The organism is Priestia sp. YIM B13551, assembly GCF_042787905.1.
In the GTDB taxonomy this organism is placed as follows: Bacteria; Bacillota; Bacilli; order Bacillales; family Bacillaceae_H; genus Priestia.
Map to the genome: position 1 here is coordinate 747,267 of NZ_JBHZOX010000001.1, position 56,935 is coordinate 804,201.

At 38.5% G+C, this 56,935-nt stretch carries 62 protein-coding genes (2 of these 62 only partly in view); 17 read left to right on the forward strand and 45 right to left on the reverse strand.

Features of this window, described 5'->3' with window-relative positions:
* Positions 1-197, forward strand: the 3' portion of a protein-coding gene (locus ACFX4N_RS03865; RefSeq protein WP_013056841.1) for a helix-turn-helix domain-containing protein. Its footprint begins 1,036 nt before the window's first position; 197 of the gene's 1,233 nt are visible here — the last part of the coding sequence; its start codon lies off the left edge, out of view; it ends in the stop codon at positions 195-197.
* 73 nt (positions 198-270) lie between these two features.
* Here the strand turns inward: ACFX4N_RS03865 and ACFX4N_RS03870 are convergent, their stop codons facing one another.
* From ACFX4N_RS03870 to ACFX4N_RS03910, 9 genes are all read right to left on the reverse strand, one after another.
* Positions 271-1,758 (reverse strand): FAD-dependent oxidoreductase, encoded by a 1,488-nt coding sequence (locus ACFX4N_RS03870; RefSeq protein ID WP_192100457.1) that lies wholly within the window; start codon positions 1,756-1,758, stop codon positions 271-273.
* Positions 1,759-1,873: 115 nt separating this feature from the next.
* Positions 1,874-2,464 carry a superoxide dismutase family protein gene (locus ACFX4N_RS03875; protein WP_029321499.1) on the reverse strand — a complete coding sequence of 197 codons (591 nt, stop codon included), beginning with the start codon at positions 2,462-2,464 and terminating at the stop codon, positions 1,874-1,876.
* A 188-nt stretch (positions 2,465-2,652) separates the two neighbouring features.
* A complete protein-coding gene (locus ACFX4N_RS03880) occupies positions 2,653-3,138 on the reverse strand; it encodes a YusW family protein (RefSeq protein ID WP_013056838.1) in 486 nt (161 codons plus the stop codon).
* Between the two features lie 116 nt (positions 3,139-3,254).
* Entirely contained in the window at positions 3,255-4,637 is a 1,383-nt protein-coding gene (locus ACFX4N_RS03885; protein WP_057273089.1) for an aspartate kinase, read from the reverse strand.
* Positions 4,638-4,832: 195 nt separating this feature from the next.
* Complete coding sequence (locus ACFX4N_RS03890; RefSeq protein ID WP_192100458.1) at positions 4,833-6,704, reverse strand: PTS fructose transporter subunit IIABC; 1,872 nt, start codon at positions 6,702-6,704, stop codon at positions 4,833-4,835.
* 12 nt (positions 6,705-6,716) lie between these two features.
* Positions 6,717-7,631 (reverse strand): 1-phosphofructokinase, encoded by a 915-nt coding sequence (pfkB, locus tag ACFX4N_RS03895; RefSeq protein WP_078081760.1) that lies wholly within the window; start codon positions 7,629-7,631, stop codon positions 6,717-6,719.
* A complete protein-coding gene (locus ACFX4N_RS03900) occupies positions 7,628-8,380 on the reverse strand; it encodes a DeoR/GlpR family DNA-binding transcription regulator (RefSeq protein WP_013056834.1) in 753 nt (250 codons plus the stop codon). Before ACFX4N_RS03900 ends, pfkB begins: the two co-directional genes overlap by 4 nt.
* A gap of 381 nt (positions 8,381-8,761) precedes the next feature.
* The gene (locus ACFX4N_RS03905) at positions 8,762-8,902 is read right to left on the reverse strand and encodes a hypothetical protein (protein WP_013056833.1); all 141 of its coding nucleotides are present in this window, start codon (positions 8,900-8,902) and stop codon (positions 8,762-8,764) included.
* Between the two features lie 122 nt (positions 8,903-9,024).
* Positions 9,025-9,378, reverse strand: a complete 354-nt coding sequence (locus ACFX4N_RS03910) for a YolD-like family protein (RefSeq protein ID WP_013056832.1) — start codon at positions 9,376-9,378, stop codon at positions 9,025-9,027.
* 248 nt (positions 9,379-9,626) lie between these two features.
* Here ACFX4N_RS03910 and ACFX4N_RS03915 point away from each other — a divergent pair, with 248 nt between their 5' ends.
* Positions 9,627-10,466 (forward strand): YitT family protein, encoded by an 840-nt coding sequence (locus tag ACFX4N_RS03915; RefSeq protein WP_028413534.1) that lies wholly within the window; start codon positions 9,627-9,629, stop codon positions 10,464-10,466.
* A gap of 149 nt (positions 10,467-10,615) precedes the next feature.
* On the opposite strand, the gene ACFX4N_RS03920 is transcribed toward ACFX4N_RS03915, so the two are convergent.
* The 13 genes from ACFX4N_RS03920 to ACFX4N_RS03980 form a co-directional block, all read right to left on the reverse strand.
* Positions 10,616-11,611: a ketoacyl-ACP synthase III gene (locus tag ACFX4N_RS03920; protein WP_057273087.1), complete on the reverse strand. Its 996-nt coding sequence runs from the start codon at positions 11,609-11,611 to the stop codon at positions 10,616-10,618.
* Positions 11,612-11,719: 108 nt separating this feature from the next.
* Positions 11,720-12,793 (reverse strand): sulfate/molybdate ABC transporter ATP-binding protein, encoded by a 1,074-nt coding sequence (locus tag ACFX4N_RS03925; RefSeq protein ID WP_192100459.1) that lies wholly within the window; start codon positions 12,791-12,793, stop codon positions 11,720-11,722.
* Between the two features lie 19 nt (positions 12,794-12,812).
* Positions 12,813-13,679, reverse strand: a complete 867-nt coding sequence (cysW, locus tag ACFX4N_RS03930) for a sulfate ABC transporter permease subunit CysW (protein WP_029321493.1) — start codon at positions 13,677-13,679, stop codon at positions 12,813-12,815.
* A 12-nt stretch (positions 13,680-13,691) separates the two neighbouring features.
* Positions 13,692-14,528 (reverse strand): sulfate ABC transporter permease subunit CysT, encoded by an 837-nt coding sequence (cysT, locus tag ACFX4N_RS03935; protein ID WP_192100460.1) that lies wholly within the window; start codon positions 14,526-14,528, stop codon positions 13,692-13,694.
* 94 nt (positions 14,529-14,622) lie between these two features.
* Positions 14,623-15,687: a sulfate ABC transporter substrate-binding protein gene (locus tag ACFX4N_RS03940; protein WP_013056826.1), complete on the reverse strand. Its 1,065-nt coding sequence runs from the start codon at positions 15,685-15,687 to the stop codon at positions 14,623-14,625.
* Between the two features lie 252 nt (positions 15,688-15,939).
* Positions 15,940-16,092, reverse strand: coding sequence for a Fur-regulated basic protein FbpA (locus ACFX4N_RS03945; RefSeq protein WP_013056825.1), 153 nt, complete (start codon positions 16,090-16,092; stop codon positions 15,940-15,942).
* Positions 16,093-16,434: 342 nt separating this feature from the next.
* A complete protein-coding gene (locus tag ACFX4N_RS03950; protein WP_013056824.1) occupies positions 16,435-16,599 on the reverse strand; it encodes a YezD family protein in 165 nt (54 codons plus the stop codon).
* Between the two features lie 372 nt (positions 16,600-16,971).
* Positions 16,972-18,351, reverse strand: coding sequence for a sensor histidine kinase (locus ACFX4N_RS03955; protein WP_057273085.1), 1,380 nt, complete (start codon positions 18,349-18,351; stop codon positions 16,972-16,974).
* A gap of 1 nt (position 18,352) precedes the next feature.
* Positions 18,353-19,027, reverse strand: a complete 675-nt coding sequence (locus ACFX4N_RS03960; protein WP_013056822.1) for a response regulator transcription factor — start codon at positions 19,025-19,027, stop codon at positions 18,353-18,355.
* Positions 19,028-19,171: 144 nt separating this feature from the next.
* Positions 19,172-20,059, reverse strand: a complete 888-nt coding sequence (galU, locus tag ACFX4N_RS03965) for a UTP--glucose-1-phosphate uridylyltransferase GalU (protein WP_013056821.1) — start codon at positions 20,057-20,059, stop codon at positions 19,172-19,174.
* Positions 20,056-20,460: a GtrA family protein gene (locus ACFX4N_RS03970; RefSeq protein ID WP_013056820.1), complete on the reverse strand. Its 405-nt coding sequence runs from the start codon at positions 20,458-20,460 to the stop codon at positions 20,056-20,058. Before ACFX4N_RS03970 ends, galU begins: the two co-directional genes overlap by 4 nt.
* On the reverse strand, positions 20,453-21,418 hold the full coding sequence (locus ACFX4N_RS03975) for a glycosyltransferase family 2 protein (protein WP_013056819.1): 966 nt from the start codon (positions 21,416-21,418) through the stop codon (positions 20,453-20,455). The genes ACFX4N_RS03970 and ACFX4N_RS03975 overlap by 8 nt, the downstream gene beginning before the upstream one ends.
* A gap of 13 nt (positions 21,419-21,431) precedes the next feature.
* Positions 21,432-23,705: a glycosyltransferase family 39 protein gene (locus ACFX4N_RS03980; RefSeq protein ID WP_063671451.1), complete on the reverse strand. Its 2,274-nt coding sequence runs from the start codon at positions 23,703-23,705 to the stop codon at positions 21,432-21,434.
* A 239-nt stretch (positions 23,706-23,944) separates the two neighbouring features.
* Between ACFX4N_RS03980 and ACFX4N_RS03985 the strand changes: the two genes are divergently transcribed.
* Positions 23,945-24,517: a GNAT family N-acetyltransferase gene (locus tag ACFX4N_RS03985; protein ID WP_013056817.1), complete on the forward strand. Its 573-nt coding sequence runs from the start codon at positions 23,945-23,947 to the stop codon at positions 24,515-24,517.
* A gap of 68 nt (positions 24,518-24,585) precedes the next feature.
* On the forward strand, positions 24,586-25,062 hold the full coding sequence (locus tag ACFX4N_RS03990; RefSeq protein ID WP_192100462.1) for a hypothetical protein: 477 nt from the start codon (positions 24,586-24,588) through the stop codon (positions 25,060-25,062).
* A gap of 153 nt (positions 25,063-25,215) precedes the next feature.
* Here the strand turns inward: ACFX4N_RS03990 and ACFX4N_RS03995 are convergent, their stop codons facing one another.
* From ACFX4N_RS03995 to ACFX4N_RS04005, 3 genes are all read right to left on the reverse strand, one after another.
* Complete coding sequence (locus ACFX4N_RS03995; protein ID WP_192100463.1) at positions 25,216-26,088, reverse strand: STAS domain-containing protein; 873 nt, start codon at positions 26,086-26,088, stop codon at positions 25,216-25,218.
* 271 nt (positions 26,089-26,359) lie between these two features.
* On the reverse strand, positions 26,360-26,992 hold the full coding sequence (locus ACFX4N_RS04000; RefSeq protein ID WP_236019619.1) for an LrgB family protein: 633 nt from the start codon (positions 26,990-26,992) through the stop codon (positions 26,360-26,362).
* 29 nt (positions 26,993-27,021) lie between these two features.
* Entirely contained in the window at positions 27,022-27,426 is a 405-nt protein-coding gene (locus tag ACFX4N_RS04005; protein WP_013056813.1) for a CidA/LrgA family protein, read from the reverse strand.
* A 191-nt stretch (positions 27,427-27,617) separates the two neighbouring features.
* Between ACFX4N_RS04005 and ACFX4N_RS04010 the strand changes: the two genes are divergently transcribed.
* Together ACFX4N_RS04010 and ACFX4N_RS04015 are read left to right on the forward strand one after the other, a co-directional pair.
* Positions 27,618-28,049 (forward strand): MarR family winged helix-turn-helix transcriptional regulator, encoded by a 432-nt coding sequence (locus tag ACFX4N_RS04010; protein WP_192100464.1) that lies wholly within the window; start codon positions 27,618-27,620, stop codon positions 28,047-28,049.
* A gap of 106 nt (positions 28,050-28,155) precedes the next feature.
* A complete protein-coding gene (locus ACFX4N_RS04015; protein WP_078081757.1) occupies positions 28,156-28,437 on the forward strand; it encodes a hypothetical protein in 282 nt (93 codons plus the stop codon).
* Positions 28,438-28,473: 36 nt separating this feature from the next.
* Here ACFX4N_RS04015 and ACFX4N_RS04020 read toward each other — a convergent pair whose 3' ends face one another.
* Together ACFX4N_RS04020 and ACFX4N_RS04025 are read right to left on the reverse strand one after the other, a co-directional pair.
* Complete coding sequence (locus ACFX4N_RS04020) at positions 28,474-28,986, reverse strand: GNAT family N-acetyltransferase (RefSeq protein WP_057274117.1); 513 nt, start codon at positions 28,984-28,986, stop codon at positions 28,474-28,476.
* A 114-nt stretch (positions 28,987-29,100) separates the two neighbouring features.
* A complete protein-coding gene (locus ACFX4N_RS04025; RefSeq protein ID WP_057274116.1) occupies positions 29,101-30,525 on the reverse strand; it encodes a phospholipase D-like domain-containing protein in 1,425 nt (474 codons plus the stop codon).
* Between the two features lie 172 nt (positions 30,526-30,697).
* Here ACFX4N_RS04025 and ACFX4N_RS04030 point away from each other — a divergent pair, with 172 nt between their 5' ends.
* Positions 30,698-30,964: a hypothetical protein gene (locus ACFX4N_RS04030; protein WP_029321458.1), complete on the forward strand. Its 267-nt coding sequence runs from the start codon at positions 30,698-30,700 to the stop codon at positions 30,962-30,964.
* A 2-nt stretch (positions 30,965-30,966) separates the two neighbouring features.
* On the opposite strand, the gene ACFX4N_RS04035 is transcribed toward ACFX4N_RS04030, so the two are convergent.
* The 3 genes from ACFX4N_RS04035 to ACFX4N_RS04045 all read right to left on the reverse strand — a co-directional run bounded on the left by ACFX4N_RS04035 (position 30,967) and on the right by ACFX4N_RS04045 (position 34,180).
* The gene (locus tag ACFX4N_RS04035) at positions 30,967-31,566 is read right to left on the reverse strand and encodes a DUF3298 and DUF4163 domain-containing protein (RefSeq protein WP_192100465.1); all 600 of its coding nucleotides are present in this window, start codon (positions 31,564-31,566) and stop codon (positions 30,967-30,969) included.
* A gap of 110 nt (positions 31,567-31,676) precedes the next feature.
* On the reverse strand, positions 31,677-32,531 hold the full coding sequence (folD, locus tag ACFX4N_RS04040; RefSeq protein WP_013056807.1) for a bifunctional methylenetetrahydrofolate dehydrogenase/methenyltetrahydrofolate cyclohydrolase FolD: 855 nt from the start codon (positions 32,529-32,531) through the stop codon (positions 31,677-31,679).
* A 248-nt stretch (positions 32,532-32,779) separates the two neighbouring features.
* Positions 32,780-34,180 (reverse strand): alpha/beta hydrolase, encoded by a 1,401-nt coding sequence (locus ACFX4N_RS04045; RefSeq protein ID WP_192100466.1) that lies wholly within the window; start codon positions 34,178-34,180, stop codon positions 32,780-32,782.
* 201 nt (positions 34,181-34,381) lie between these two features.
* Here ACFX4N_RS04045 and ACFX4N_RS04050 point away from each other — a divergent pair, with 201 nt between their 5' ends.
* Positions 34,382-34,852 (forward strand): staygreen family protein, encoded by a 471-nt coding sequence (locus tag ACFX4N_RS04050; RefSeq protein WP_192100467.1) that lies wholly within the window; start codon positions 34,382-34,384, stop codon positions 34,850-34,852.
* A 52-nt stretch (positions 34,853-34,904) separates the two neighbouring features.
* Complete coding sequence (locus tag ACFX4N_RS04055; protein ID WP_041816545.1) at positions 34,905-35,384, forward strand: hypothetical protein; 480 nt, start codon at positions 34,905-34,907, stop codon at positions 35,382-35,384.
* 33 nt (positions 35,385-35,417) lie between these two features.
* Here ACFX4N_RS04055 and gltD read toward each other — a convergent pair whose 3' ends face one another.
* Both gltD and gltB read right to left on the reverse strand, forming a co-directional pair.
* Positions 35,418-36,899 (reverse strand): glutamate synthase small subunit, encoded by a 1,482-nt coding sequence (gltD, locus tag ACFX4N_RS04060; RefSeq protein ID WP_057273080.1) that lies wholly within the window; start codon positions 36,897-36,899, stop codon positions 35,418-35,420.
* A 16-nt stretch (positions 36,900-36,915) separates the two neighbouring features.
* Positions 36,916-41,469: a glutamate synthase large subunit gene (gltB, locus tag ACFX4N_RS04065; protein ID WP_192100468.1), complete on the reverse strand. Its 4,554-nt coding sequence runs from the start codon at positions 41,467-41,469 to the stop codon at positions 36,916-36,918.
* Positions 41,470-41,603: 134 nt separating this feature from the next.
* Here gltB and gltC point away from each other — a divergent pair, with 134 nt between their 5' ends.
* Positions 41,604-42,506 carry a glutamate biosynthesis transcriptional regulator GltC gene (gltC, locus tag ACFX4N_RS04070; protein WP_013056801.1) on the forward strand — a complete coding sequence of 301 codons (903 nt, stop codon included), beginning with the start codon at positions 41,604-41,606 and terminating at the stop codon, positions 42,504-42,506.
* Positions 42,507-42,666: 160 nt separating this feature from the next.
* Entirely contained in the window at positions 42,667-43,737 is a 1,071-nt protein-coding gene (locus ACFX4N_RS04075; RefSeq protein WP_057273078.1) for a DUF3900 domain-containing protein, read from the forward strand.
* A gap of 71 nt (positions 43,738-43,808) precedes the next feature.
* Here ACFX4N_RS04075 and ACFX4N_RS04080 read toward each other — a convergent pair whose 3' ends face one another.
* Both ACFX4N_RS04080 and ACFX4N_RS04085 read right to left on the reverse strand, forming a co-directional pair.
* A complete protein-coding gene (locus ACFX4N_RS04080; RefSeq protein ID WP_013056799.1) occupies positions 43,809-43,988 on the reverse strand; it encodes an H-type small acid-soluble spore protein in 180 nt (59 codons plus the stop codon).
* A 77-nt stretch (positions 43,989-44,065) separates the two neighbouring features.
* The gene (locus tag ACFX4N_RS04085; RefSeq protein WP_377260876.1) at positions 44,066-44,425 is read right to left on the reverse strand and encodes a hypothetical protein; all 360 of its coding nucleotides are present in this window, start codon (positions 44,423-44,425) and stop codon (positions 44,066-44,068) included.
* Positions 44,426-44,645: 220 nt separating this feature from the next.
* On the opposite strand from ACFX4N_RS04085, the gene ACFX4N_RS04090 reads away from it, so the two are divergent.
* From ACFX4N_RS04090 to ACFX4N_RS04100, 3 genes are all read left to right on the forward strand, one after another.
* Positions 44,646-44,954: a flagellar hook-associated protein FlgK gene (locus tag ACFX4N_RS04090; RefSeq protein WP_013056797.1), complete on the forward strand. Its 309-nt coding sequence runs from the start codon at positions 44,646-44,648 to the stop codon at positions 44,952-44,954.
* A gap of 141 nt (positions 44,955-45,095) precedes the next feature.
* Entirely contained in the window at positions 45,096-45,242 is a 147-nt protein-coding gene (locus tag ACFX4N_RS04095) for a hypothetical protein (RefSeq protein WP_013056796.1), read from the forward strand.
* Positions 45,243-45,372: 130 nt separating this feature from the next.
* A complete protein-coding gene (locus ACFX4N_RS04100; protein ID WP_013056795.1) occupies positions 45,373-45,585 on the forward strand; it encodes a hypothetical protein in 213 nt (70 codons plus the stop codon).
* 60 nt (positions 45,586-45,645) lie between these two features.
* Here ACFX4N_RS04100 and ACFX4N_RS04105 read toward each other — a convergent pair whose 3' ends face one another.
* The 5 genes from ACFX4N_RS04105 to ACFX4N_RS04125 form a co-directional block, all read right to left on the reverse strand.
* Positions 45,646-46,080 (reverse strand): MerR family transcriptional regulator, encoded by a 435-nt coding sequence (locus ACFX4N_RS04105; RefSeq protein ID WP_013056794.1) that lies wholly within the window; start codon positions 46,078-46,080, stop codon positions 45,646-45,648.
* A 238-nt stretch (positions 46,081-46,318) separates the two neighbouring features.
* Positions 46,319-46,456, reverse strand: coding sequence for a hypothetical protein (locus ACFX4N_RS04110; protein ID WP_377260879.1), 138 nt, complete (start codon positions 46,454-46,456; stop codon positions 46,319-46,321).
* A gap of 147 nt (positions 46,457-46,603) precedes the next feature.
* Positions 46,604-47,212, reverse strand: coding sequence for a methyltransferase (locus ACFX4N_RS04115; RefSeq protein WP_013056792.1), 609 nt, complete (start codon positions 47,210-47,212; stop codon positions 46,604-46,606).
* A 68-nt stretch (positions 47,213-47,280) separates the two neighbouring features.
* On the reverse strand, positions 47,281-47,457 hold the full coding sequence (locus tag ACFX4N_RS04120; RefSeq protein WP_013056791.1) for a hypothetical protein: 177 nt from the start codon (positions 47,455-47,457) through the stop codon (positions 47,281-47,283).
* Between the two features lie 95 nt (positions 47,458-47,552).
* Positions 47,553-48,167, reverse strand: coding sequence for a poly-gamma-glutamate hydrolase family protein (locus ACFX4N_RS04125; protein ID WP_029321439.1), 615 nt, complete (start codon positions 48,165-48,167; stop codon positions 47,553-47,555).
* Between the two features lie 391 nt (positions 48,168-48,558).
* Between ACFX4N_RS04125 and cyoE the strand changes: the two genes are divergently transcribed.
* A complete protein-coding gene (gene cyoE, locus ACFX4N_RS04130; RefSeq protein ID WP_013056789.1) occupies positions 48,559-49,476 on the forward strand; it encodes a heme o synthase in 918 nt (305 codons plus the stop codon).
* A gap of 24 nt (positions 49,477-49,500) precedes the next feature.
* Here the strand turns inward: cyoE and ACFX4N_RS04135 are convergent, their stop codons facing one another.
* Positions 49,501-50,439, reverse strand: coding sequence for a carbohydrate kinase family protein (locus ACFX4N_RS04135; protein ID WP_057273075.1), 939 nt, complete (start codon positions 50,437-50,439; stop codon positions 49,501-49,503).
* Between the two features lies 1 nt (position 50,440).
* Complete coding sequence (locus tag ACFX4N_RS04140; protein ID WP_029321430.1) at positions 50,441-50,650, reverse strand: cysteine-rich CWC family protein; 210 nt, start codon at positions 50,648-50,650, stop codon at positions 50,441-50,443.
* Positions 50,651-50,813: 163 nt separating this feature from the next.
* Between ACFX4N_RS04140 and ACFX4N_RS04145 the strand changes: the two genes are divergently transcribed.
* On the forward strand, positions 50,814-52,169 hold the full coding sequence (locus tag ACFX4N_RS04145) for a D-serine ammonia-lyase (protein ID WP_057273074.1): 1,356 nt from the start codon (positions 50,814-50,816) through the stop codon (positions 52,167-52,169).
* Between the two features lie 35 nt (positions 52,170-52,204).
* Here the strand turns inward: ACFX4N_RS04145 and ACFX4N_RS04150 are convergent, their stop codons facing one another.
* From ACFX4N_RS04150 to ACFX4N_RS04160, 3 genes are all read right to left on the reverse strand, one after another.
* Complete coding sequence (locus tag ACFX4N_RS04150) at positions 52,205-53,587, reverse strand: PH domain-containing protein (protein ID WP_223272349.1); 1,383 nt, start codon at positions 53,585-53,587, stop codon at positions 52,205-52,207.
* Positions 53,580-54,062 (reverse strand): PH domain-containing protein, encoded by a 483-nt coding sequence (locus tag ACFX4N_RS04155; RefSeq protein ID WP_057273073.1) that lies wholly within the window; start codon positions 54,060-54,062, stop codon positions 53,580-53,582. The genes ACFX4N_RS04150 and ACFX4N_RS04155 overlap by 8 nt, the downstream gene beginning before the upstream one ends.
* Before the next feature lie 142 nt (positions 54,063-54,204).
* Positions 54,205-55,536 (reverse strand): NAD-dependent malic enzyme, encoded by a 1,332-nt coding sequence (locus ACFX4N_RS04160; protein ID WP_014460373.1) that lies wholly within the window; start codon positions 55,534-55,536, stop codon positions 54,205-54,207.
* Between the two features lie 301 nt (positions 55,537-55,837).
* On the opposite strand from ACFX4N_RS04160, the gene ACFX4N_RS04165 reads away from it, so the two are divergent.
* Positions 55,838-56,416 carry an LOG family protein gene (locus ACFX4N_RS04165; RefSeq protein WP_029321425.1) on the forward strand — a complete coding sequence of 193 codons (579 nt, stop codon included), beginning with the start codon at positions 55,838-55,840 and terminating at the stop codon, positions 56,414-56,416.
* Positions 56,417-56,445: 29 nt separating this feature from the next.
* Here the strand turns inward: ACFX4N_RS04165 and ACFX4N_RS04170 are convergent, their stop codons facing one another.
* Positions 56,446-56,935: the end of a cytochrome P450 gene (locus tag ACFX4N_RS04170; protein WP_013056782.1), read on the reverse strand. The gene runs 722 nt beyond the window's last position; only the last 490 of its 1,212 coding nucleotides appear in the window; its start codon lies beyond the right edge, outside the window; it ends in the stop codon at positions 56,446-56,448.

The window sequence follows — 56,935 nt, forward strand, 5'->3', positions numbered from 1 at the left end:
AGCTTCGTGATTTAATTGATTCAATGAATGAGGAACGAGTCTATTATTTAAAAGAAATGGAGAAAGAACGTAAGCTTCATCGTCAAAGCGTAGCTGAACGCGAAGAGATGTTTAGTGATTTTGTCCAAACCTTTAGACAAACCGCCGCTGCTGATATGAAGCGAAAACGGAAGTGGTGGAAGCTGTTTCTCTCCTGAAAACACCGGCCCTATGGTAATGGGGCCGGTGTTTTTAATGGTATGAACAATAGTAGTTTGTATGTAAGAAATGTTAAGGTAACGTATGGCGGTGAGACGTTATACTTTGAAACACATGATAGCCGCTTACCGATACGCCTATAGTTCCCGCTCCTGGAAACACTGTATCTCCGCATAACCACAGTCCTTGTAAGCCAGATCGATGCGAAATGCTGTTGAACAAGGCATGATCTAACGTTTGCGGAAAGCCTCCCACTCCGCCGTTTGGGCGAGAAGTGAACCTTTCCCATGCTTTAGGAGCTCCCGAAATTTGATGCTCTGCTTTTTCAATGCTAGGAATAATGGTTTTAATGCCTGCTACCATTTTTTTCTCAAAAACTTGTTTTTGAAGGTCATAGGCTTCTTTTTTACTCCACTTGCTAAGATCAATGTGAGTAGACGCTGTAATTGTACGCTTGCCTTCAGGCGCTCGAAAACGATCATCAGGATGAGAGACTGAGATAAATAAATGATTTCCTTCTGTCATTTCCCCTTGTTCGGATTGAAGTACTTGATGAAACAACTCTATCTTTTGCGGCAGATCTCTTTCATCAATGGCAAAATACATCGAAAACGTTCCCCACTGCGGAAGCTCGCTTTTTTCTTTTGCCCGCTTATGAATATGTTGGTAATCTTCATCATGCAGCAAAGACTTTAAGCTTTGAACCGGGGCGTTGCATACAACGTCTGATGCACGGTAACGGTTACCTCTATGATCATGCACGATCCACCCGTCATTATCACGCTCTATCTTTACTACTTTCCTTCCTAGAGTCGTTTTTCCTCCGTTGGCTTTAATCGATTTTTGCAGCGCTTCTGCGACTTTGTATAAGCCGCCATTCACATAAAAAGCTCCTTCGTGATAAATATCCAACGCTAAACATCCAATAAGCATTGAACAGTTCTCACTCGTTGTCTGCATGCTGTCTATTAATTGACCATCAACAAAATGAAGAAAGTCCGCTTCGTCTAACAAGCTGTGTTTTTTTAGTAAATAACTAAACGATTGATGAAAATAAGGCAACAGCTTCACAGAACCAAAATTCAACGAACTTACCAGCCTGCTCCACTCACCGACTGTCAGAGGAGGAAGAACCGGCAGAGACTGCATAAGCTTGCGAATTTCTTTTGCAATTCTAAAAACATTTTCATAAAAGCTCCTAATATTTTTTGCTTTATGAGGAAATTGTTTTTGAAGATAGGAAATATGCTGATACCGGTCTTGATAATAAATCAGTGTACGATGAGGAAGATGAACTTTCATGATTTTCTCAAGAGAAACCTTTTCAATTTCTAGGCCAAGGTACATGCCGATTCGCTCATGTATCCCTCCGTGCTCAAATCCCATTCCAAGCGTCGCTCCAACAGGAAACGTATACAAATGGCGCTGAAATTTCCCTGCACAGCCTCCCCATTCTCGAGAAGCTTCTAAAACCGTCACTTCATAGTCATGTTTAGCTAAAAGCGCTCCCGCTGTTAACCCACCTACTCCTCCGCCTATTACGACAACTTGCTTATGCATGTTTTCACCTTCTTTGCTCTTTCTTCTATTGTGCAAAAAAAAGAAGCTCACCGCAATTTAGAAGCGGCTCGTTACTGAAATAAAAAAGCCGTGAATGATTTCACAGCTTTTTGGCTTATTTTGTAATCACTCCACAAACAATCCGATCTCCTGAGTTTCCTGAAGGATCCGTTGTGTAATCGTCGACTTTATCATGTATCACTAATGCCGATCCATCCATATCCAAAAGAGAATTCGGCTTTCCTTCTTGCAGCGTGACAAGAGAAGCAAAAATTTCTGTATCTACTTTGCCATTTGGAGCAACTTCTAGATTGGGCAAATCACCTGCATGCGGGCCTTTTGTATTTTTAAAACCGTGTTCACGTTTAAAAGGATTAAAATGGGCACCCGCTGTTTTAAAATCCGGCACCTCACATTTTCCTATTTCATGAATATGAAATCCATGTCTTCCCGGTGAAAGACCTTGAGCAGTTAATTTAATTTGCACGCCGTTCTTTGCTTCTGACAGGGTAGCCTCTCCTACTTTTTTGCCCGATGTATTCGTTAAATCCACTTTAACAGGTTCTACCGATACTTCGCTTGTTTCTTTCGCTTCCTCTGTTTTCAAGTGGTTTTCATGAGCGTTATTTTGCTCTTTTACCATGCTGCATGCTCCTAACAATAACAGAACAAAGACTACACATCCGTTCATTATTAACTTTTGCATCCGTGATTCCTCCTTTTTCTTATTTATCACCATCCTTTCACTATTTTCCTTTTTTTAGACATCAAAAATAAGATTGAGACATACGTTCACCTTACCAATGAAAAAATCCGAACGAGTTGGATTCTTAATGAAGAACCTCAATTCATCGTTCGGATTTTCCTTCAACTAAAATATTTTGCTTTAACGTCTTACTTTTGTTTAAAGTTGTATTCTTTTTCCGTTCCGTTTGAAAAACGAACTTCTAATTCAAACGACTGAAAATCTTTTTTTAGGCCAAACGCATCGATTACTTCCTTTTTTACATCTTCATCGGGGGTGCGCTGATCAAAATTTAACTTTTTAAATTTTGAAGATAATTTATTAAAAGCTTTGTCTCCGTTCAAGTGCTCATCGTTAATATTATCATCCACTTTGGCTTCTATCTCATCATTTTCATTTTCGTAGTCGGCTTCATAATCATTGTTGAGCCCCTTATAGTCTACTTCTAAATCAAATTTTGAAAAGTTAAAAGATGTGTTTTCGCTTTGATTATCATAGCTCATCGGCGTTCCGCCATTCGTCACACCTTGTTTATTTTGAGCTTCTTTTGCCGGTGCTGCATCATCATTGTGGCATGCTGAAAGTACGCTAATACCTATAAGGGAAAAGAATATGAAAAAGGGTCGTTTCTTCACTGTATTTCCTCCTTTGACTTCACTCTTCCTTCCCTTTATGTCCACAAATTTGATTTTTATACGCCTTCACTAGAAAACCCCGCTCTCTAAAAAGAAAGCGGGGTTTTTCGTCTTGTTTATTTTATATTCGAATAAGAAATACTGTACATGCTGTTAAAATACGTATTGTAAAGAGCTTGAACAGCACGGTCTAAAGCATCTGCTTTCACACCAAACATCATGCTCACCTCAGAAGAACCTTGGTTGATCATTTCAAGATTCACTTCAGCACGAGCAAAAGCTTCTGTAGCTTTTGCAGCAATTCCTACTGTGCTATTCATTCCTTCTCCTACTACCATAACCATAGCAAGATCACGTTCAATAAAGATTTCATCCACTTCAAGTTCTTTTTCAATTCGAGCAAATACACGCTTTTCCACATCTAGCGTAAGCTGATGCTCGCGCATGATGACAGAGATATTATCAATTCCTGAAGGGGTATGTTCGTATGAAATACCTTCATCCTCTAAAATTTCAAGCAATCTTCTGCCAAAACCAATTTCACGGTTTAATAAGTATTTGCTCACGTGAATGTTGCAAAAACCTTTGTCCCCAGCGATTCCAACCACCGGCGTATCTCCGTGAGGACGCTCAGCTACAATGAATGTACCCTTTGCTTCAGGATTATTTGTATTCTTTACACATACAGGAATGCCTAGTTTATAAACCGGCTCTAGCGCTTCATCATGGAAGACAGAAAAACCTGCATAGGATAGTTCACGCATTTCTCTGTATGTTACCTCTTTCATTTCATGAGGCTTTTCCACAAGTCTTGGATCTACGCTATAAATAGCATCTACGTCGGTAAAGTTTTCATACAAATCAGCTTTTACTCCCGCTGCTACAATTGAGCCTGTGATATCTGAACCACCGCGCGAGAACGTAACCATGTTCCCTTCTTCGGAGTAGCCAAAGAATCCTGGGATCACTAGAATACCCGAACGCTCTCTTAGCTTCGGCAATTTTTCATAAGACAGTGGAAGCACTCTTGCTCTTCCGGGTTCATCAGAAACAAAAATACCTGCTTCTTTTGGATTTACATAATGAGCTTCAAACCCTAAATGGTTTAAATAAGCAGCCATTACCTTTGCGTTATTATCTTCTCCACTTGCTTTTAGACAGTCTAATAAGCGAAATGGATCGTTTTTATGTAAATCAATAAGTGATTGTAAATTCGTAATAATGTCAGTAATAATCGTTTCTGGGATAGACAAGTCCACAACGATTTCACGATAGCGATCAATTACTTGCCCAAACTCATCGACGTAATCTTCTCCAAGCTGTATTTTGGCAGAAAGTGCGATTAGCAAATCTGTCATTTTTGTATCTTCTCCGTATCGCTTGCCCGGAGCTGATACAACCACCAGCTTTCTCTCTTTATCAGACGTTACAATATGCGCAACCTGTTTAAATTTCTCTGCGCTTGCAACTGAACTCCCGCCAAACTTCGCAACCTTCATGTTTGAGACACTTCCTTACTTTGTTTTTAATATTCGATTATTGTACCATATTTTATCAAGTAGAAAAGCTTATCTATCTAACTTTTCTAAAAATTAAAGGAATACTATAGTAATTGTACTCTCATAAAGAACAAATGTCTACCACAAAAAAACAAAAAGACTGATTTTACATCATGTAAAATCAGTCTTTATTTGTTATTCTGCTTTTGGCTTTTTTAATACACCTACAAGGACCGCTGTTACAATTGCACCAATTAAAATTGCTAGTGCATATAAAAGAGGATTTCCTTGTACAATTCCGATAACGAATACGCCGCCGTGTGGTGCTGGTAAACCGATGTGGAACATCATTGTTAAAGCACCTGCTACTGCAGCACCGATAACCGATGCGGGAATCACACGTCCTGGGTCAGCTGCTGCGAATGGAATCGCACCTTCTGTGATAAATGAAAGACCCATTACATAACACGTTTTACCTGTTTCGCGCTCTTGGCGAGTAAATTTGTTTTTGAACAAAGTTGTCGCAATAGCCATACCTAATGGTGGAACCATACCGCCTGCCATAATCGCTGCGTGTGGTGCATAGTTTCCAGCATCAATCATTGCAATACCAAATGTAAAGGCTGCTTTATTAATAGGACCACCCATATCAATCGCCATCATACCGCCTAAGATAATACCTAATAATACTAAGTTACCTGTACCAAATCCACTTAACCAGTGCGTTAATCCTTTGTTAATTGCACTAACTGGCTCATTTACAACATAAAGCATAATCAATCCTGAGATAAAAATCCCAAATAGCGGATAAAGAAGAACTGGCTTAATTCCATCAAGCGCTTGCGGTAAACCGCTGAATAATTTCTTTAACCCCACTACTACATAACCTGCTAAGAAACCAGCGATTAAACCACCTAAGAAACCGCCTCCGCCAGAAGCTGCTAAAAGACCTGCAACCATACCGGGAGCTAAACCAGGACGATCAGCAATACTCATTGCAATAAACCCTGCTAGTACTGGTACTAGTAAGAAGAATGCATTATCTCCGCCAATTGTTTTTAGCGCCGCTGCAAATGCATTGTACGTTGGATCTTTCGGCTCTGCTGAGTGAATGCCAAACATAAATGAAATGGCAATTAAGATCCCGCCCCCTACAACAAACGGAAGCATTGCGGATACACCGCTCATTAGGTGCTTGTAAAACCCTGTACGCTCTGATCCTTTACTTTCTCCGCCTTCTTTGCTGCCACCGCCGCCGCTGTATACAGGAGCGTCTCCTTTTAACGCGCGGTTAATTAATTCTTCCGGCTTGCGAATTCCTTCAGCTACTGGAACTTGAATGACTTTTTTACCTGCAAAACGTTCCATTTCTACTTGCTTGTCCGCTGCAACGATAATAGCGGTAGCGTTTTCAATTTCTTCCTTCGTCAACGCGTTTTTAACTCCGCTGGAACCGTTTGTTTCAACTTTGAGCGTCACATTCATGTCTTTCGCTTTTGCTTTTAAGCTGTCCGCTGCCATATATGTGTGGGCAATTCCCGTTGGACAAGCCGTTACAGCAAGCACTAATTGATCTGAAGCTGTATCTACTTCCTCTTCCGGCGCTTCATTTTCAGTTTCTTTATCATCAATTGCTTTAATGATTTCATCAATTGATGATGCTGTTAGCAACGTTTTTCGGAACGATTCATCCATTAATAACGTAGACAAACGAGATAGTGTTTCTAAGTGAGCATTATTCGCTCCTTCACTCGCTGCAATCATGAAGAATAAGTGTGCAGGCTGTCCGTCTAAAGATTCATAATCAATACCTTCTGTTGAGCGTCCAAATGCAATGGCCGGTGTTTTTACCGAGCTTGTTTTTGCATGTGGAATGGCAATGCCTTCCCCAATTCCCGTTGTGCTTTGAGATTCACGATTTAAAATTGCTTCTTTATAGCCAGCTCGGTCGCTTAAGCGACCAGCTTCGTCTAATTTCCCAACTAATTCATCAATAACATCAGCTTTTGATGTGCTTTTTAAATCAAGAATGATTGTATCTTTTTTTAATAGTTCTGTAATTCTCATTCTCGGTTCCCCCTACTCTACCTTTGTGATTGACACTTGTTCACGAAGCGTCTTTACATCTTCTGCTGTACATAATTCAAGTGAGAATGCTGTGGCACTTCCTGAAGCTACTCCTGTTTGAAAAGCTTCTAATAAATCTCCTTGTTTTACATAAGAAGCAATAAATCCAGCTACAAGTGAATCGCCAGCTCCAACAGAATTTTTTACCGTTCCTTTAGGGACTGTGGCACTGTAGACACCGCTTTCGTTAATAAGAAGTGCTCCATCACCTGCCATAGACACAACGACGTTTTGCGCTCCTTGTTCCACGAGCTTCTTACCGTACACTAGCGCATCTTCTGCACTGTTTACTTCTACATCAAACAATTCTGCAAGTTCATGATGATTGGGTTTGATAAAAAACGGCTTGTGGGACACGACGTCTAGCAAAGTTTTTCCACTTGCATCTACTACAACTTTTACTCCGTTCGCTGCTGCTAGTTCAGTTAACGTTTTATACACAGAACTTGGAAGCGTTTTCGGTATACTCCCCGCTAATACGAAGATATCGCCTTCAGTCATTTGCTTTACTTGAGTCAATAAAGACTGAAGCGCTTCGTCTGTAATAGCAGGTCCTTGACCGTTAATTTCTGTTTCTTTTTCTGTTTTTAACTTTACGTTAATACGGGTATCTCCCTCAACTCTTGTAAAAGCTGTTTCGATATTCTCCGCTTTTAAGTAGTCTTCGATATAGGTTCCTGTAAAGCCGGCTACAAAACCGAGGGCTTTATTATCAACACCTAATCGCTTTAAAACGCGAGAGACGTTAATGCCTTTTCCTCCTGGAAACTTGGCTTCATTCGTTGTGCGGTTAAGCCCGCCTTCTTCGAATGCTGAAACATGTACTACGTAATCAACGGATGGGTTCAACGTACATGTATAAATCATGATTTCACAACCTTTATGTCTGTTTTGTTTGCATACTGTATAAGTACATCGCTAGGTACGTCATTTGTTATAATTTTTGCTTCATGTAAATCGGCTATTTTCGCAAAGCTTGTTTCAAAAAACTTAGTGGAATCTGATAAAATATAAGATTCTCTAGACAGCTTCATTGCCGTTTGCTTGATCAATGCTTCTTCTGGATCAGGAGTTGTATATCCATATTGATGATGAATCCCATTCGCTCCCATAAAGCACTTATCAAAACGATATTGCTCAAGACTTAAAAGAGCTCCATTGCCAATTAAAGCGCCCGTTTTATGTTTAACAGATCCCCCAATTAAATAGAGGGTGATACCTTGTTCTAGCATCGGGTTTAAATGCATTAAACCATTTGTCACGACAACTACATCTTTTTGCTTTAAAAAAGGAATCATTTCATACGTTGTAGTTCCTGCATCTAAAAAAATACAGTCACCTTCATTTATAATGGAAGCCGCATACTCTGCAATGTTTCGTTTATCTTGAACATTTTTAGCAGATTTTTCGATAACGCTCAGTTCGATTCGTTTACTGCGAATAAGCGAAGCGCCACCGTGAACACGTTTGAGCATTTGCTCTTCTTCTAGTTGACTTAAGTCTCTTCTAATGGTGGATTCCGAAGCGCCTGTAACTTCGATAAACTCTTGCACTTTTACAAGTTCTTTCTCTTTTAAAAGTTTTAAGATTAGTTGATGTCTCTCCGGCGTTAACATGTTCTAGCTCCTTTTTCAAAAAAGCGTTTTCATTTATTTCATGTACTTACTTTATCACGGTTTACATTCAAAATCAATCATAAAAAATCAAAAACATTCATTTTTTTAATTACAAAATAAAGTTTTTTGAACGAACAATTAGATTTGTATTTGGTTTAATAATAGTTCGTACAAAAGGAAATATGCTGGTAATTCAAGAATTTGTCTACTTTTCTCATTATATGTAAAGGTTTTCTTCTACTCAATTAGCTATGACTGTTTTTGACTATTTCTTGACCGATTGAATTTTTCTGACTGAATCGAGTATAGCTTATCCTGATTTCATAAAAGCCTACACACAAAAAAAGTTGTCCACCTTTTTGGACAACTCAAAGTGACCCATCATTTAAATAAAAACAGAAGCATATATAATATGGAAGCAAGGGCAGAAGAAATAGCTAAACTTGAGATAAAACGAACGAGTCTTTTTTTAATGAACTGCGTTAATTCGATTTCTCTTACTTGAGTTTTTTCATTTTGCATACAATAATCCCTTCTTTAATTAAAATTTCCTAGTAGCTAGAAGTTACTACTCGCAGAATATGCTTTTATGTATTGTATGCATGCGTTAAAAAAAAGATACAAAACGAACAAAAAAGCTACTCTTAGCTAGAGTAGCTTTCATCTTTCCATACATCTGCTTCAATTACTGCATCCGCTCGAATCGAATATGTATAATAAGGGCCTGTAACCATCAGCGTATTCGACTGCAGTGAGACTTTATCAATCGTCACTCGTTCATACCTTTGAATATGTCCTGCTTCATAGACGTGAAGCGTTACTGGATGATGCTCCGAGTAACTGTTCATAATGACATTTTCAATATGCTCAATCTTTTCTTTTTTCAACCCTAAAGACTGCTTATGCGCCTCGGGACTGTACATTTTCTTCATTTTCTCTAAATGCTCGGGCATTACTAACTTTGCATACTGTTTTAGTTCATCTTGATACACGTTCATTCTCCCCCTTGACTCTTGCTTCTATTTTACCGAACGAACATTCTCATTGCAAAACTTTTTAATCAAAATAAAAGCAAACAATTCATTTTTTCATACTCCATAAAAACTGTCAAAAGATTTTATGTTAATAGCAGAAACTGATTTTTAAAAAAATAATAATATCCCATCTTTAATTCGGTCTCTAGAGTTGGTATAATACATTGTCATGACTGTGTTTTCGGAGTTTTTGATGATTGGAGGTAACGTTCATGATTAATAAAATAAAAGAAATTATCCTCATTATTCTAGGGAGCCTCATTTTTGCACTGGCCATTAATTACTTTGCCATTCCAAATGAATTAGCTGAAGGCGGTGTAACCGGTGTAACAATGATTACCTATTATGTATTAGGCTGGTCTCCCGGTATCACAAACTTTATATTAAACGGTTTGCTGGTACTGATCGGATACAAACTACTTCACAAACGTGTTATTGCTTACACAATTATATGTATTATTTTCACGTCTCTATTCCTACATATAACTGAAGGACTGGGAAATCCTCTTGACGATACGTTACTGGGGGCTATTTTTGCTGGTATTTTAGCTGGTGTAGGACTTGGACTTGTGTTTAGAGGAGGCGGAACTTCCGGAGGCTCTGCAGTTATTGCCCGTTTAGCTAATCAATATCTAGACTGGAATATTAGCAAAACGATGCTGGCAATTGACTTATTAGTTGTAGCAAGCGCTTATTTTGTTATCGGTGGAGAAAAGACGATGTATACGGTTATTTCTCTTTACATCGGAACAAAGGTGCTTGATTATATCATTGAAGGACTCAACCCTCGCAAAGCAATCACCATTATTTCACACCGTTCAGCTGAAGTAGCCGAACAAGTCAATAAAAAGATGCAGCGCGGAGTCACCGTCTTTTCTGCTCATGGAAGCTATACAAAAGAAGCAAAAGACGTATTGTACGTCGTTGTGAACAAACAAGAACTTCTGGAGTTGAAGCGCATTATTCATAAAGTTGACGAACAGGCTTTTGTTGTCGTCCACGATGTGCGCGACGTCTTTGGAGTAGGTTTTACCATTCCAAAAGCCAGCTGAAAACCCGCTATAAAAAAGCGGGTTTTTTCTATTATATATGTTTGCGCTGAAAATACAGTAAACCTGCTGTTATAAAAAGAAAAAACTTTCTTATAACGACAATAAAAAGCTCTGTAATGAAAAAGAAAAAAGCTAAAAGGCGACGCCTTTTAGCTTTTTTCTTTACACGTCCATTTTATTAACAGACCGCAGTGCGTTAATCCTCCTCCAAACCCATAGAGAATAAGGAGGTCATTATCCTGTACTTTTCCTGTCATTATTCCTTCGTTTAAAGCAAGCGGAATAGAAGCTGAAGATGTATTTCCGCAGTATTGCACACTCGTTAACGTTTTATCCATTGAAACATCTGTTTTAGCACAAATAGCTTCGATCATTCGAAGGTTTGCACTGTGCGGAATAAACCAATTTACATCAGAAAGAGAAATGGAAGTATCCTTTAATAATGCTTCTACTCCTTTTGGAATCGTTCGTACAGCAAAGCGATATACTTCACGTCCGTTTTGAACTAAATTTCCACTCGAGTTAATTTCTTTTCCTGAAAGAGTATTAGATAAATTAGAACGATATAAATTTCCCCCTCCGCTCCCGTCCGTTCCGTAGTGACATCCTAAGAAACTTGGGATATGCTCGTCGTATTCTACAAGCATCGCTCCCGCTCCGTCACCGAACAGCACGCATGTTGCACGGTCCGTATAATCTGTAATTCTCGACATTACTTCGGCACCAATAACTAAAATCTTTTTATGCAATCCCGACGTCACTAAGCCGTTCGCCACATGAAGTCCATATGTAAAACCGGCGCATGCGGCACTTAAATCAAATGCAGCAGCTTGATCAATATGAAAGTAATCTTGAACCTGACATGCTACGCTAGGAAAAAAGTGATCAGGCGTTGTTGTCGAAACAATAATTGCATCTACATCTTCTATTTTTACATCATATCGGTTAAGCAAATTTTCAACGGCTTGAATGGCAAGCGTGGACGTGTATTCGCCTTCTCCTGCAATTCGTCGTTCTTTCATTCCCGTACGCTGTACAATCCATTCGTCACTTGTATCAACCATTTCTTTTAAATGGTCGTTCGTTAATTTTTGCTTCGGTGTATATATCCCCATTCCCGTGATTCTAGCTTTTGATTGTATCATTTCTCCACCTCAAATCAGTTGATACTTAATTATAACATCTGCCTTTAATATCTGGTACTAATTTATTGTTAGATAAAAAGCGCAAAGGCATACCCTTTACGCTTTTTATCAAATAGAATAATCTTCTGGAATAAATACTTTTAGCTGCTTAGGCTTTACATACACCTGATCTCCGACTTGAAGGCTGAGTGTTTTATAATGCTCTTTGCTTAATTCAGCTTCTAAAAATTCTTCTGCATCTTCTCTTTTTAATTCAATTTGCACGATAGGTCCTATCACATGAATATGGCTAACGGTTGCAGAAACGGCATCTGCGCTTGTGTTTACCTTTTCAAGGTGAATATCATGAGGTCGCACATAACCAACAGCTACTTCTTCATTTCTTCCGCTAAATTCTGGAACATCCATTTCAAAGCTTCCTTGTTTTAGTCTGCCTTTATGAATGCGGCCCTTGAATAAATTGACGTTCCCTAAAAAATCGTACACAAACGGACTGTTAGGATGATCATATACTTCCTCAGGACTTCCAATCTGCTCAATTTTTCCGTTGTTCATCACAACAATACGATCGGCCACATCTAAAGCTTCTTCTTGATCATGCGTAACGAATATACTCGTAATATGAAAGTCATTATGCAATTTACGCAGCCACCTGCGCAAATCTTTGCGAACTTTTGCATCCAAAGCTCCAAAAGGTTCGTCTAATAGCAGTACTTTAGGTTCCACTGCTAACGCTCGAGCAAGCGCCACTCGCTGCCGCTGTCCGCCGGATAATTGAGAGGGATAGCGATTTGCAAGCGGCTCTAGTTTCACAAGCTGCAGCAGCTCGGCTACTTTCTTGTTAATGTCCGCTTTAGAAGGTCTTGTTTTTTTAGGTCGTACTTTTAAACCATACGCAACGTTATCAAATACAGTCATATGTCTGAACAAAGCATAGTGTTGAAAAACAAACCCTACATTCCGCTCCTTTGGATTTACGTGCGTAATTTCCTTTCCATCAAATAAAATAGCTCCTTGATCAAGGTGTTCAAGACCGGCAATGATGCGAAGCAAAGATGTTTTTCCAGAACCGGACGGACCGAGTAAAGCTACTAATTCACCCGTTTGAATATCAATGTTAATAGAATCCAGCGCTTTAAAATCACCAAAGTTCTTTGATACGTGCTTAATATGGATACTCATCTCATAAGCTCCTTCCTATTTAAATATGCTTGGCTTTCCACTCGATAATGTTTTTCACAATTAAGGTAAAAATAGCTAAAACTGACATTAAAGAAGCTACCGCAAATGCGGCTGCAAATTGATATTCATTGTAGAGAATTTCAATATGAAGAGGCATCGTATTTGTCATTCCTCGAATGTGCCCAGACACAACGGAAACAGCTCCAAACTCCCCAATCGCCCGCGCATTACATAAAATAATGCCATATAATAAGCCCCATTTAATATTAGGTAACGTCACTAGAAAAAAAGTTTTGAAACCGCTGGCTCCTAACGTTAACGATGCTTCTTCTTCTGCTGATCCTTGAGCTTGCATAAGTGGAATTAATTCTTTAGCAACAAATGGCAGCGTTACAAAAAGCGTAGCTAAAATAATACCGGGAATAGCAAATACAATTTTAATATCTTGATTAAACAGCCATTCTCCGAATAACCCTTGTGCACCAAATAATAAAATAAAAACCAATCCAGCAATAACAGGCGAAACGGCAAACGGTAAATCAATAAGCGTAATTAAAAGATTTTTCCCTTTAAAATCAAACTTCGTAATTAACCATGCGGCTACTACGCCAAAAACGGCATTTAAAGGAACGGTAATAAGCACAACGATTAACGTTAGTTTAATAGCAGCCAAAGCATCCGGATTCGTAATCGCAGCTAGATACGTTTCCCACCCTTTTTGAAAAGCTGTCATAAAAATGGTGATGAGCGGAAGCACTAAGAATAGAGCTAAAAAAGCCAGCGCAATAAATGTAAGCAGCCATCGGACGACTTTGGGCTCTTTTAAACTAGAATGATTAAGTTCCACATTCGTTTTTGCATGCTGCATTGGAACATGTCCTGCCAATGCCATCCCTCCTTAACTATGTACAAATTTACGATTTGTCCACCATTGAATAATATTAATAAGTAATAACAGAAAAAATGATACAACGAGCATGACTGATGCAATAGCAGTAGCGCCCGCATAATCGTACTGCTCGAGTTTTGTCATAATAATAAGCGGCGTAATTTCAGTTTTCATCGGCATATTTCCAGCAATAAAAACAACTGACCCGTATTCTCCAAGCGCTCTTGCGAATGAAAGAGAAAAGCCTGTTAAAATAGCAGGCACCAGCTCTGGAAAAATAATTTTTCTGAACGTTTGCATTCGGCTGGCTCCTAAACTAGCAGATGCTTCTTCAATCTCTGCATTAAAGTTTTGCAATACTGGCTGCACCATTCGGACAACAAACGGCAGACCAATAAACGTCAGAGCGATAATAATTCCGATAGGCGTAAATGCGATTTTAAACGTAAATAATTGACCAATCCATCCTTTTGGGACGTAAAGAGTGGTCAAGGCAATGCCGGCAACAGCCGTTGGTAAAGCAAACGGTAAATCTACAAGTCCATCAATAAACCTCTTTCCAGGAAAATGATATCTCACTAATACCCATGCAATAATGGTTCCAAAAATAACATTAATAATGCCTGCTGCAAATGCTGCTCCAAAACTTAATTTATATGATGCTACTACTCTAGAGTCTGTAACAGTTTTAATAAAGTCGCTCCATCCCATAGATGCCGTATTTAAAAAAATCATAGCTAACGGAAAAAGCACAAGGATACTTGCATAAAACATCGTAAAACCTAAAGAAAGCCCAAATCCAGGTAAGATGCTTTTCTTTTTCTTCTGTCGTTGTAACACGCTCACGTCTTACACCTCTCTCTGCTTTCAAGATACATGTACACAGAAGATACGAATTACCATTCGTATCTTCCTCATTTACTTTTTTTAATGCATCATATTACTTTGGCTGATAAATCTGATCGAATGTTCCTCCATCGTTAAAATGAGTTTCTTGAGCTTTTTTCCAGCCGCCAAAATCTTTAATGGTGACTAGGTTAAGAGAAGGAAATTGATCTTTGTGTTTCTCTAATACTTTTTCATTTCGAGGACGATAGTAGTTTTCCGCTGCGATTTCCTGACCTTTTTCTGTATATAGATATTTCAAGTATGCTTTTGCTACCTTTGTTGTGCCTTTCTTTTCAGCTACTTTATCTACTACAGCAACAGGCGGTTCTGCTAAAATACTCAATGACGGTGTTACAATTTCAAATTTATCTTTTCCTAGCTCATTTAACGATAAGTAAGCTTCATTTTCCCATGCAATTAACACGTCTCCAATGCCCCGTTCTACAAACGTAGTTGTCGCTCCGCGTGCGCCTGAGTCTAACACTTCGACATTTCCATAAAGTTTACTCATGAAGTCTTCAATCTTTTTGTTATCTCCGTTATATTTATTCTTCGCGTATGCCCAAGCTGCTAAATAATTCCAGCGTGCGCCTCCAGAAGTTTTTGGATTTGGCGTAATAACGGATGTACCTTTTTTCGTTAAATCATCCCAATCTTTAATTCCCTTTGGATTTCCTTTACGAACTAAAAAAACAATTGTTGATGTGTATGGTGTAGAATTATGAGCCAATTCTTTTTCCCAGTCTTTGTTTAATAATTGGCGAGTTTGAGCGATTTCATCAATATCGTAAGCAAGCGCCAGCGTTACTACATCCGCTTCCAAACCGTCAATAACTGCTCGGCCTTGCTTACCAGAGCCACCGTGTGATTGCTTGATAGTAACGTCTTGCCCTGTTTTATCTTTCCAATAAGATGCAAAGCTCTTATTGAACTCCTGATAAAGCTCACGTGTAGGATCATATGAAACGTTTAAAAGCTCTACTGATTTTTTTGAATCGTTTTTACTCACAGAACTATCTTTCCCTGCTGTTTCAGTAGATTTCCCATTGCCGCAACCTGCTAGCACGACGAGCAATGCTGTTAGCACCATTAAAAACTGAACTGCTTTTTTCTTCATGTTTTACTCCCCTTTTTATAAAAAAATACAAAAAGACTGCTATCTCTTTGAAAAGAGAAGCAGCCTTCAGTTAGTCTGATCAGCGTATATGCTCTTAAATTATTCTTATTAAATTTATTCGTAAGAATAAAAAGAAGATACTTTCTGAAAAGACAATTTATTCTTGTTTTTATAATAAACACACTTTACCTATTAGTCAACTAGGTTTTTAATCTTTTTTACACTTATTTTAGTTCTTTTTACGTGTTTTCCTTATTTACTTCGTGCCTGATACTCTTTTTCTAAGTCAGAGAGTGTGAGTTCAAAAAGATGATGGTTTTCTTTTTTGTAAATCCCTTTTTTCAGTAACTCTTCAATGAGGTATTGTTTTCTTTGCCGCACCGCTGCTCGTAATAAATTTTCCATCTTTTCTCCTCCTATTATATTAATTTAAGAATAAAAAAAAGACTTCTAACACAGGTCAGAAGCCTTCGGTAATCCGGTCAGCACAGGAATGAAACTGTCAGATTTTCATAATTTTAAAAAGTATAAAGCTGCTGCTTTAGCAGCTTTACACTTCTCATCGTCATACTCGTACAACCTATAATTTTAATTCAAAAAATTCTAAATCTTTGACCGGAAAGAAAGTCAATTTTTCTTCGAATACGCACGTTTTCTATATTTAATAAAGTACTTGCTTGCCCCGCCGTCAAGCATTCGCTAGCTAGGCTGGCCCTTCAGTTTCTCTAAATACGTATTTAAATAGGCTTATTTGTGGCTTGCTACTTTGCTTTTAGCTAAAAAGCGGTTTTTTTCCGTGCTGTCCACTTGAGTAATTTGTCCGTCGTGAAGAGTAATTAGTACAGATCCATAGTTGATTTCAGTTAGTAATTTAACAATATAATCTAATTTTTCTTGTGTAATTGAAGCCATTTTATCATTCTCCTATTCATAGATAAATTTATATTTTAGTTGCAGTTGAATAAACAAAGCGAACAACATCTATAAGTACTTGTATAATGTGCAGAAGATAAATACATGGTAATCCTCCCCATATGTTCAGTTGAAGATTGAGATTTTAATGACCACAACCAATGTACAGAAAAGGCCCACACTAGTAGCGAACAAGTATGAGCCTTCGGTTGACCGATCAGCTTCTTTAGCATCCCAATTTTTTCAAAAGATTTATACTATCTATATTATTTACACTTTACCTATATGTCAAGTAGGGATTAAAAAAATAAATAGATATTATTAAATTTTTTTATATCTTTGACCTAATAAAAAAGACTCATCTGCATGAACTTACACAGACGAGTCTTTTTTAGTCCTATTTTTTTGGATAGGCAGGGTTACCGTAAAAATGCTTCCTTGTTCTTTTTTGCTTTCAACACGTATTGCGCCCTCATGCAGCCGAACAATTTTTTTTGTAATGGCTAGACCGAGGCCGCTTCCTTTTAACGTTCTGGATTTATCTACTTTATAAAAGCTTTCAAAAATATATTTTTGATCTTCTTCGGCAATACCAATTCCATTATCCTTTATTTTCACGTCTATCTCTTCGTTTTTTTGATGAATGGATATTTTCACCAATCCATTTTCAGGCGTATATTTAATAGCATTTGTTACTAAATTCAGCCAAACTTGCTCCAACAAATCTTTATCTGCTTCCATTTGAACATTGGATAAATCAAGGTCAATTTCTATGTTCTTTTTTGTCCACTGAGGTTCTAAAGCCATGACCACATGCCTGATTTGTTCATCTAACCGGTATTGCTGCAGCGTTAGCGTTTGATGTTCAGAGTCTAAAGAAGCAAGCTTTAGCAAATTGGAACTAAGCTGAGAAAGTCTTGTACTTTCTTTTTCAATAATCGTTAAATATTGTATCTTTTTATCTTCACTGACGATATCATCTTTAAGTGCCGCTGAAAAACCACGAATAGAGGTCAGCGGTGATTGAATCTCATGCGAAACGCTAGCAATGAACTCTTGCCTCATCGTTTCTATTTTGTTTAATTCTTTAGTCATTTGATTAAAGTTTTTAGTTAACAAACCAATTTCATCATTTGTCGCGTGCTCGACTTGCACATTGTATTCGCCTTGTCCGACAACTTTCATCGCTGTACTGAGACGCTTAATCGGTTTAATAATAATCGTTGAAACATATGCAAATAATACAATACCTACTAATAAAATTGTAATAAGCTGGATATTTTGAACATCTTGAATAACTGAAAATTGCCGCTGTGGATGTGACTGAATAAATAGAGCATACGACCGTCCATTTTCTTTAAAAGGAAGACCCACTACGTTTGGCTGTGGACGATCACCTTTTTCCTCGTTTAAATTAGAATAACGCTTCCCGTCTAATACTTGATCTACTTCTTGCGGTGTAATTGGAATAGGCGGTCCTGGCTGTCCTAATACTTTTTCTTCATGCTGATCATCAATAATAATAAACGAAAAATGAATGAATGATGAATTAGATAAAAACCTTGCAGCTTTGTCGGAGTCTTCTGCTCCGTACAAATCGATAAAATCTTCTCCCATCTTCACCATATCCTGACCTAATCGCATTTCGAGCTTCTGCTTGCTAAGAAATGTCGTGACGACAACGGTAATCACAACGCTCAATAAAATTGTAATGATGAACGACAGAACCAGCTTTACATAAATTGATTTCACGTTAACACCCTTCTGCTCTATAGCCTAGTCCGCGAATTGTTTTGATTTCCATACCGACGTTTTTCATATGATTAAGCCTCTCTCGCAGACGTTTTATGTGAACGTCTACCGTGCGCTCATCGCCTTCATAATCATATCCCCAAATTAATTGAATAAGCTGATCACGAGTAAAAATCTTTCCTGGAGAACTAACTAACGTGAACAGTAATTCAAACTCTTTTAACGGCAGCTGTTCGCTTGTTTCTCCTGCACTCATCTCTAATTTGGTACGGTCTAGTTTTATATTCCCCATATAGATTACATTGTTAGCTTCTACTCGATACCTGCGTAAAAGAGCCTTTACACGAGCAACCATTTCCTGAGGATCAAAAGGTTTCACGACATAGTCGTCTGTTCCGATATCAAATCCTTTTAGCTTATCATGCGATTCGCCTCTAGCTGTTACCATTAAAACCGGTATATCAAAATACTCCTTAATTTCCTTTGTTAGTTCCCATCCGTCTTTAAATGGCATCATGATATCAACGACCGCTAGATCAATTCGAAACTCTTCCATTTTCGCCCACGCTTCTTCACCATCTGCTGCTTTTATAATTTTAAATCCTTGATTTTCTAAATATAATGATATCAGCTCTCGAATATGTTGATCATCATCTGCAACTAATATTTGAATCATACATGTCTCTCCCTATTCCTAAGTTTGTCCAGCTTTTACGCACAGTAAGCTCTCTGTTTATAGTAAACAGAGAGCCACATAAGATCATACAATGATTTTATACTTCAAATATGAACTGAATATGAACAAACTGATTAACTCTTATTAGCTGAAGTTGTTTGCTCGTTCTTTTTCTACAATTCCTTCCAAATACGATAAAAACGTTTGACGTAAATCTTTACGCTTTAACGCCACTTCTACCATTGCTTTCATATAGCCTATCTTATCTCCAATGTCAAAGCGCTGTCCTTCCAGTTCAAGAGCAAACAGCCGCTCTTTTTCACATACTACACGCAGTGCATCTGTTAATTGTAATTCATTTCCTACCCCTCTTTCAATGGTTTTTAGATAAGAAAAAATAGAAGGGTTTAAAATGTAGCGGCCCATAACGGCAATAGTTGACGGAGCTTGTTCTATCGATGGTTTTTCGATCAAGTCACTCACTTCATGAAGGCTGCCGGATTTATTTTTTGGCTGAATGATTCCGTATTTCGATACCTCTTCAACATCCACTTTTTGAACTCCGATAACTGATTGATTAGTCGTTTCATACGCTTGGATCATCTGTTTGAGCGCAGGTTCTTCAGAAGTCATAATATCATCTCCAAGAAGAACGGCAAACGGCTCATCTCCAATAAACTGCTCGGCACAAAGAATAGCATGACCGAGTCCTAACGGCTCTTTTTGACGAATATAGTGAATGCTGGCCATTGATGAGATCGTTTGTACTTCTTTTAACATGTCAAACTTGTGTTTTTCTTCAAGCATTTGCTCTAACTCAATTGATTTATCAAAATGGTCTTCAATTGATTTTTTGTTTCGTCCTGTAATAAAAATAATACTTTCAATGCCTGATTTCACAGCTTCTTCTACAATATATTGTACAGCAGGCTTATCGACAATTGGCAGCATTTCTTTCGGCTGCGCTTTTGTCGCTGGCAAAAATCGAGTTCCTAAACCGCCTACTGGAATAACTGCTTTTTTTATCGTCATATATGAATCCCTCTTTCTTTTTTAGTAGTAAATACAAATAATTTAGTACCAATAAAGTTGATACCGACACTTGCGATTGTAATTAAAAGTTTACTGATTAGCAGCGGTATACCCCATTTATTATATAGAACAGTCAACAGAAATGATGTTAGGGATAAAGTGATCAAATTTACGATCACAAATGAAATCACTTCACGCTTACTGCTTTTTTCTTTTCTCTCAAACGTCCATTTGCGATTCATGACATAACTGTTTAAAATGCCCACACTGTATGAAATCCACTGCGCTAGTATGTAGTTAACACCGATTGTTGTTAAAAGTGCGTATACTACAAAATCAATCAGTGTATTTACAACTCCTACTAACGCAAATTTAATAAAAGATATCCATTTGTTAGTCACGAAGTGATACTTCCTCGCGTGTTTCAAGCTGATACTTTTCACGGACGATATAGAGTGGACGATTTTTTGTTTCATCGTAGATGCGGCCAATATATTCTCCAATCATCCCAAGAATAATTAAAATGATGCCGCTAAAGAATAGCTGAATGACAATTAATGACGACCACCCGGTGATGGTGCTGTCTGTAAATAACTTCAAATACATCACCACTAAAAGATAAATAAAACCGATACCAGATAGAGTTACACCAGCATAGCTAGCTAGCTTTAGCGGTTTATAGGAAAAAGATGTAATGCCATCCATTGAAAGCTTCAGCATCTTTTTCAAAGGGTATTTCGACTCCCCGGCCAAACGCTCGTCTCGCTCATATTCTACTGCTATTTGCTTAAAGCCAACCCAGCTTACTAATCCGCGAACAAAGCGATTTTTTTCTTGAATGCTATTCATTTGATTGCACACTTTGCGATCTAGCAAACGGAAATCCCCTGTATCAAGCGGAATATCAATATCGGTCATCGCACGTAAGAAGCGATAAAACATAGCAGCCGTTTGTTTTTTAAAGTATGTTTCTCCTTTTCGCTTTGTACGCTTAGCATATACAACGTCAAACCCTTGCTTCCATTTTTCAATCATCTCTAAAATCAATTCGGGCGGATCTTGCAAATCAGCATCAATCACAACGACCGCCTCTCCTCTTGCATAATCCATACCAGCTGTAATAGCAATTTGATGACCAAAGTTACGGGCAAAATCTAATAAAACAACCGCTGGGTCTTGCTCACTGTACTCTTTAATGATTTCTGCTGTTCGATCTTTACTGCCGTCGTTCACGAAAAGAAGCTCGTAAGCTTCTTTCGTTGAACGCATCACTTCTGTGAGACGGCGGTAGGTTTCATGAATCACTTCTTCTTCGTTGTAGACAGGAACAACAATAGAATATTTAACAATGGAACTCATGTTCATGCCCTCCTTATTTAAGCGTTATTTCGTATAGTGTTCCGTTTCCAGATGGCCCTTGCTGAGCACTTGATGAAGTAGACTGCCACTTGGAAGAAGGAATCTCCTTACTATTTTCTTTAATCCACGTGATAACGTCAGATTGACCTCCCTTGCCCATTCCAGACAAGTAGAAATATTTCACTTCACCTTTTTTAATCATGGCTTTTAATTTACTTACCGTTAAAATTGGATCTGAACCGCTAAATCCACCCATTGCCATTACTGGCTTGCCCGTTTTGATAATGTAAGGCGCAGCTGAAGTTGAATCCGTTGTGGCAAATAAATATTTTTCACCTGTATTATTTTTTGTTAAATAGTTTAGTAGCTTTTGGTTTACTTCTGCGTTCATCCCTCCACTTTTTCGTTTTGAAGATGATGATTTGCTTGAAAAGCTATTTGGCATTTGACTATTATTGGATGAACCGCCTGGCATTTGCATTTGACCACTGTTTGAAGAACCGCTTGGCGGCTGCATTTGACCATTATTGGACGAACCGCCCGGCATTTGACCGCCGTTCGATGAACCGCTTGGCGGCTGCATTTGATTGTTCGATGATGAATTGCCGCTAGAGCTTCCTGGAGGTTGCATGCCGTTAAAGCCAGACTGTTTGCTATTTGTAGCTGTGCTTGGAGGTCCTCCCATACCGCTTGAAGAATCAGGACCTGCTGATGGAAGCATGCTATTTCCACCATAAATAATTGGTGTCATCGCCCAGTACGCCGGCATCGCAAGTAAGACAACCATCGCTGCGGCTCCTAGGTAGTTCGTCAACGAATTTTTACGCTGTTTACGAATAGCTAAAACAAGAGCTAAAATGACGCCCAGTGCTCCTACACCTGCAATTGGCGCTACGCCGATTGAGCTGACATAAGGAGACATAATATATACTTGAAGTGCTGCTGTCGTTAAAATACCACCTGGTAGCAGCCATGATTTCCAGTCATTATGCTGTTTGTACATGCTCCATAAAGCTACTGCTCCCGCTCCGGCAAATGCAGCGATTGGAGGTGCCAGCATAATTAAATAATACTGATGGAAAAATCCTGCGATACTAAAGAAGACAGCTACTGGTAGCAGCCACGCTAACCAAAATAAACTTTCTTTTTGTTTTGCCGTGTAAGGCCCTTTAAATTTTACTCCGGCAAATAAACCCACGATTGAAAAGATTACAAATGGTAATAACCAGCTGATTTGATCTGATAAACCTTTTTGGAATAGTCGGAAGGGACCAGGATTCCCCGTGTTAAACATTCCGTTTTGATTCCCTCCGCCTGGAGCCTGCATCTTTTGAGAAAAGCTGCTCTTTCTTTGATTTGAGCTTTGTGAAGAATCAGCACTTGAATTACTATTTTGTTTTGTTTCACTGCTTGCTGTTTGCTGCTCAGTTTGAGCAGGCTGTTTATGACTGCTTCCCGTCACGCTTGTATTTCCAGTTAAACGATTGATACCGTTATATCCAAAAGCAAGCTCTAGAACTGAATTTGTTTGACTGCTTCCCATATAAGGTCGCTTATCAGCAGAAGTTGAATCTACTACAACTGCCCATGAGACAGAAACGGCAAGCATCAGTGCAGTTGCTGTTGTTAAGAAAGCAATTTTCTTTTTCCACGTGATTTTGGTTGCCACTACATAGAAAACATAAAATGCTGGTAAAACCATGTATGCTTGAAGCATTTTCATGTTAAATGCAACACCAATCATCGCAAAAGCCGCTAACACCCAGCCAAATTTAACCGTACGCACAGCACGAAACAACATCCATGTTGCTAATAATAATGTAAATACAAGCATACTATCGATATTATTTGTTCGGCTTACCGCCGGTACGATTGGCGTCAGGGCCATGGCAAGAGCAGCAAACCTCCCAGCCCATACGCCAAACGTACGTTTTATGAGTACGTATAGTAAAAGGACTGAACCGATGCCCGCTAAGGCTTGCGGTAAAATGACGCTCCACCCGTGAAATCCAAATATTTTGGCGCTAATTGTCTGAATCCAAAACACAACCGGCGGCTTATCAATCGTTACGTAGCCTCCTGGATCAAAAGATGCGTAAAAGAAATTATGAAAACTTTGAAGCATACTTTTGACAGCTGCCGTGTAATAAGCGTTGGCGTATTCATCTGTCCAAATTTTAAATAAGTTCAAAAACGCTGCAATTAAAACGATTGGAACTAAAAATAAGTCTATTCTTTTTTTATTTGAAGTTCGTTCTTCTTTCACTTCACTGTTCATGTGTTTCATTTCACTCCTTCGTAATTTCTGACTTTAGTCTAACAAGCATCTGTGAACTGATTATGAACAGCAAAAATAATTTTTATTTTTTAAAAATCCATTTGACCTCTTACGCTCACCAATGAAATATTTTACAATTAAAGAATCAAGCACATGAAATAGAAAGCGTATTCTTGGAATGCTGCAGCTTCTATGAAACATTATTATCAACACTTCATCCACTTCTTGCTGAGAAAGGAGACAACTTTATGATTCAAGTAAAAGATATATACGGAAATTTACCCACACTAGAAACAGAAAGACTCCGCTTGCGGAAAGTTACCAAAAAAGATGTGCGTGACATGTTTGAATATGCCTCAAATGAAAAGGTAAGCAGATATGTAAATTGGGAAAAGCACCGAAAGCTTCAAGATACAAAAGAGTTTGTTTCCTTTGTTTTAAAACAGTACAGCAACCAATCCATTTCTCCTTGGGCTATGGAAATCAAAGCCTTGAAAAAATGTATTGGCACCATTGACTTTGTCACTTGGAACCCTACCCATCGCATTGCGGAAATTGGCTATGCGATTTCTGAAGCATATTGGAATAAGGGATTTGTTACGGAAGCAGCTGAAAAAGTAATTGCGTTTGGATTTGAAGAAATGGATTTAGTCCGCATTCAGGCGAGGTGCTTTATTGAAAACGCTGCATCTGAGAAAGTGATGAAAAAAATCGGTATGTCTTATGAAGGAACGATTCGAAAAGCCATGTTTATTAAGGGAGCTCATCAAGACTTAAAGTTATATTCAATCTTGCGAGAAGAATATACACGCAACGCGTAGAAAATGTATAAAATACTTTCCATAACATAGGCTAACTTCAACACTAACTCTTCCTTTTGAGGTGAACAATGTTGGAGCAAGCAATTCAGCATTTAGACTTATCTGCACATGGTTTGTGGTTTCCGATTACCGTTAGTTTATGTTTATTTATTCTTGCCTTTGTTTTATTTAAACGAAAGCTAACTTGGCGAGATTTTTATATCACGTTTAGCGTAGTTGGATTTGTTGGATGGCTTTGTGATGTTATCATCACACGTGTTTTTAACGTGATTGATTTGGGAGATTCAAAAGTTACAGGACTTGGAGATATTCTAAGCTATACATTTATTCCACCTTCCCTTTCCGTTTTATTTTTGACTTACTTAACAGCTAAAAATAAATGGGTTTTATCACTTCTCTTTTGCGCTGGTTCACTACTCATAGAATACGGAATGATTAAAAGTGGCTATATGCATTTAAACGGCTGGTTTTTTATCTATTCAATAGTGGTATACTTACTCGTTTATGCTTTTGTGCTACCATGGCATATCGCATTTATTAAGTAAAAAAGCGGATGTTGATTAACATCCGCTTTTTTACTATACACTTACTTCCTATCCACTGAAATTCGTATTTCACAGCGAGTTTTAAAAGAAATGGAATAGTTACGTTTATAAAATACATTTCTAATTCTGGTGTCCCTGCATGTTCATAGTCTGTCATTTTATGCGACGTGATGACAGGTGCGTGGGTCTATGTTTTTCAGAACGTCTAAATCCAATTTTTAAAAGCGCTGCTTCTAAATTAGCTTCTGTTTTAATTTGATTAAAATTAATTCCTAATTTCACTACCGTTTGGGCAATTTCCGGTCGTATTCCCGTTATAATAGCTTCCACTCCTACCAATTTAAGAGCTTGATGAATTTTGAAAAGATTGTCTGCGACCATTGTATCGATAATTACAACACCTGAAATATCCAAAATAAGATAAGCTAATTGAAGACTTGTCCCTTTTTTCAAGCAGGTCTCCATAATAACCTGCGAGCGATGAGTATCAATTTCCCCAATAATCGGCATAATAGCGATGCCTTTGGTAACGGGTACAAGCGGAACTGAAAGTTCTTCTAATGACGTATAAGCTAAATTCATCATATATCGATTATGCTCATCGTAAATTTGACCAAAAATACATGTTACCGTATCTAAAAGCGGATCGATTCGCTCACTGACGTGCAGCATAGTAATTGCGGCAAACTGATGCTCCTCTAGTTCTCTTGTAAATACATCCCAAATAACACTGCGATAGATTGGCAAGGTACCTAGCGCTTTTTCTAAAGGAATATTTTTTTCTACCGCATATTTACCGGTAGCAAGCGCCCACTCTTTAACAAGTTTAAGTACAGCCTCTTGCTCTTCAAATAGTACTCTTCCAAAATACTCCATAATGGACACTCGCCACTTCAAAATTTTCTTTTCTTTTAATTCCTCTGTACTTAAAGGATGTGTAGCATCTAAACGTTCTGCTAATTTTTCTGACAAGTTGTATTTATGTTCAATAATCTTTTTTCCTATATACACGAGCTCCTCTTTCATAAAATACGCTCAGCTCCTCTTTTTTGCTATTTTTACTGCGTATATAACCTTGACTAAGCCTTCTTACCCATCCGACAATTGACTAGCCTTCCTAAAAATAACAAAAAAGCGGTTATTTTATGAATTTTCTTTCTTCTTATTATAGTACCAGAAAAAGAGGCGTACAACTTAAAATTTGCTGCGGATAAAACTTATGCTTTCGTATAAAAAAACAATCCTGTTCCAATTGGAACAAGATTGTTTTTTTATATTCACTTTCTTTTACCTCACCTTACACTTGGAATAACCAGACAACAATAGGCCCAAAAACCGAGCCTAGTACAGCGCTTAACGTCATTGATACTGAACTCATCGATACCGTTAATTCACCGTATTCAAATGCTTTAGAAGTTCCTAAGGCATGAGAAGCGCTGCCTAGGGCAATGCCTTTTCCTAAAGAACTCTTAATACGAATCCACTTTAAAAGTAAAGGTCCAAGGATTACTCCCGAAAAACCTGCAATCATAACAAATACTACGGTCATGGATGGAACGCCCCCTAATCCCGTAGCAATTTGAATCGCAACCGGAGTAGTAATGGACTTAGGAATAATGGATAAAATCAGACTTCGATCAATGCCGAATACTTCAGCGAACACAAGTCCGCTAATCATACCTGCAAATAACCCTACAAATACCCCTCCAATAATAGGAACGCTGTATTTCACCAGCATCTCACGCTGTTTATAGAGTGGATACGCTAATGCGACAACGGCTGGTCCTAGAAGTGAATTAATCCATTTGCCTCCAATCATATACTCATCATAGGAAACATGAAAAGTAAGCAAAAGAAGAATAACGAATATGGTTGTAGTTAAAACTGGAATAAGAATTGGATAGGAGAACCGTACATATACTTTTGCCATGACTAGGTACAAAGCAACTGTAGCTACGATTATAAAGACCGCGATAAAGAATTCTTGCACTGTTGTTTCTCCTTTCGTTTGTTCGCTTTCTTTTCTAAAAGTTGGCTGGCAATCCCTGCGGCGGCCATCGTAACAATCGTACTAAGTACAATAATTAAAAACAAAACCGCTCCGCTGCTTGAAAGAAGCGAAGGATAATTCATCACACCCGCCATAGCTGGTATAAATAATAGCGGTAAAAAAGATAACAAGAAACTCGCTCCGTCTTCAATCACTTTGATGGGAACAATTTTGCACATTAAGCAAATAAGCATTAAGATTAAGCCTATAATACTTCCTGGAATAGGCAGGTGCAGCATATGGTGAACAGCTTCGCCAATCATAGAAAAAGCATAAAGAATCGCAATTTGTAGAATAATTCGTATCACTTTCATTATAGGTCACTGTCCTATAGATAAAGAACAGCTGTCCTCCTCTCTTTCTTTTGTCATGTTGTCTAACATTTTACTATATAAACATACTTTACTTTACCTACTTTTACTTGTACTATACAACTATATATACATTTGTATTATACAAGTATATATTTCTTTGTCAATGAATGATTTTGTAAGGAGCGATTATGATGCAAGAAAAGAATTCAATTGAATTGATTGAATATGAACTTACTACCTTTATTAGACGAGCCTTCTATCTTGATAATTCCGAAAATAAAATAGGAAACCTAGAAAGATCAGCGTATTTATTATTACGCCAGTTAGATGAATTTGGACCAGCTCGTGTAAAAGAACTAGCTGAAGCATTTAAACTCGACATTTCAACTCTTTCTAGACAAGCTGCTGCTTTAGAAAATAAACAGCTGATTTCCCGCTCCTCTGATCCTTCGGATGGACGCGTCAGTCTATTTGATATCACAGCACGCGGAAAACGAATGCTGCAAAGTGATAAACAAATGCGCCTTGAACGCTATCATAGTATGTTGAAGAAATGGTCCAGTGAAGAAAAAGAGCTGTTTGGCAAACTATTAATGCGGATGAATGACGCATTTATCGATTAAATAGAAAGCCCTAAAAAATTAGGCTGCTACTGCAAGATGTTTGTCCCTGTCTCTTTTCCGTTTCTTGCATTTACTGTAAAGAGACTATTGAAAAGGATGTATGATTATGTCTGTTCCGAACAAAAGGAAAGCCACGCCCTGCCTTTTCCCCGGCTATAAATGGTGCGGCCCCGGATGCAGTGGTCCAGGATGCCCAGTAAATGATGTAGACTGCTGCTGTAAATACCACGATTTATGCTATGAAGATTACGGTTCATGCCGCTCATGTGATGAGCAATTTCTTAACTGTCTTTGCTCCAAAGCAAATCCATACAGCTTGAAAGGAAGACAGGCATACGCTATGTATACCTATATGCGACTGAAATTAGCTTTAAAACAATATGACTAAGCATAAAAGAGGTGAATTTAAAAATTCACCTCTTTTTTATACTATTTTATCCGTATGAATCCAAAAGCGCTGAACAACAGCTCCGTTTTCTTCTATATAATCCTCGTCTTGTATACCACCGTTTGCCAAAATAGTTTGACGAGAAGCGATGTTCCAATCATCGCACACTACTAATGCCCGTTGAACTCCTAGCTTTCTGATCTCTTGAAGAGATAACTTTAATAGCAGCTTTGCATACCCTTTTTTTCTTTCGCTTGGCCGAATACCATAACCTATATGCCCTCCGCTATTTCGAAGCAATTCACTTAGTTCATGACGGATATTAACTACGCCTATTACTCTTTCGTTATGCATTAGCCAATAGGTAGAATCGGGTACATATCCTTTTTTTAATCCAATACCTTTTTCTGCATTTATTAACTCTTGAATCATTTCTTCAAAGTGAGTAGGGTCTTTAGCAATTACCCACGGAATCATTTTTTCTCCGCTTGCTTTCCATTCATGATAAAAGCTCATATAAGCCTTTTTATAAGCTGCATCTGGTTTCATTAAAACGGCGGCTTCCACGTACCTTCCTCACTTTTTATTTATTATGTTTATACTACCGATTTTTCCCAATAAATAAAAGAGGATAATTTACGTGATGTGTAAACTGTCCACTGTTTAAATAAATTCCTTAAAAAACCTTGTTACTTTTGCAAGGGCGTACAGGAAGGTTCGCTTCATGACAGGTTCTTCTTTCCTTTGGACGTCGGGAGATTTAATCCATCGCTTATGGTTGGCAACAAGGATACTTTTATCTATTTTGTTTTCCATCGCCATCGTTAATTCTTTTGCAAATTTTTGACTATCGATAATGACCATTGATTCATTATTCAAAAATGTAGAACGGGAATCTAAATTAAAAGAGCCTACGGCACTGAGTCTTTGATCATAAATTACGGATTTTGCATGGATCGAATAAGGTCCTTGGTATTCGTAAAGCTTTACACCTGTCTTCATAATCGTATCCCGCATACTTATATACCCAGAAAAAGCTAACACATTGGGCGTAGATGTAACTGAGTTTGTGAGTAGCGTCCATTGAACGTCTCGCTTCTTTTTTATGGCTGTATACTTGCTCATCGCATTAGTTGGCACAACATAAGGGCTTTGAATAAGAACAGACCGGTTAGCTCCTTCTGCCAGATTAATAAGCGTTTTCCACATAAAAGGTCTTTTATTAAATCGTTCAATTGGATTATGAATAAAAGAAACACACTTTGTAGAAACGGTGGAAGCATTCCAATTAATCTTAGGAGTTGCAAACGTTTCTCCTACTTGCTTAGCTTTACCGTATTGCTGCAGCAGCAAAGCTTTCATCCTCTTTCCCTGATCGACCTGGTACTGTGTGAGATGATAAAAAGCTTTTTTAGTGTAAGGATGAGCCCATAATTCATTTATATAATTCTGCATTTGAACGATGACGCTATCTTGTTTATGTTTGCTGTTTGTAATAAAGACATCACGATCATAGACGAAGTCTGGAGGAGGCTTGTTGGCCAAATACTTGTCCCCTATATTCCGTCCCCCTATTATGCCTAGCTGTCCGTCTACAATCATTATTTTGTCATGCATACGATTTTGCCACGCCCAAGGTTTAAACAATTGAAACGGTTCATAATACTTCACTTCAATATTAGGATGTGAAGCTAATGCGTAGAGCACGCCTCTTCGATTCCCTCGTAAGCCGTTAGCTATCCCATCTAAAAGAACGCGAGTATAGACGCCTCGATCAGCTGCTTTAAAAAGAGCGGCCATAATTAAATCAGTTGACTCTCCTTTTCCTATTGAGTAATATGCAATATCAATCGATTTCTCAGCTTCTTGAATCATTTGAATACGAACTCTTCCTGCCTCATATCCATCTTCGAGAAGTCTCACCCGGTCCGTAGACTCACTGTGACCAAAAAAGCTACCCGGTTTAATTGAGGTCGTTTCCTCTCCTGTTTTTAAAGGTACATAAAAGAGAACCACCGCCGCTATAACCACATACAGAATATATAAAGATAAAATAATAAGTAATCCTTTGAATGCTATTTTTATCATCGCAACTCCAGCTTTTTGTCTTTTTCTGTTATCGTTCACAAATAATGATCATTACATGCAAGAAACTGCTTCCTTGATTGTTTTGCGCTTTGTCTTTTTGACACATTTATTTTTTCTGATTCACTATTTGTATAGTATGCTAGTACATATCATAGAAAAAAGGATGATGGTGATGGAGGAATATTCTTTTCGTTTTCATATTACAGATTCTTACCCTTTGCACAATGAAAACGATAAAATAGAAGCTGTTGTACGCACCAAAATCAAGCATGCGGACCGAGGATGCTTGTATGAGGGTTATCTTCGTGTTCATATCACTAAAGTCGGGGTATTTCCAGTAGCAAAAGATATTGCTGAAGCAATTAGCGTTCGTTCGCTTCGTCAGCAGTTAGCGGCCGAATTAAAAAGATACGTACGACCGCACCGCAATTTTTTATAACTTTATCCAAACATTTGTCCAAGTGGACTTTCATCTTCAATAATATCTTGAATAGTATAGATAGAAATGGGAAAGTGAGGAATTCCATATACGTAAGGAGCCAGGTCATACAGCTGATAAAAGAGCACAAGTGATTTATCGGCGATATAAAAATCTTGATCTGGTTTAATTCCTTTATATTCTCCAAGAACCATAATATCGCGCTCTTTTATTTGCTCTCCTACTATTTTAGAAAGAATTCTCACGTAATTACTGTCTTTTTTAAATAGATCTTTGAGTTGATACGTTTTTCCAGTCAGCACATTAAACGTTAACGGAACGACCACGGTCAATCCGTGCGCTCCCCCGGAATAAGCAAAATTGACAAGTGTTAAGCTGAGCACATTTCGCTCGTTTGTTTTCAACTCATAGTAACCCGTTTCTTCTGTATCCGGATTTTCTCCATATCCCTGCTGACGAATTAATTCATTCGTGCGCTGCAAAATTTTACTGTTCATGCTGTGCTGAACAGCTTGATTAGTCAAATGTACAACTGGATAATAAACGTTTAACTTTTTCTTCACCATTTGTTGAGAATATACGGTTGCAGGTAACGTAACCATCGCTTCCTCCTCTTTGTATACAGGTTGTTACATTCTATTCTTTTAGCATTCATTCCATTACTGAAGCAAAAAAATCCCGTGCATATACGCACAGGATTTTTAACTTCTTATTATTTTACGTTGTTAATTGTTTTAGCAGCGTCTACCGTATTTTTTAATAACATTGTGATGGTCATCGGACCAACTCCGCCTGGTACTGGTGTAATATAACCTGCAACTTCTAAAGCCGCTTCGTAATCAACATCACCAACGAGTTTACCATTTTCCATTGTGTTACCTACATCAATTACAATGGCACCCGGCTTAATATCATCTGCTTTGATAAGTCTAGGTTGTCCTACAGCTGACACAAGAATATCAGCTTGTTTTGTTAAAGCAGATAAATCTTTTGTGCGAGAGTGAGCAATTGTTACCGTTGCACTTTCTTGAAGTAACAGCATGGATACTGGTTTACCAACAATATTGCTTCGTCCAATTACTACCGCATGTTTACCTGAAATTTCTTCACCTGAACGTTTAATTAACTCAACGATACCATGTGGTGTACATGGTAAATAGCACTCATCGCCAATAACCATATTCCCTACGCTTACTGGGTGGAAGCCATCTACATCTTTTTTAGGAGATACAGCATTTAATACTGCCTTTTCATCAATATGTTTTGGTAATGGAAGTTGAATAAGAATACCATGAACAGATGGATTTCCATTCAAGTGATGGATTTCGTTTAAAAGCTCTTCTTCAGTAATCGTTACGTCACGTTTGATAATTTCAGATGCAACACCGATTTCTTCACAAGCCTTTGCTTTCGCTCTTACATATGATTGCGAAGCAGGATTTTCTCCTACTAAAATCACGGTTAAACCAGGAACGATACCTTTTGTTTTTAATTGAGCTACCTCTTCTTTTAATGCGGCGCGCAGTTCTTGCGCTACTTCTTTTCCTTTAATTACTTTCGCTGTCATGATGTTTTTTGCTCCTTTCAACTGTAGCCATTTAATAAATGTACGAATTATAGTTATTAATCTAACACAAAAGTTCGGTTTTGTTCAATGTTTTTATTATTTTTATTTTAAATAGATAAAAATAAATAACAAATAACGTATATTCCATTCTTATCGTACTATAATATTTTGTATTCACCAAAGCTGTTTTTATTCAAACGTTGCTTTTCCAAATTAAAAACCGCACCTTCGGCACGGTTTTCGGCGATTTATTTTTCTGTTGATATGCTTTTCTTTGTAGTCAACGGCAGCACGTCTTCCTCTGTTTTTAGATCCTTTACATGCATTTCCTTGAGAGGCGCACTTATTTTCTTATTTTTCGGAGGTTCTTCAAAATTCTCCACCCAATCACATAGCAATTCAAATCCTTGATACACATAAGGCAGGAGAGGCTGAAGCTTTCGATCTGGGTCAATTTGATGATTCCATACTAAGCTATCAATGTGGTTTCCATTTTCAACTACATAGTGACGATGAAGGTGCTGCTTACCAGAATCTTTTACCAGTTGTTCATAAGGATAAGCATGAATATCCGGAAAAATAAGAGCATCTAACGACCCTGTAATGCTTATCAACGGAACGGAAATATCACCTGTATTTTCAATTTCACGAACTCTTCGCTTTACATCTTGGGGTCTTTCTTGATAATCATACTTTTCAAAAATAGAATCTAACGAACGATCTCTAACTCCATTTTCAAAAAGCGTCAAGTATTTTTGCCATGGAATGCTTCCAGGTGCTTGACTGTCAAACTCATCTCTATATATATTAAGCGTTAAAAACCAATAATACTGGTCATGATATGGCCATAAAAACTCAGATCCTTTTGGCAACCCTGCCTGATACAAACGGTGCAAAGCTTCTTTTTGCGATTCACCTACCGTGTACAGTGCTTCTTCGGCATGATTTACAACAGGTGTTAAGGAAGTAATTAAGTTATCGTGATCAGCTCGCCACATAACCCCTTCCCATTCAACACCCCCATTAAAAAGCTGAGGCTCTCCATTTTTTCCATCGTTTTCTAAAGCATAACGAACAACATAACCCCCGTTAGAAATACCTAACGCATACGTTTTTATATCAAAATATTCTGTCACTTCTTTTTGAAGTTTGTGACGATAATTTTCAAACAAAAATCTCTGAGCTATTTTTGTCACTTCTCGGTATTGAATATGCCATTTTCTAATGGAGTCTTCTTCTTTGACTAGAGCGTTCTTTGCTTTAGCAAATGGATCATCTCGCACTTCTTCTCCCTGAGTTCCTTTATCAGAAGCAGCAAACGCAAACCCTTTTGCCAACACATAGTCGCTGAACAGTAAATCCGTTGATTTCTCATCCCTGGTAGCTGGAACTCCTGACATAACTAACTTTCCATCCCAGTCATCAGGAATTCGAATGAGAAACTTACCACCATCAACTTCACCTTCTACTTGAACACCCGTTATTTCTTCAGGCTGATACATGTAATACCATCCATTTTTTTCTTCTTTTGTTCCCCAATAGATAGGAGCCAGCCCGATGTTCCCATAGGCAGTCGCTGCTTGAAATTGAAGAGGGTTTTTAGTCGTTAGCCAGTTTCCATACCTACCGTCAAACGTTGTGATATTCAAGTGATAACCTCCATTCATATTTGCTTTTGAAGACACTCTTGGGGACTGTACACGCATAATTTTAGTTAAATATTACCATCCATTTCTCAAAAAGTACATTAAAACGCCTTTCTTACAGAAAGAAAGTAGACATTTATCACAACTGAGCCCATAGCGCCGTATAATATTGAAATTTATTCAAAAAAAGGAGTGTCAATGACTATGAGTTCGTTTAATTCTTCAAAACTTTCTACGACTCTTATTCCCTCTGCTACTTCCTCCTATCCGGTTTCCGGAAGAAAATATACTCTTACTCATTCTGATACAACCGGTCAGCTTTTTTTAAGCATCGGATGCTCATATAACAACAAGGAGATAGATAAAAATATGCGTGATGAAGTACTGGCTGCTCTTCACGTAACAGATCGACAGGCAGTTATTCAAGGCGAAGTTTTTGTTAGCGGAGGCGAGTTCAGCCGCGAGCAAGCACAGCTTCGTTATCAGATTTTCCGTCGTGAACTCCCCCTTGCTTTAGAAGCAATGTTTTACGGAGACCAAGCGTTTTTTCAACATTATCCAGACTTGCTAAATACACCGATTTACATTTATTTTGTATCGACTTATCAAGAATTTAGAGGGTGGTCCTATTATCAAACTCCTAAATTTTATTTAAAACAAACATGCAGCAGCTAGCACGCTAGTGCATAAACTAATGGGAAATGAACGAGGAAGGTGTGAATGTTTCATGTACAGTCAATGGGTTTACCCCTATATGCCGCGCTATTACCATCCAGTGGTTCCTACTACGAATGAAAATTATTTAGAACCTTATAGATACAATGAAGACTTATTTTCTTATATCCTGCATGAGGAAGAGGAAGTTAGATCTACACGCAATGTAGACAGAGTGATGAAAATTTTAAAACGCCAGTATCAGTCTATCTACAGAGATGCTCAACGAGGCGGGATGGATAGCAAACTAACAGAATACTTATTTCGTTCCATTGTAAGATTTGTTGATGATAACTATAACAATTACAGCGGATCTATTAACGAACGCGTCGAAAAAGCCGCGCGACAGCTGAAAAAACGTGACCCCTGGATATTTGAACTTTTTAACTTATACAGCGTTTCCCCTGCTTCACAAGTTCGAATTACCAACACGATTTTAACCGTTTCATTTGAAAATTTACGTAGAGGAAATGAAGTACCAAATCCTAGATAAACAAAAAACCGCCACAATTGTGACGGTTTTTTGTTATGGTAATACAGTTGCTCCCATTAGATGGCTATCAACTTGTTTAGCTACTTCACGACCTTCATGAATAGCCCATACGATTAAACTTTGCCCACGACGAGCGTCACCAGCAGCAAAAACACCTTCAACATTTGTTTTGTAATTTCCATACGCTGCATCTACGCGACGATTTTTCGTTTCAACACCAAACGCTGATAGAACCGGATGCTCTGGACCTTCAAACCCAATCGCAATAAAGACAAGCTGAGCTGGCCATACTTTTTCTGTTCCTGGAATTTCGGTAAAGATGTACTGTCCATTTTCACCTTTTACTTTTTCCATTTGAACTGTATGAAGTTCCTTTAGATTGCCTTGCTCATCTGCCACGATTTTTTTCGTTTGAATTGAATATTCACGTGGATCGTCCCCAAATTTTGCCTGTGCTTCTTCATAAGCATATTCAAGATTAAATACATGTGGATATTCAGGCCACATATTATCTGCCGTACGCTCAGCAGGAAGCTGAGGATGTTTACCAAACTGAACAACGCTGCGGCATTTTTGACGAAGAGCAGTAGCTACACAGTCAGCTCCCGTGTCTCCGCCTCCAATAACAATAACGTCTTTTCCTTCAGCATCAATAAATTGACCATCTTTAAAGTTAGAGTCTAAAAGGCTTTTTGTTGAAGTTGTTAAGTAGTCCATTGCAAAGTGAACTCCTTTTGCTTCACGACCTTCTAATACTAGATCTCTTTGCTTCTGAGCTCCTGTACACAAAATTACAGCATCATATTGTTCTTTTAACTCTTCAGCAGTAATGTCTTTTCCAACTTCCGTATTCGTTATAAAATCAATACCTTCTTGCGTCAATAAGCGAACACGTCTTTCCACTACTTCTTTATCTAGCTTCATATTTGGGATTCCATATGTTAATAAACCGCCAGCACGATCTGCTCTTTCATATACCGTTACTGAATGACCCGCTTGGTTCAGCTGATCTGCGCTTGCTAAGCCTGCTGGCCCAGAGCCAATAACAGCAATTTTTTTGCCTGTTCTCTTCTCCGGAATACGCGGAGTAATCCACCCATTCTCAAAGCCTTTATCAATAATAGCGCGTTCGATATTCTTAATCGAAACCGCTGGATCTGAAATAGCAAGCGTACAGGAACCTTCACACGGAGCAGGACAAACTCGTCCTGTAAACTCCGGGAAGTTGTTCGTTTTCATTAAACGCTCTAAAGCTTCTTTCCAGCGTCCTTTATAAACTAAATCATTCCACTCTGGAATTAAGTTATAGATTGGACATCCAGAAGTAAAAGCATTAATATCCATTCCCATGTGGCAAAAAGGTGTGCCACAATCCATACATCGTGCCCCTTGACGGCTTAGCGCTTCATCAGATAAAGGAGCAGCATACTCTTTCCAATCACCTAAACGTTTTAACGGGTCACGTTCCTTCCCTTTTTCACGTTTGATTTCCATAAATCCTGTTGGTTTTCCCATCGTACTCTCCCCTTTCTTACTGAGCTACCGCTTCTTGTTGTTTTGCCGATGCTTTCTTTTCTTGTTTTGCATTTTCCTCAAACGCACTCATAGCTGCTTCTTCTTCCGTTAGTCCAGCTGCTTTTTGCTCTTCAATTCGATTCATCATGCGTTTATAATCATTCGGAATCACTTTTACAAATTTTGAAAGTGATTGTTCCCAATTTTCCAAGACAAATGCTGCTTTATGACTGTTCGTATATTTCAGATGATTTGAAACCATCTCTTTTACTTCTTCTGCTTCTTCGCCTTTTAAGCCCTCAAACCCAATCATGTCTTTATTACAAAGGTTTTTGAAAGCTTCTTGATCATCAGCAAATACGTAAGCAATACCGCCTGACATTCCTGCACCAAAGTTTTTACCTACATCGCCTAATACGACAACACGTCCGCCAGTCATATATTCACAGCCATGATCGCCAATTCCTTCAACCACTACGTTCACACCGCTGTTACGAACTGCAAAACGTTCCCCTGCTAGCCCGCTAACATAGGCTTCACCGCTTGTTGCACCGTAAAATGCAACGTTCCCGACGATAACATTCTCACCTGACACAGCTGTTGTTTCCTTAGGTGGAGCAACAATGATTTTACCTCCTGATAAACCTTTTCCGATATAATCATTTGCATCTCCAGTTAGATACATAGACATTCCTTTTGGAACAAACGCACCAAAACTTTGTCCTGCAGAGCCAGTGAATCGAAGAGTAATCGTATCTTCTGGCAAACCTTTCTCACCGTAACGTTTTGTAACTTCACTTCCCACAATTGTTCCAGCTACACGGTTAATATTAGAAATTGGAAGTTCTAACTCGACTTGATACTTATGCTCGATTGCTTGCTGTACCGCAGGCAAAATCTTTTGCATATCAAGAGATTCGTCAATTTTATGATTTTGAGGTGTTTTAAAGGTACGTACACCTTCAGCTTGATATAAAAGAGTTGTTAAGTCTAAGTGCTGAGCCTTCCAGTGATTTTTTGCACGTTCGCTAACGCTTAATACGTCTGTACGTCCAACCATTTCATCCACTGTTTTAAATCCAAGTTCAGCCATAATTTCGCGCACTTCTTGTGCAACAAATTTCATATAGTTAACGATGTGGTCCGCTTCTCCCAGGAACTTTTTACGAAGCTCTGGATTTTGCGTTGCCACTCCAACTGGGCATGTATCTAAGTGACACGCACGCATCATGATACAGCCTAAAACAATTAAAGGCGCCGTAGCAAAACCAAACTCTTCTGCTCCTAGAAGTGCTGCCATGACTACATCTTTACCCGTCATTAATTTCCCGTCTGTTTCAAGCACTACTTTTTCACGAAGACCGTTTAACATAAGCGTTTGATGAGCTTCTGATAAGCCAAGTTCCCACGGTAGTCCAGTATGTTTAATACTTGTTTTTGGAGATGCTCCCGTACCTCCGTCGTAACCGCTAATGACAATAACATCCGCTACTCCTTTTGCTACTCCGGCAGCAATCGTTCCTACACCTGCTTTTGAAACGAGCTTGACGCTGATTCGTGCATCACGGTTTATATTTTTCAAGTCATGAATAAGCTGCGCTAAATCTTCAATCGAATAAATATCGTGGTGTGGAGGAGGTGAAATTAAGCCTACTCCTGGCGTTGATCCACGCACATCTGCCACCCATGGATATACTTTGTTTCCTGGAAGCTGACCGCCTTCTCCAGGTTTTGCACCTTGTGCCATTTTAATTTGAAGCTCATCCGCATTCACAAGGTAGTGACTTTTCACCCCAAAACGCCCAGAAGCGATTTGTTTAATCGCACTGCGGCGATTATCTCCATTCTCATCCAGAGTGTAGCGGCTAGGATGCTCGCCACCTTCTCCACTGTTGCTGCGTGCCCCTAAACGGTTCATCGCAATCGCTAATGTTTCATGAGCTTCTTGACTTAAAGATCCAAACGACATAGCACCTGATTTAAAACGTTTTACAATCGAATCAACTGATTCTACTTCATCAATGGAGATAGATGAACGCGATCCATTAAACGAGAACAGATTGCGCAAGAAACCGATGCGTTCTTCATTAGCCGATTCAGAGAATTTTTTAAATAAGCTGTAATCTCCCTTACGGCAAGCCCACTGCAGCGTGTGAATTGTTTTTGGATTAAACGCATGATGCTCGCCCGTGTGTCTCCACTGGAAGTCACTTCCTGATTCTAACGTTTGCTCAATTGTTTCAACATAAGCATTGTCATGACGCGTTTTTGCTTCTTTTGCAATAACATCTAAACCGATACCGCCAAGCTGCGAGGCAGTACCTGTAAAATATTGCTCGATAACCTCTGCACTGATTCCAACTGCTTCAAAAATTTGTGCGCCCCGATAACTTTGCACCGTTGAAATACCCATTTTAGACATTACTTTTACGACACCTTCAGTAACGGCTTTTACATATTTCTCAACAGCATAATCATACGATACGTTCAACGTACCTGCGTTAATTTCATTTTGATATGTTGCAAAAGTAAGATATGGATTAATTGCGTCTGCGCCGTAACCAATCAGCGCTGCAAAATGATGCACTTCACGCGCTTCTCCCGTTTCCACTACAATGCTCGCCTTTGTACGGTTTCCTTTTCGCACTAGGTGCTGGTGCAGCCCGCTGACCGCTAATAAAGCTGGAATAGCTACGGATTGAGCTCCCGCTTCACGGTCTGTCAGAACAAGAATGCTAGCACCTGCGTTAATTGCCGCTTCAGCTTCAGCAAATACGCGATCAAGATCTGCTTTTAAATCATTTGTAAATACAGCAGATATAACGGCACTTTTGAAATCTGGATGAATGGCAGACTTCAGCTGATCAGTTTGATCGTTTGTTAAAACCGGCGTCTCAAGCTGAATTCGATGAATGTTTTCTTTGGTTGGATGCAGTAAATTCCCTTCTGCACCAAGCAATGTCATTGTCGATGTAACCAACTGTTCACGAATAGCATCAATCGGTGGATTCGTTACTTGAGCAAATAGCTGCTTAAAGTAATTGAACAGCGATTGAGGACGATCAGACAACACGGCTAATGGAGTATCGTTCCCCATTGAACCAAGCGGATCTTTTCCTTCTGTAATAACTGGAACTAAATATTTATGAATATCTTCATACGTGTAGCCAAATGACTTCTGGCGAATGACCAAATCATCGAAGTATTCAGATTTTTCTTCTTGCACTTCTGGCAACATTACCAGCTGTTCATCTAACCACTCTTGATAAGGCTCAGCCTGTGCCATTTCAGATTTAATTTCTTCGTCTGAAATAATTCGGCCCTCCTCTAAATCGATTAGAAGCATTTTACCTGGGCTTAAACGATCTTTATATAATACATTTTCATCTTCAACATCAATGACGCCTACTTCTGATGAAAGTATGATGTAATCATCTTTTGTAACATAATAGCGAGCTGGACGTAAACCGTTACGGTCTAGAATAGCACCGATTTGCTTTCCATCCGTAAACGAAATAGCAGTCGGACCATCCCATGGCTCCATTAATGCGCTATGATACTCATAGAAAGCACGTTTTTCTTTTGACATGTGCGGATTCTCAGACCAAGGCTCTGGAATAAGCATCATCGCTGCATGCGCTGGCTTGCGGCCGGCCAATACAAAGAACTCTAGCGCATTATCTAACATGGATGAGTCGCTTCCTTCAGCATCTAAAATTGGAAGAACCTTCGGCAAATCCTTACCGAATGCGTCCGAAACAAACTGCTGTTCACGTGCTCTCATCCAGTTTTGATTACCGCGAAGCGTATTGATTTCACCGTTATGAATTAAATAACGGTTTGGATGTGCTCTTTCCCAGCTTGGGAACGTGTTTGTGCTAAAGCGAGAATGCACTAAAGCAAACGCTGAAGTAAAGTCTTCATCTTGTAGGTCAAGATAAAAAGCATCAACTTGCTCAGGCGTTAATAACCCTTTGTACACAATTGTTCTACTTGAAAGACTCGTAAAATAAAAACGGTTTTGACGCGCCTGCGCCCAATTTTCCGCTTGCTTACGAATAACATATAGCTTGCGTTCAAACGCTAAGTCATCTTGAATACTGTCATTTGCCCCAATAAATACTTGTCGTACGTACGGACAGCTTTCTTTTGCGACTTTTCCGATTTTTCCGACATTTACAGGTACAGTTCTCCAACCTAGTAACGTTTGTCCCTCTTCTTCAATTAATTTATTAATATAAGCTTCGATTTCTCGACGCTCGTCTTCATTATTTGAGAAAAAGATCATTCCAACTCCATAACGACCTTTTTCTGGCAAGTTCAATTCAGCGCATGTCTTTTTAAAGAACGCGTGTGGAATTTGTACCATTAATCCAGCTCCATCTCCTGTTAGCGGATCGCTTCCCTGTCCGCCTCGATGGTCAAGCTGGCAAAGCATATTTAGTCCTTTTTTAACGATATCATGTGACGCTACGCCTTTCAATTGAGCGTATAGTCCGATTCCACATGCATCGTGCTCAAATTCAGGACGGTAGAGACCTTGAGCTTTTGGCATTTGATTGTATGTCATCTTCTTCTCCCCCGTTCGTTTTCTTTATCTTTTTAAGATCACCTGTTTACATTGTAAGTTTTCAAATCAATATAAACAATATATAATTTAGATAAAACTAATCTAATTTTGATATATATAGATGGAGGATGCCTATGGAACTGCGTCAATTACGCTATTTTATGGAAGTTGCAAAAAGAGAACACGTATCTGAGGCGGCAGAATATCTGCATGTAGCTCAATCAGCGATCAGCCGTCAAATCGCGAACCTGGAGTCTGAGCTAGGTGTTAGTTTATTCAAACGCGAAGGAAGAAATGTCAAGTTAACAGCAATAGGAAAAGTCTTTCTTGAGCATACGGAGACGGCTATGAAAGCTATTGACTATGCGAAAGAACAAATTGATGAATACCTGGATCCTGAAAGAGGAACGATTAAAATCGGATTTCCAACAAGCCTTGCCAGTCACCTTCTTCCTACTATTATATCAGCCTTTAAAGAAGAACACCCAAATGTTGCTTTTCATCTTAGACAAGGTTCGTATAAATTTTTAATTGAATCGGTTAAAAAAAGAGATATTAATATCGCTTTTTTAGGCCCTGTACCTGTAGAGGACCAGAGTATAGAAGGGCATATTTTATTCACTGAAAATCTTTTAGCCCTTGTTCCTTCTCATCATCCGCTCGCTGAACGGGATAACATTCGGCTGCGGGATTTAAGAAATGAAGATTTTGTGCTCTTTCCAAAAGGATTCATTTTACATAAAATGGCCTTTGACGCTTGCAAACAAGCAGGATTCATGCCCAATATTTCATCTGAAGGAGAAGATTTAGATGCGATTAAAGGTCTTGTATCCGCAGGAATCGGCGTCACGCTTCTTCCTGAAAGCACAGTGTCTGAAACGACTCCTCGTTTTACGACTAAACTTCCTATTCATACGCCGCAGCTTCAGCGTACAGTCGGGATGATTATTCCTCGAAATCGTGATTTAGCACCTTCTGATAAAATTTTTTATAAGTTTGTCAAAACCTTTTTTGAACGGTTGGAGCAGTATAAATAAGAGAGGCCCCCTGCCTCTCTTATTCTTTGCTTTATACACTATTCCTCAGCAGATCAATTGTATAAATAGATCTTCTTCCCCTAAAGCTAACAGGCATTGACGCTTACCGGACTCTTTCTTATACTGAAGTAACTGACTAAAAAGAAACAAGGTGACTGCTATGGATTTTAAAATTAATTTTTTATCATTTTACGTAATACAAGTAGAAGGAAAAGAAGAACAGGCCTCTAAACAATATAAGCATTTTCAAACGCTTGATACGGAAGAATATGAAGAAAGTTCCATTAAAGATTTTTTAGACGGTGAATTTAAAAAAATTGTAAAGCGTAAAGTAGAACGACACCCCAAAGCAGAACAAGTGCCTACAAAGCTCGGGTATTTTATAGTTGAACCAGGACACGCTCTCGACTCAAACCCTAATTATAATTTATTTCACCGCACTCGTTTTGCCACAACCAAAGAAGAATTTGAAGAAAATAGCGAACAGTTTATCAATGCATACCTTGATACTGCAGCCGTTCGAGGAGGAGCATTTTTAGTTGTATCCGCTGTTCCAAGAAAATATTTTGATCATGCTTTTGTGTTTATTTTAAAATGTGATTTCGAACCAAAAGTGGCTTCAATTTCAGATGAATCAACCCTTATTCGTCACGTAGAAATGGCAATTACTACTAAAAACATGAAATCTATTCAATACCCCTACATGCCTGAAGAAGGAATGGTCGAAGAAAGTGAACTTGTCATCCACCAAGCATCTCACGCCCGTTATTTTGAAGACTTCTTAAAATTCATTGACTACAACGAGCCGATGCCTGAGATTATGAAAACACAAGTGATGGATATGGTGCGTGAACAGGTCAGCGAAACGTTTGAAGCAGAAAGCGTAGAACTTGAACAGTTTGAATCGGACATGGAACTGTGGGCAACAAGTGAAAAGCGTGAGCTTCAAGAACGTTTGGATACGCATCAAGTTATGGAAGCTGCTGCTCATATCGTCGAGCATACGCCTGATGCCGAGCTAAAAATGAAGCTTGGCGAAACAGAGATTAAAGGGCTGTTAGCTGATTTCGGGGAAAATATTCACTTAGCGAAAGTGAACGGACGCTACGTGGCTTTAATTGAAGCGGAATCGATTCTGTTTGAAAAAGGCGCTTCCCCGATTGAGTTTCATAAACCAGGTGATTTGCATGGAATTATTGAAAAGATCAGCAGTAAGAAATGGGAAGAATAAATAAAAGCCAGAGAGTAAAACATAGCTCTCTGGCTTTTATTTAACTGAAAAACCAGCTCTATTTATCCACCTTAATTCTCTACTAATTGGCTCACGGAAACATTTTGTTCATTTTCTGGCTGACCTAGCGGATAAATTCTTACCGTATCATTTTCTTCGCTTACATGTTGAATATAAACGGCCGTATCGTTATACGTAACGTTAGCCATAACGGGTGAATCAGCAATTTGTTTTGCTCGCTGCTTGTCCACGTTTCTTCCCCCCTCTATGCTGATATACATATAAGGTTTGCTCAAAGAATAGATGCTATTCGCCCCCTAGAGCAGTTCTACCGTTTTTTAGCGGTGCGGTAACCAAGGTAAAAAATGAAAGAAGTATAGGTAATGAATGCAGCTCCAGCCAGCAAGAGCATTTTGTGATGATGCCAAAGGGCCGCATATGTTTTGATGAAGATTCCCTTTGTAAGTAAAATATATTGATACACAATAAAAGCAACCACTACAGCAAGAAACAGCACTCGAAACAAACGAATGAGATCAATGTTAGATAAAATGGAAGCAACTTTTACCCAGGGCGATGTAGGAGGCTGCGCTTTTTTAGCGCTTCGGCTCTTCGACTTTTGTTTCTTTGCAGGCGGAGCTTTTGATTCTTCTATTTTAGGTGCTGGTTTTTGTTTTCCTTGAGCCATTAGTCACTTTCCCTCTTTCTTAAATAAAGTGTCTAAAAAAGAAGCTTTTCTATTTTGCATATTCAAGAAAGGAGCGGCTATCTCCTTTTGACTTTTAAAAATACTTTCCTTTTTTAAATACAGAATGTCTTTAGGTATGTGCCTATAGCATTTTTCTTATCTTCGCATACGTTATATCGTGTTTGATTTGAAATTACTATTTAAAAGGAGCGATGCCCTAATGAACCCTTATTATTTCAACCCTGGATACATTCCTCAGCAAGTTGATTACTCAGTTCAACAATACTATCCCCCTTACGTACCACAGCATGAAGAATACGATGAAAGACAGCAGCTTCAAAATCTTGGAGGATTTGAACGAAGAATTCGTGCCCTTGAGAGACAAAATGAGGAGCAAGTCAGAGAAATTACTCGTTTAAATCGAGTTGTGGAGCGACATACTGATCGTATAAACAGATTAAATCAGCGCTTACGCAATGTAGAAAGAAGACTTAACATTCCATTTACAGCAAGCCAGGACGGATTTTAAACTCACCTTAAGCATTCCCGTTTCTTTTGAGCGAGAATGCTTTTTTACATGTCTTCCGTCGTTTTTGATAGCACAAAGGATATTTGATTAAACTTTACATAAAATAAAATTTGACTATGAAAAAGAAAAGGAGAAAATCACATGAAATCACCTGTTGTTATTTGTCCTAACTGTCATTCTCAAAAAGAGCTTGCTACCGTTTTAACTGCTCAGTCCAATCAAAACGTTATCTATACATGCTCAGCTTGCGGATATAAGCTGACAAACATTAAAACAAGCAAAGGATAATAAGTATCTCTCACCTCACTTAGTACCTATACTCAATACGTTCCTTCTGTCCACATACAAAAATTAACGTTTACGTAAATGTTATTAATTTTGTATACTAATAGTATTATGGGAAAGGGAGTTGAAGAAGTTGAAGTTTAAAATGAAGGAACGCGGGCAGCTGCATTTGAGTCCCGAAGGAAAACAATTGATTTTAGACTTGTACGAATCAAATATGATGGAATCTGTAAATGAAGCTTTGGATGCTGAAACAAGAAGCTTTCACAGTGGAAAAGCCGATGGGATACAGGCTATTCTACTTCTTTTAGGAGTACAGCTAGAAGAAAACACTTCACAATCATAAATGAATGCCCTATAAAAACCGTAAAAGCAGACGCACTCTTCTGGTGAATGCGCCTGCTTTTTATGATTCTTCCTGCTCAAATTTTACAATTGCAGTCTTAGCACGATCTCTCAGTGACAGAAGATCAGACTCTACTTTTAAGATATTTTTCTTTTTCTGTTCAATCAGCTTGAGCTGCTCTTCTACCGTATGTAACACTTGCTCTAACTTTTCTTTTTGTTGACTTGTTCCTTTCACTTGCCTATAATCCATCTTTTGTATTTCAAGAGTATCACTTAAAGCAAGAAATTCCTGTAATTCTTGAAGCGAAAAACCCATGACTTCTTTGGCATTCGTAATTTTCTTTAAAAATTCTACATGTTCTTCGGTGTACAGACGAAATCCACCTTCACTTCTTGGAGGTGCTGGCATCAGTCCAATTTGTTCATAATAACGAATTGTACGTTTTGTTAAACCGCTTTGCTTCGCTACATCATCTATTTTTAGTTCACTCATTTTTAAATCCCCTTTAATCAATTCACAATGTCAACTTTTCATACTTGTTACTATTATACACTAACGCTAGATATCTCAAAACAAATCTGAACAGCTGTACACTTATTTAAAAATAAATAAGCAATTTTTTTACCCTTTTTTAGAGTAAAAAAATTGCTTATACAGTATATGCTGGGTTCTTTTCTCTAAAACCTTATCATAAGTGCCGTTTTTGTTAATTTACGATTTAGCATACAAATTAATAAATTTGTTTTTGAGAGTTCTTATTTCTATCCACTAAATGTTTATTAACTTGTATGTAGCCTTCTCTTTCTGTACTAGCCCCGCCTACGCTGAGTACACCGATAGCCACGCATGCTATCCAACCTAATTTCATTATAACAGAAAGCGCTTACATAATAAAGTGTTATGCTTTAATTTCTAAAAAGTTATAAATAAAAGCAGCAGATATTTTTCCACCTCCTGCTGACTTGTTAAATAGAACCGGCACGATACAGCTTTATCAAACAGTAAATACGTCGTCTTAATAAGCTACTTTATAAATCAAAAACCGTTCATATGGGTTTTTACGATCCAACTCTGGCAGCATTACCTCTTCTTTTAAAATGAAAGAAGGGTGTTTTTCGAGATGATGAAGATAATCCTCCGAACTATAATATAAAATCAAATCAATCTCGCGCTTATTCTCTTCCCACGAAAGCAAAATATTGTTCACTACTTGGATAAAAATTTGAACTGAAAAAGGATTAAAAAAATAAAAGCAGTTGTCTAGTGGATGAATCTTATATTCCTGGGCTAAACAACACTGAAAATGAATATGATGTTTGCGACCCTTGGCTTTTTTTAAATAGCGCCTCTGGTTATCTATGGCCTGCTCATAAAAGTGTTCATTCATTTCTACCCCTACAGCGGTGGCATTGCACAGGTAGTTCACATAAAAATTTAGCCTTCCTTTTCCACACCCGAAGTCGACAATTCTATCGCTGCTTGTTAGCTCATACTGAGTGAAAAGTGTTTCTAATGCACTATAAGGCGTGGGTTCATAACGGTGGTAATGAAATGAATCATTGAATCCCTTTTGTTCTCCCGTTGTTTTTATATTTAATAAAGCGTCATAATATTGCTCATTCATAGCCAATCTCCTGTTTTTAGTTGTTGAAAAAGAGAAAGAAGGACAGATGTCCTTCTTTCTCTTTTTTCTCACTCTACTTTCACACGCATTTCTGATATTTTAAGACCAATCTCTTCGATTAACTGCACAGCTTCCGCTCGTTTTTGATCATCTAATGTGCTGATTCCCCGTACGTCTACGCTTTTTAAATATCGATAAGAGGCTTTAAGACGTTCTAGGGTATCTTCTTGGTCAAATGTTTTCACGATTATCTCCTCCAGTATATGTAGTTACTATATGTATACCACAAACATGTCCGTAATAAATCTAACCTGTTTAATAAATACTAAACGTATCTGATTTATCTAAGAGGAAATGCACTTCTAATAGCTGATATATACTCAAAAAATTCCTGGGTTTTCGAATTTTTACGTTCATTTCTCGTATTAGTTGCAAAAAAAGCTTCTCTTTGCGCTTTACTTATCTCAATTTGCACACCCATCCGCCTAGCTGTTTTATTGGTTATATTTCTAGGGCTTGTACCGGAAAAAGGGTCTTGATCTGATAAAATTTCTGTACTAAAACCTTTGGAAACAAGCGCTTCATGTACTTTGGACCTTAACGCTTTGTCAGCACCGCCGATTTTAGTGTGTTTTTCACTTTTATCATTGTATCCATGAAAAGATACTACATAGTCTTCTTTCGATATAATAGTTAGCGCATGAGGTTCATCAAAATGAGTGGATGTGATATGAAGATCGGCATTTCCTGCTTTCTTTAACCCTTCAAATATATAGTACGAGTATTCGTTTCCTGCTAGCCCAACAGCAAGTTCGGATGTTCCAGTTTCGATACCTCCGCCGTGTATCGCAAGCATAATAATGTTAGAAGGTCTGATTTCAAATTGAATTTTGTAGTCTTGGTTGTATACTTCATAAGAGGCAAGTTCAGAGAAGCTAGCATATTTATCTGGCATCATATATCCTCCTTGTGAATAAGACATAGTAAATAAACTTATTAGTTCTTTCTTTAATGTACCACATCTTTTCTTTCATCACATACTATGTGATTGCAATTACCAATAAATATGGTACGATTAAGTTCGAGTTTCTTGCTCGTTAAAAGTTCACCAGATAGTCAAAATTTTCATTTTTAAGCATTCCATTTTTATCTTATAATAAAGGATGTACTTATTTTTAATTGGTAATTCGACATTTTTCTTTGTTTTTTTAAAAAGTTCAAGGAATGTTAACAAATTTTACGAGCAACCTTGATGTAATTACGATATTTTTTTGTTAAAATAGTTTAGTTGATTAATAAAGATTAGGTTTATTCATGCAAGAATAAGCTCAAAAAGGAGAATTGCTGTGAAAAATACCGAAGTTATCACAAAGGAATCACTTCCTATCAATCAGTATTTTTCCCGGGAAGTAATCAGTGCTATTATAAAAACTGGGATTATTAAATCGAACTCACTAGGAATGGTTGCTGGGCTTTGTCTCGCAATTGCTGTTAATGACTTAAGCTTTGTGACACAAATTCCTATCATTATTTTGGCTTTAATTGGGACATCCTTTGTCGTAGGAGGAGCTGGGGCAGTTAATAACTTCTATGACCGTGATATTGATGCGATCATGAAACGTACGAAAGACAGACCGACGGTAACAGGAGCGGTCAACCCTAAATTTGCTCTATGGTTAGGACTGGCTTTATTTGTTATCGGTGTAGGTATTTTATTTTTAGTTTCTAACATGGCCGCCATTATGGGTATTTTAGGATTTTTCTTTTATGTAGTGCCTTACACTATGCTTACAAAACGTACAACCATTTATAATACCGAAGTCGGAAGTATTTCTGGAGCTATGCCTCCAATCATTGGCTGGGCCGCTATTTCACCAGACTTATTTCATCCGGTAGCAATTGGATTGTTTGTATTTATGTTTTTATGGCAGCCTCCTCACTTCTACGCTATTGCGATTAGAAGACTTGAGGAATATAAAGCCGCAGGTGTACCAATGCTTCCTGTAGTAAAAGGTATCCGTCGTTCCAAAGTCCAAACGCTTGTATACCTAGTTATTTTACTAGCGGCATCTTTCTTATTTTTGTCGTTTAGTAAAATTATCGCATTTACAATGTTCGGTTTAACATTAGTGTGGATGCTTCTTGGAATTGTTGGATTTAAAAAATTAGAAGATACAAAATGGGCTACTTTAATGTTTGTGTTCTCATTGAACCATCTTACGATTATTTTTGCCCTTATGATTATACTGTCATTTTTTAAATAATAAACTTTCAAAAGCAGGTAGCTATCAGCTACCTGCTTTTATACTAGATACATCTTTTGCTTTAAGCGAAATTATTCCTCCATACCTTGCCGAAACTGCTCCACCTAACGCGTTAGCAAAGGTTGTGTACTGCTTCTGTGACTCCTCACTTTCAGGTAATCCTTTTTCGTGAACGCACCATAAAATTCCTGCCATAAATGCATCACCCGCTCCCGTCGTGTCTATCGCCTGCACTTCTTTTGCACTCACATGAAGCGTTTGATTTGCAGTAACGGCTGCTGCGCCATTTTCTCCCTGAGTGACCCATACGTACGGAATATGATATGCTCTCAGTTTTTCTAGGCTTTCTGTCAGGTCTGCTGAATTCATCAAAAATAGGAGCTCATCTTGAGAGATTTTCAAAATGTCTGTTTCGGACAAAAACGGTGTCACGATATTTCTACATGCTGCTTCACTTTCCCATCTTTTCATTCGAATATTTGGATCAAATGCTACAAGCATACGATGTTTTTTTGCGAGCCTCACAGCTTCTTTTGTAGTTTCCTGAGAAGTCGGATGAAACAACGTACCTGATCCAAAATAAAAAATCGCTGCCTGCTCAAATAAAGCTTCCTGCAGCTCATGTTTATACACTTGCTCATGAGGTGTAGAATCTATGTAGGAATGAAAGTAACGATCTCCTTCTTTACTTTTATGTACATACACTTCACAAACTTTTTTAGTCTCCGATATTACACAGCCGCTTTGATTCACTCCTTCAATTAAAAGGTTCTTTCTTACAAAATCACTTGTTTCATCACTGCCTAACTTGCAGATATAATATGCTTTTGCTCCTAACTTCTGAACTCCAACTGCTACATTAACGGTTGTGCCTCCCAAAAAAGGGTCAAAGCTAGTGTTAAATTCGTTTTTAGCAATATAATCAATAAATGCCTCACCGTATGAAATAATTCCTTTTTTCAAGTTAATCCTCACCTTCTTTCTTCTGTCTCCCAACGCATTTGACACATACACACGCTTTTCCTCTGCTTTCTAAAGGAATTTGTTTAAACAGACCAGGAGTAAAAACTTTCTGCATACACCAACACTTTTCTATTTCTCTGCCTTGTACAGAAGCACAGTTATTTTTTTCTCCGCAGATAGGACATCTGCTATCATCGCCTGAAAATGGCATGAATTCCTCTCCTTTTTTTCTATGTAATTGTATAGATTATCTTTATTAGTATACAAGAGGTGGTTAAAATGTGCTTTCTGCTTTTTGATATTTTCGTTTTCAACTTCTTCTATTCTTGATACTATACATATAAAGGAAATAACATATTGCGAAAGGAGCCTTTATGACGACACATTTATTTCACCAAAAGCCCCTTGCTACATGGATGCATGAATATCCTTTATTAACACCTTTAATCAATAAACAGGAAATACTTTGGATAAATCCTTATATAAAACCTTCTCAAGGAGAACTTTCTTCACTTTCTTTACATACCAAAGATATAAAAGATGCAAAAGAACGTCTTTCTCGCTTTTCTTCTTTTCTTCAAATCGCTTTTCCGGAGCTGAAAGCATCAAAAGGAATCATTGAATCACCTCTTCAAGAAATTGCATACATGAAAGACTATTTAAATCAACAAATGAATAACATGCTGCAAGGAAAATTACTGATGAAATGCGATCATGATCTTCCCATATCAGGTTCTATTAAAGCAAGAGGCGGCATTTATGAAGTATTAAAATTTGCTGAAAGTCTTGCTATCAAAGAAGGACTGCTTACCGAGGAAGACAGCTACGCTCTTCTAGCTGAAGAACGATGTAAAAAGTTATTTTCTTCTTATTCCATTGCAGTAGGATCTACCGGTAATTTAGGTTTAAGCATTGGTATTATGAGCGCTACTCTCGGCTTTAACGTCACCGTCCATATGTCAGCGGACGCTGAAAAATGGAAAAAAGATCTGCTTCGTTCTAAAGGTGTAACCGTTATTGAATATCAGTCTGACTACGGAAAAGCCGTGGAAGAAGGACGAAAGCAAGCCGAAGCAGACCCCGCCTGTCATTTTATTGACGATGAGCAGTCTAGAGATTTATTTCTTGGTTATTCCGTCGCTGCTTTACGTTTGAAAAAGCAGCTAGCCGAGCTGCGGATTCAAGTAGACGCCGAACACCCTTTATTTGTCTATTTACCTTGCGGAGTAGGCGGAGGTCCTGGCGGTATTACGTTTGGATTAAAAGCAATATACGGTGATCACGTTCACTGCTTTTTTGCTGAACCTACTCACTCTCCTTGCATGCTGCTTGGATTAATGACCGAGCTGCATGATGGCATTTCCGTTACGGATATTGGACTTGATAACGCAACAGCTGCCGATGGACTAGCTGTAGGAAGGCCATCTAGCTTTGTAGGCGAAACGATAAAATCGCTTATTAGCGGAATTTATACCGTAGAAGATGATCAGCTTTTCCGATTTATTTATGAGCTAGCCAATCGTGAAAATATGTATATAGAACCTTCAGCAGCGGCTGGTCTACAAGGACCTCTCCACCTGATGGAAAGCGGGTCTTCCTATATACAAGCGCAAGGACTAGAAAACGATATGTCAAAAGCTACTCACCTTGTATGGTCAACTGGAGGCAGTATGGTGCCAGTTGAGGTGATGAATAGCTATTACGAGCAAGGGAAAAAATTTAATGAATAGATAACGTCAAAAGGCATGGAGAACAATGATGTTCTTCATGCCTTTTTAGACGAAGTAGCTTGCAGAAAGATAGGATGCCAAATCTCAAATGGAAAATATCCCGACTTATAGCTGCCGCTTGTACCCATAGTTGCAATTTTTATTTTCCTGTATCCTTTTTTCCATAAAAAGGTGCCTGCAAAAACCTCAATTTCTTCTATTTTCTTTCTTCTAATAATCGTTGTTTTTCGTGTTAAAAACTGCGATCGAATACTGACAAATACATCGTTCATCATTAAGCCGCCTTGACGATAGCCCCCCCAGTGAATAAGTACGTATACAAGGCATAGCACAGCAATAATCCACACAAACATGGATTTCCAAAAGCTGATGCCAATCCCTGCCGCCGCAAATAACAAGACCGGTACTAGTAATGGATACCACGCATATTGAATTGCTGTATTTCTTGGACACTTTATATATTCATAGTGCGGCACATATACGTTCATTAACGCTGCAATCTTTTTTTGCTGGATAAACGGGTGCAAATAGACCTTTTCTTTTAAATCAGAGGTTACGACGTTTAACGAAACGGAAGACCATCCAAATAAGCGTCGAACCAACCCTTCCTCTATCGTAACAGCCTGTATTTTATGAAAAGGAATCGTAAGGGATTTCTTATTTAACAGTCCGTATTTAATATGTAGATAATGATCGTAGCGTTCTACGGTAAAACCGCCAAATCGTATCACATATAAAACGATAGACAGCAAATAAGCAAGCACCACAATTACAGCCACTAATACAAATAAACCAAGCATCGATTGATGAATCACTTCTTCGTAAGCTGTCTTCACCCAGCGGTTGATATACGTATCAATATACTGATAGAGAAAACCAAGAGCAGCAAATATATAGCCAAAATTCCCGGAAAACGCAGCAGCTAACGCCAGCTGTTTCACCGACACTTTCATCGTACGTTCAGGACTTTTTTCCCTTATTTCCGGCTGACTCCCTGACAGCTTTAACGTATCTTTAAGATGGTGCGCTTCTTTTAGTGAAATACCAGATAAATCAATTTCAGCATCTGTACCGCTGCTGGCCGTGTCAATACGAAGCCGGGCTAAGCGAAGAATTCTAAAAACAAAAGGCTGATCTAACTGAATCGATTGAATGCGATTTCGTTGAATAAATCTTTTTTCTTTTTTAAAAATCCCTTTATACAGACGCACTTCCGTTTCCGTTACTTCATAACGAAATTCCTTCCAAGTAAAAAAAGCAAATAAAGCGACTACGCCTCCCGCTAATAGCGTTGCCCACCAATATGTAAACAACAGGTGCCGATTGACAATAAATACAAACACAAAAGGCAGGATATTATTTTTTATATGTTCAATAAATGCTATTGCAATATATAGCGGATGCAGCCGCTTACTCATCTTCATCATCTACCTCTGCTAGTCTAGCAATATACTCTCGCAGTGCTTCAGCATCTCTTTGTACAAGTGCAGGAATTTCGACGCTTCCAGCTGCTGTGATGATTTTAACAGATGCCAAGTCAAATTTTCGAAAAATCGGCCCTGTCAACGTTTCAACGTGCTGCACTTTCACAAGCGGAATTTTCGTATGATACCAGATGAAAAGCCCTCTTTGTACATCAATTTGAGTATCTGTGACTTCATATGAATATACATTCATATATACATTTGGAGCTATAATTGTATATATGATAAAGCTCACGATTAATAGTCCAGCTGATATCCATCCAATAATTGACCACCAATCAAAAAAATGAACGAGTAGAAAATAACCCGCTGTTGCAAGAAGCCACAGGCTATGCGTAAAAATGGATTGCCAGCGCATCGCTTTTTTAGCCTCGAGGGGCAATTTGCCCTTTAAATGTTCAAACTCCATAAAAACTCCTTTCTCTACCTTTTTTACTATTTCTATTACTATATTACGTTAAAAAAGGAAAAAAGTTTCATAGTTTGCTATTTTCTTATTATTTTTTGATAAAAAACAAACAAGGCTGCCTATTTCGAGGCAGCCTTGTTTGTTATCGATAAACGCCGTCTTTCTCTCCGTGTACAACAGCCGCTCTTTCAACTGCTTCAGATACTGCTTCATGTACAGCTAGATTAAGAGGATGAGGAACTAAATCGCCTGGACGCGTTGAATTTGCAATGGCTTCAGCTGCAGCTACAAGCATCGTATGCGTAATATCGCGCACCCCCGCATTTAACACTCCTCTGAAAATACCTGGGAAGCCAAGTACATTATTTACTGACCTTCCGTCAGTAGCGTAAATAGCTCCTGCTTCAAGAGCATCTTCAGGTTCAATTTCTGGCTTTGGATTAGAAAGTGCTAGAATGATTTGCCCTTTTCGAATCCATTCTTTTTGTATTAAGCCAGGTACACCTGTTGTCGCAATAACAATATCACAGTTCTCCATAAGCTCTTCTAATGAATCCGCTACTTTTCCACCGTAGCTGACTAAGCGCTCATTCGCTTCAGGAGACTTATCAGCTCCTATCACCTGTTTAACACCGTAAGCCATGAACATTCTGCAAGTAGCGATGCCGGCAGCTCCTAAGCCGATTTGTCCTACTTTTGCTTCTTTCAAATTCACACCTGTGCTGCGACAAGCTGAGATAGCTGCCGCTAGCGTCACCACCGCTGTTCCGTGCTGATCATCATGCATAACTGGAATATCGAGCTCTTCTTTTAAACGTTCTTCAATTTCAAAGCAGTGAGGCGACCCTATATCTTCTAGTAAAATACCGCCAAATCCCGGTGAAATATTTTTAACCGTTTGAATGATTTCTTCCGGCTCATTTACATTCAACAAAATAGGGATAGCGTTTACATTGGCAAGTTGATCAAATAACGCAGCTTTTCCTTCCATAACAGGCATTCCTGCAACTGGACCAATATTTCCTAATCCTAGTATAGCGGTACCATCTGTTACAATCGCAACCGTGTTTCCAATACTCGTATAAATCTTCGCTTTGTCCGGCTGTTCTTGAATAGCACGGCAAACGTTTGCTACACCAGGGGTATATACTCTTCTTAAATCAGCAATTGACTCAATTTTCATTTTGCTTTTCATTTGAATTTTGCCGCCTTCATGCGCATGAAGAACTTCATCTGATACTGTATGTAAAGTAATGCCTTCTAAACTGCGAACCGCTTCAAGCAATTCCTCAAGCTGGTCTTCACTTTCTACTTGAACCGTAATGCTTCTCATGGTGTAGTTATGTCCTACTTTAACGGTTTCAACTTCGCCAATATCTCCTCCAACATTTCCAATAGCTGTTGCTACTCTTCCTAAGTTTCCCGGTACGGTCGGTGTTTGTACCATTAATGTGCGTATTAAATTGTTCATCATATCCCCCTTGTCTTAATCCTGCAAGTACGTATGCTTACTAATTGAAACGTTTAAAATGGTCAAATTTCCTATAAGTTCATGTTATCTACTTATCTTACAAGTAGATCTATACGTACTGTCTTTTCCATTAAAAGAAAAGCAATAGATAACGCTTTCAAACAGACGTTTCGCTTTGATTATAAGCAAAGTTTTTAGAATAATCAAGCGATGACATTGTGAAAATTCATAAATTATTAAGAAGGAATTTGTTCTTCACAAACAGAAAAGACTTATATAGAAAAGAAACAAAGGAGTGAATCAATTGAAATCAATTTGTGTGTTTGCAGGATCAAGCGCTGGAATAAAAACAGAATATAAAGAGGCCGCCGTCTCGCTAGGACGCTACATGGCCCAAAAAAACTACCGGCTGATTTACGGAGGCTCGCGAATGGGCCTGATGGGAGAAGTCGCAAATGAAATGCTTCAGCATGGAGGCGAAGTCATCGGCATTATGCCCCGCGGTTTGTTTAGCGGTGAAATTGTTCATACCGCGCTGACAGAACTCATCGAAGTAGAGAGCATGCATGAGCGAAAGGCAACTATGCACGAGTTAGCTGATGGTTATATTGCGCTTCCTGGAGGTTTCGGGACATTTGAAGAGTTGTTTGAGGCTCTTTGCTGGGCTCAAATTGGTATACATAAAAAACCAGTAGGGTTATTAAATGTGAACGGCTACTACAACCCGCTTATGCAAATGGTTCAGCATGCCGTAGATGAAGGGTTTTCTACGGATTCTGCTATTCGTCTCATCAACATTTCTGATACTCCCGAGCAGCTTATCTCTTCAATGGACACGTACACGTCCCCTTCAGAGGACCAAAAATGGAACACTGAACGCTAAAAAGCAAGCGCATAATTTGCGCTCGCTTTTTAAGCTTTATTAAAAGTAATCTCGTATTTTTTTACGCCAAAAACAAAAGGGCTGCCTATTGGCTTTAAAGACTGATTTTGAACTTTCGAAAATTCTCCTTTTTCTAGTAACTTAGTAAAAGCAATTTTCCCTTCCATTCTTGCTAGCGGTGCTCCTAAGCAAAAATGGATGCCAAATCCAAAGCTCACGTGAGGATTTGTTTTACGATGCACGACAAAAGTGTCAGGACGTTCAAACTTAGCTGAATCTCTATTTGCACTCGCTGCCCAGCTAATTACCTGCTGTCCTTTTTTAATCTTACACTCTCCAAGTTCTACATCTTCAGCAGCTATGCGTCCAATCGCTTGAATAGGAGGATAATAGCGAAGCGTTTCTTCTACCAGGTTCGGAACTAGCGATATGTCTCGACGAACTTCATTCTGCACGTCTACGTCTTCTGTCATATACCGAACTCCGTTCGTAATTAAGTTTGTTGTTGTCTCATTACCT

Bases quoted from the DNA above. Each gene is read 5' to 3' on its own strand.
- ACFX4N_RS03870 (WP_192100457.1), bottom strand. From the start codon at position 1,758: ATGCATAAGCAAGTTGTCGTAATAGGCGGAGGAGTAGGTGGGTTAACA.
- ACFX4N_RS03875 (WP_029321499.1), bottom strand. From the start codon at position 2,464: ATGCAAAAGTTAATAATGAACGGATGTGTAGTCTTTGTTCTGTTATTG.
- ACFX4N_RS03885 (WP_057273089.1), bottom strand. From the start codon at position 4,637: ATGAAGGTTGCGAAGTTTGGCGGGAGTTCAGTTGCAAGCGCAGAGAAA.
- ACFX4N_RS03890 (WP_192100458.1), bottom strand. From the start codon at position 6,704: ATGAGAATTACAGAACTATTAAAAAAAGATACAATCATTCTTGATTTA.
- pfkB (WP_078081760.1), bottom strand. From the start codon at position 7,631: ATGATTTATACATGTACGTTGAACCCATCCGTTGATTACGTAGTACAT.
- ACFX4N_RS03900 (WP_013056834.1), bottom strand. From the start codon at position 8,380: ATGTTAACGCCGGAGAGACATCAACTAATCTTAAAACTTTTAAAAGAG.
- ACFX4N_RS03905 (WP_013056833.1), bottom strand. From the start codon at position 8,902: ATGCAAAATGAAAAAACTCAAGTAAGAGAAATCGAATTAACGCAGTTC.
- ACFX4N_RS03910 (WP_013056832.1), bottom strand. From the start codon at position 9,378: ATGAACGTGTATCAAGATGAACTAAAACAGTATGCAAAGTTAGTAATG.
- ACFX4N_RS03915 (WP_028413534.1), top strand. From the start codon at position 9,627: ATGATTAATAAAATAAAAGAAATTATCCTCATTATTCTAGGGAGCCTC.
- ACFX4N_RS03920 (WP_057273087.1), bottom strand. From the start codon at position 11,611: ATGATACAATCAAAAGCTAGAATCACGGGAATGGGGATATATACACCG.
- ACFX4N_RS03925 (WP_192100459.1), bottom strand. From the start codon at position 12,793: ATGAGTATCCATATTAAGCACGTATCAAAGAACTTTGGTGATTTTAAA.
- ACFX4N_RS03940 (WP_013056826.1), bottom strand. From the start codon at position 15,687: ATGAAGAAAAAAGCAGTTCAGTTTTTAATGGTGCTAACAGCATTGCTC.
- ACFX4N_RS03945 (WP_013056825.1), bottom strand. From the start codon at position 16,092: ATGGAAAATTTATTACGAGCAGCGGTGCGGCAAAGAAAACAATACCTC.
- ACFX4N_RS03950 (WP_013056824.1), bottom strand. From the start codon at position 16,599: ATGGCTTCAATTACACAAGAAAAATTAGATTATATTGTTAAATTACTA.
- ACFX4N_RS03960 (WP_013056822.1), bottom strand. From the start codon at position 19,027: ATGATTCAAATATTAGTTGCAGATGATGATCAACATATTCGAGAGCTG.
- galU (WP_013056821.1), bottom strand. From the start codon at position 20,059: ATGACGATAAAAAAAGCAGTTATTCCAGTAGGCGGTTTAGGAACTCGA.
- ACFX4N_RS03975 (WP_013056819.1), bottom strand. From the start codon at position 21,418: ATGAGTTCCATTGTTAAATATTCTATTGTTGTTCCTGTCTACAACGAA.
- ACFX4N_RS03980 (WP_063671451.1), bottom strand. From the start codon at position 23,705: ATGAAACACATGAACAGTGAAGTGAAAGAAGAACGAACTTCAAATAAA.
- ACFX4N_RS03985 (WP_013056817.1), top strand. From the start codon at position 23,945: ATGATTCAAGTAAAAGATATATACGGAAATTTACCCACACTAGAAACA.
- ACFX4N_RS03990 (WP_192100462.1), top strand. From the start codon at position 24,586: ATGTTGGAGCAAGCAATTCAGCATTTAGACTTATCTGCACATGGTTTG.
- ACFX4N_RS03995 (WP_192100463.1), bottom strand. From the start codon at position 26,088: ATGAAAGAGGAGCTCGTGTATATAGGAAAAAAGATTATTGAACATAAA.
- ACFX4N_RS04000 (WP_236019619.1), bottom strand. From the start codon at position 26,992: ATGGCAAAAGTATATGTACGGTTCTCCTATCCAATTCTTATTCCAGTT.
- ACFX4N_RS04005 (WP_013056813.1), bottom strand. From the start codon at position 27,426: ATGAAAGTGATACGAATTATTCTACAAATTGCGATTCTTTATGCTTTT.
- ACFX4N_RS04010 (WP_192100464.1), top strand. From the start codon at position 27,618: ATGCAAGAAAAGAATTCAATTGAATTGATTGAATATGAACTTACTACC.
- ACFX4N_RS04015 (WP_078081757.1), top strand. From the start codon at position 28,156: ATGTCTGTTCCGAACAAAAGGAAAGCCACGCCCTGCCTTTTCCCCGGC.
- ACFX4N_RS04020 (WP_057274117.1), bottom strand. From the start codon at position 28,986: ATGAAACCAGATGCAGCTTATAAAAAGGCTTATATGAGCTTTTATCAT.
- ACFX4N_RS04025 (WP_057274116.1), bottom strand. From the start codon at position 30,525: ATGATAAAAATAGCATTCAAAGGATTACTTATTATTTTATCTTTATAT.
- ACFX4N_RS04030 (WP_029321458.1), top strand. From the start codon at position 30,698: ATGGAGGAATATTCTTTTCGTTTTCATATTACAGATTCTTACCCTTTG.
- ACFX4N_RS04035 (WP_192100465.1), bottom strand. From the start codon at position 31,566: ATGGTTACGTTACCTGCAACCGTATATTCTCAACAAATGGTGAAGAAA.
- folD (WP_013056807.1), bottom strand. From the start codon at position 32,531: ATGACAGCGAAAGTAATTAAAGGAAAAGAAGTAGCGCAAGAACTGCGC.
- ACFX4N_RS04050 (WP_192100467.1), top strand. From the start codon at position 34,382: ATGAGTTCGTTTAATTCTTCAAAACTTTCTACGACTCTTATTCCCTCT.
- ACFX4N_RS04055 (WP_041816545.1), top strand. From the start codon at position 34,905: ATGTACAGTCAATGGGTTTACCCCTATATGCCGCGCTATTACCATCCA.
- gltD (WP_057273080.1), bottom strand. From the start codon at position 36,899: ATGGGAAAACCAACAGGATTTATGGAAATCAAACGTGAAAAAGGGAAG.
- gltB (WP_192100468.1), bottom strand. From the start codon at position 41,469: ATGACATACAATCAAATGCCAAAAGCTCAAGGTCTCTACCGTCCTGAA.
- gltC (WP_013056801.1), top strand. From the start codon at position 41,604: ATGGAACTGCGTCAATTACGCTATTTTATGGAAGTTGCAAAAAGAGAA.
- ACFX4N_RS04075 (WP_057273078.1), top strand. From the start codon at position 42,667: ATGGATTTTAAAATTAATTTTTTATCATTTTACGTAATACAAGTAGAA.
- ACFX4N_RS04085 (WP_377260876.1), bottom strand. From the start codon at position 44,425: ATGGCTCAAGGAAAACAAAAACCAGCACCTAAAATAGAAGAATCAAAA.
- ACFX4N_RS04090 (WP_013056797.1), top strand. From the start codon at position 44,646: ATGAACCCTTATTATTTCAACCCTGGATACATTCCTCAGCAAGTTGAT.
- ACFX4N_RS04095 (WP_013056796.1), top strand. From the start codon at position 45,096: ATGAAATCACCTGTTGTTATTTGTCCTAACTGTCATTCTCAAAAAGAG.
- ACFX4N_RS04105 (WP_013056794.1), bottom strand. From the start codon at position 46,080: ATGAGTGAACTAAAAATAGATGATGTAGCGAAGCAAAGCGGTTTAACA.
- ACFX4N_RS04110 (WP_377260879.1), bottom strand. From the start codon at position 46,456: ATGAAATTAGGTTGGATAGCATGCGTGGCTATCGGTGTACTCAGCGTA.
- ACFX4N_RS04115 (WP_013056792.1), bottom strand. From the start codon at position 47,212: ATGAATGAGCAATATTATGACGCTTTATTAAATATAAAAACAACGGGA.
- ACFX4N_RS04125 (WP_029321439.1), bottom strand. From the start codon at position 48,167: ATGCCAGATAAATATGCTAGCTTCTCTGAACTTGCCTCTTATGAAGTA.
- ACFX4N_RS04140 (WP_029321430.1), bottom strand. From the start codon at position 50,650: ATGCCATTTTCAGGCGATGATAGCAGATGTCCTATCTGCGGAGAAAAA.
- ACFX4N_RS04145 (WP_057273074.1), top strand. From the start codon at position 50,814: ATGACGACACATTTATTTCACCAAAAGCCCCTTGCTACATGGATGCAT.
- ACFX4N_RS04150 (WP_223272349.1), bottom strand. From the start codon at position 53,587: ATGAGTAAGCGGCTGCATCCGCTATATATTGCAATAGCATTTATTGAA.
- ACFX4N_RS04155 (WP_057273073.1), bottom strand. From the start codon at position 54,062: ATGGAGTTTGAACATTTAAAGGGCAAATTGCCCCTCGAGGCTAAAAAA.
- ACFX4N_RS04160 (WP_014460373.1), bottom strand. From the start codon at position 55,536: ATGATGAACAATTTAATACGCACATTAATGGTACAAACACCGACCGTA.